This window comes from Belnapia sp. AC561, assembly GCF_979252845.1.
The window spans coordinates 56,630-112,282 of sequence record NZ_CEEDBP010000011.1 but is presented as its reverse complement, the minus strand read 5'-3'; the positions used below and the strand labels follow the sequence as shown (position 1 = coordinate 112,282).

At 73.4% G+C, this 55,653-nt stretch carries 49 protein-coding genes (2 of these 49 only partly in view); 20 read left to right on the top strand and 29 right to left on the bottom strand.

The window, feature by feature from the left end; translation table 11 throughout:
* The 5 genes from AC0IW9_RS11730 to AC0IW9_RS11710 form a co-directional block, all read left to right on the top strand.
* Window positions 1–262, top strand: the end of a protein-coding gene (locus AC0IW9_RS11730; protein WP_471648428.1) for an ABC transporter substrate-binding protein. 956 nt of this gene lie to the left of the window's left edge; only the last 262 of its 1,218 coding nucleotides appear in the window; its start codon lies beyond the left edge, outside the window; its stop codon occupies window positions 260–262.
* Between the two features lies 1 nt (window position 263).
* Window positions 264–2,111 carry an ABC transporter permease gene (locus tag AC0IW9_RS11725; protein WP_471648427.1) on the top strand — a complete coding sequence of 616 codons (1,848 nt, stop codon included), beginning with the start codon at window positions 264–266 and terminating at the stop codon, window positions 2,109–2,111.
* Window positions 2,098–2,856: an ABC transporter ATP-binding protein gene (locus AC0IW9_RS11720; RefSeq protein WP_471648426.1), complete on the top strand. Its 759-nt coding sequence runs from the start codon at window positions 2,098–2,100 to the stop codon at window positions 2,854–2,856. The genes AC0IW9_RS11725 and AC0IW9_RS11720 overlap by 14 nt, the downstream gene beginning before the upstream one ends.
* Window positions 2,857–3,558 (top strand): ABC transporter ATP-binding protein, encoded by a 702-nt coding sequence (locus AC0IW9_RS11715; protein WP_471648425.1) that lies wholly within the window; start codon window positions 2,857–2,859, stop codon window positions 3,556–3,558.
* Between the two features lie 135 nt (window positions 3,559–3,693).
* Window positions 3,694–6,231, top strand: coding sequence for a hybrid sensor histidine kinase/response regulator (locus AC0IW9_RS11710; protein WP_471648424.1), 2,538 nt, complete (start codon window positions 3,694–3,696; stop codon window positions 6,229–6,231).
* A 21-nt stretch (window positions 6,232–6,252) separates the two neighbouring features.
* Here AC0IW9_RS11710 and AC0IW9_RS11705 read toward each other — a convergent pair whose 3' ends face one another.
* The 15 genes from AC0IW9_RS11705 to AC0IW9_RS11635 all read right to left on the bottom strand — a co-directional run bounded on the left by AC0IW9_RS11705 (window position 6,253) and on the right by AC0IW9_RS11635 (window position 23,201).
* Window positions 6,253–6,888, bottom strand: coding sequence for a sugar transferase (locus tag AC0IW9_RS11705; RefSeq protein ID WP_471648423.1), 636 nt, complete (start codon window positions 6,886–6,888; stop codon window positions 6,253–6,255).
* 33 nt (window positions 6,889–6,921) lie between these two features.
* Window positions 6,922–8,076 (bottom strand): glycosyltransferase, encoded by a 1,155-nt coding sequence (locus AC0IW9_RS11700; RefSeq protein ID WP_471648422.1) that lies wholly within the window; start codon window positions 8,074–8,076, stop codon window positions 6,922–6,924.
* Window positions 8,073–9,191, bottom strand: coding sequence for a glycosyltransferase (locus AC0IW9_RS11695; RefSeq protein ID WP_471648421.1), 1,119 nt, complete (start codon window positions 9,189–9,191; stop codon window positions 8,073–8,075). Before AC0IW9_RS11695 ends, AC0IW9_RS11700 begins: the two co-directional genes overlap by 4 nt.
* 109 nt (window positions 9,192–9,300) lie before the next feature.
* On the bottom strand, window positions 9,301–10,749 hold the full coding sequence (locus tag AC0IW9_RS11690; protein ID WP_471648420.1) for a GumC family protein: 1,449 nt from the start codon (window positions 10,747–10,749) through the stop codon (window positions 9,301–9,303).
* Entirely contained in the window at window positions 10,746–11,279 is a 534-nt protein-coding gene (locus AC0IW9_RS11685; RefSeq protein ID WP_471648419.1) for a hypothetical protein, read from the bottom strand. The genes AC0IW9_RS11690 and AC0IW9_RS11685 overlap by 4 nt, the downstream gene beginning before the upstream one ends.
* Before the next feature lie 89 nt (window positions 11,280–11,368).
* Window positions 11,369–13,750: a hypothetical protein gene (locus tag AC0IW9_RS11680; protein WP_471648418.1), complete on the bottom strand. Its 2,382-nt coding sequence runs from the start codon at window positions 13,748–13,750 to the stop codon at window positions 11,369–11,371.
* Window positions 13,747–14,868: a glycosyltransferase gene (locus tag AC0IW9_RS11675; protein ID WP_471648417.1), complete on the bottom strand. Its 1,122-nt coding sequence runs from the start codon at window positions 14,866–14,868 to the stop codon at window positions 13,747–13,749. Before AC0IW9_RS11675 ends, AC0IW9_RS11680 begins: the two co-directional genes overlap by 4 nt.
* Entirely contained in the window at window positions 14,865–15,611 is a 747-nt protein-coding gene (locus AC0IW9_RS11670; protein ID WP_471648416.1) for an acyltransferase, read from the bottom strand. Before AC0IW9_RS11670 ends, AC0IW9_RS11675 begins: the two co-directional genes overlap by 4 nt.
* 8 nt (window positions 15,612–15,619) lie before the next feature.
* Window positions 15,620–17,404, bottom strand: coding sequence for a glutamine--fructose-6-phosphate transaminase (isomerizing) (gene glmS / locus AC0IW9_RS11665; protein ID WP_471648415.1), 1,785 nt, complete (start codon window positions 17,402–17,404; stop codon window positions 15,620–15,622).
* 97 nt (window positions 17,405–17,501) lie between these two features.
* Window positions 17,502–19,163, bottom strand: coding sequence for a sigma 54-interacting transcriptional regulator (locus tag AC0IW9_RS11660; RefSeq protein WP_471648414.1), 1,662 nt, complete (start codon window positions 19,161–19,163; stop codon window positions 17,502–17,504).
* Window positions 19,160–19,504, bottom strand: coding sequence for an Hpt domain-containing protein (locus AC0IW9_RS11655; RefSeq protein WP_471648413.1), 345 nt, complete (start codon window positions 19,502–19,504; stop codon window positions 19,160–19,162). Before AC0IW9_RS11655 ends, AC0IW9_RS11660 begins: the two co-directional genes overlap by 4 nt.
* Window positions 19,504–20,301 (bottom strand): P-loop NTPase family protein, encoded by a 798-nt coding sequence (locus AC0IW9_RS11650; protein WP_471648412.1) that lies wholly within the window; start codon window positions 20,299–20,301, stop codon window positions 19,504–19,506. Before AC0IW9_RS11650 ends, AC0IW9_RS11655 begins: the two co-directional genes overlap by 1 nt.
* A gap of 4 nt (window positions 20,302–20,305) precedes the next feature.
* Window positions 20,306–22,432 carry a polysaccharide biosynthesis/export family protein gene (locus AC0IW9_RS11645; protein ID WP_471648411.1) on the bottom strand — a complete coding sequence of 709 codons (2,127 nt, stop codon included), beginning with the start codon at window positions 22,430–22,432 and terminating at the stop codon, window positions 20,306–20,308.
* The gene (locus AC0IW9_RS11640; protein ID WP_471648410.1) at window positions 22,432–22,842 is read right to left on the bottom strand and encodes a hypothetical protein; all 411 of its coding nucleotides are present in this window, start codon (window positions 22,840–22,842) and stop codon (window positions 22,432–22,434) included. The genes AC0IW9_RS11645 and AC0IW9_RS11640 overlap by 1 nt, the downstream gene beginning before the upstream one ends.
* A 2-nt stretch (window positions 22,843–22,844) precedes the next feature.
* Window positions 22,845–23,201, bottom strand: a complete 357-nt coding sequence (locus AC0IW9_RS11635) for an STAS domain-containing protein (RefSeq protein WP_471648409.1) — start codon at window positions 23,199–23,201, stop codon at window positions 22,845–22,847.
* Between the two features lie 173 nt (window positions 23,202–23,374).
* Between AC0IW9_RS11635 and AC0IW9_RS11630 the strand changes: the two genes are divergently transcribed.
* The gene (locus AC0IW9_RS11630; RefSeq protein ID WP_471648408.1) at window positions 23,375–24,397 is read left to right on the top strand and encodes a glycosyltransferase; all 1,023 of its coding nucleotides are present in this window, start codon (window positions 23,375–23,377) and stop codon (window positions 24,395–24,397) included.
* Window positions 24,398–24,434: 37 nt separating this feature from the next.
* Here the strand turns inward: AC0IW9_RS11630 and AC0IW9_RS11625 are convergent, their stop codons facing one another.
* A complete protein-coding gene (locus tag AC0IW9_RS11625; RefSeq protein WP_471648407.1) occupies window positions 24,435–25,367 on the bottom strand; it encodes a glycosyltransferase family 2 protein in 933 nt (310 codons plus the stop codon).
* A gap of 138 nt (window positions 25,368–25,505) precedes the next feature.
* On the opposite strand from AC0IW9_RS11625, the gene AC0IW9_RS11620 reads away from it, so the two are divergent.
* The 4 genes from AC0IW9_RS11620 to AC0IW9_RS11605 are packed head-to-tail and all read left to right on the top strand — an operon-like array spanning window position 25,506 to window position 30,539.
* Entirely contained in the window at window positions 25,506–26,735 is a 1,230-nt protein-coding gene (locus AC0IW9_RS11620; RefSeq protein ID WP_471648406.1) for a glycosyltransferase, read from the top strand.
* Window positions 26,732–28,156, top strand: a complete 1,425-nt coding sequence (locus tag AC0IW9_RS11615; RefSeq protein ID WP_471648405.1) for a lipopolysaccharide biosynthesis protein — start codon at window positions 26,732–26,734, stop codon at window positions 28,154–28,156. Before AC0IW9_RS11620 ends, AC0IW9_RS11615 begins: the two co-directional genes overlap by 4 nt.
* Window positions 28,149–29,561: an O-antigen ligase family protein gene (locus AC0IW9_RS11610; RefSeq protein ID WP_471648404.1), complete on the top strand. Its 1,413-nt coding sequence runs from the start codon at window positions 28,149–28,151 to the stop codon at window positions 29,559–29,561. Before AC0IW9_RS11615 ends, AC0IW9_RS11610 begins: the two co-directional genes overlap by 8 nt.
* A 33-nt stretch (window positions 29,562–29,594) precedes the next feature.
* Entirely contained in the window at window positions 29,595–30,539 is a 945-nt protein-coding gene (locus AC0IW9_RS11605; protein ID WP_471648403.1) for an NAD-dependent epimerase/dehydratase family protein, read from the top strand.
* Window positions 30,540–30,548: 9 nt separating this feature from the next.
* Here the strand turns inward: AC0IW9_RS11605 and AC0IW9_RS11600 are convergent, their stop codons facing one another.
* The 5 genes from AC0IW9_RS11600 to AC0IW9_RS11580 form a co-directional block, all read right to left on the bottom strand.
* Window positions 30,549–31,340, bottom strand: coding sequence for a substrate-binding periplasmic protein (locus AC0IW9_RS11600; protein WP_471648402.1), 792 nt, complete (start codon window positions 31,338–31,340; stop codon window positions 30,549–30,551).
* A 66-nt stretch (window positions 31,341–31,406) separates the two neighbouring features.
* Window positions 31,407–33,263, bottom strand: a complete 1,857-nt coding sequence (locus AC0IW9_RS11595) for a dipeptide ABC transporter ATP-binding protein (RefSeq protein ID WP_471648401.1) — start codon at window positions 33,261–33,263, stop codon at window positions 31,407–31,409.
* On the bottom strand, window positions 33,260–34,072 hold the full coding sequence (locus tag AC0IW9_RS11590) for an ABC transporter permease (protein WP_471648400.1): 813 nt from the start codon (window positions 34,070–34,072) through the stop codon (window positions 33,260–33,262). The genes AC0IW9_RS11595 and AC0IW9_RS11590 overlap by 4 nt, the downstream gene beginning before the upstream one ends.
* A gap of 5 nt (window positions 34,073–34,077) precedes the next feature.
* The gene (locus AC0IW9_RS11585) at window positions 34,078–35,025 is read right to left on the bottom strand and encodes an ABC transporter permease (RefSeq protein WP_471648399.1); all 948 of its coding nucleotides are present in this window, start codon (window positions 35,023–35,025) and stop codon (window positions 34,078–34,080) included.
* Between the two features lie 4 nt (window positions 35,026–35,029).
* Window positions 35,030–36,556, bottom strand: coding sequence for an ABC transporter substrate-binding protein (locus AC0IW9_RS11580; RefSeq protein ID WP_471648398.1), 1,527 nt, complete (start codon window positions 36,554–36,556; stop codon window positions 35,030–35,032).
* 267 nt (window positions 36,557–36,823) lie between these two features.
* On the opposite strand from AC0IW9_RS11580, the gene AC0IW9_RS11575 reads away from it, so the two are divergent.
* The 8 genes from AC0IW9_RS11575 (at window position 36,824) to AC0IW9_RS11540 (ending at window position 43,797) form a co-directional block, all read left to right on the top strand.
* Window positions 36,824–38,431: a methyl-accepting chemotaxis protein gene (locus AC0IW9_RS11575; RefSeq protein WP_471648397.1), complete on the top strand. Its 1,608-nt coding sequence runs from the start codon at window positions 36,824–36,826 to the stop codon at window positions 38,429–38,431.
* Window positions 38,432–38,562: 131 nt separating this feature from the next.
* Entirely contained in the window at window positions 38,563–40,359 is a 1,797-nt protein-coding gene (locus tag AC0IW9_RS11570; RefSeq protein ID WP_471648396.1) for a GAF domain-containing protein, read from the top strand.
* A 39-nt stretch (window positions 40,360–40,398) separates the two neighbouring features.
* Window positions 40,399–40,710, top strand: coding sequence for an STAS domain-containing protein (locus tag AC0IW9_RS11565; protein ID WP_471648395.1), 312 nt, complete (start codon window positions 40,399–40,401; stop codon window positions 40,708–40,710).
* A gap of 23 nt (window positions 40,711–40,733) precedes the next feature.
* Entirely contained in the window at window positions 40,734–41,420 is a 687-nt protein-coding gene (locus AC0IW9_RS11560; protein ID WP_471648394.1) for a biliverdin-producing heme oxygenase, read from the top strand.
* A gap of 43 nt (window positions 41,421–41,463) precedes the next feature.
* Window positions 41,464–42,006: a hypothetical protein gene (locus tag AC0IW9_RS11555; protein ID WP_471648393.1), complete on the top strand. Its 543-nt coding sequence runs from the start codon at window positions 41,464–41,466 to the stop codon at window positions 42,004–42,006.
* The gene (locus AC0IW9_RS11550) at window positions 41,993–42,220 is read left to right on the top strand and encodes a hypothetical protein (RefSeq protein ID WP_471648392.1); all 228 of its coding nucleotides are present in this window, start codon (window positions 41,993–41,995) and stop codon (window positions 42,218–42,220) included. The genes AC0IW9_RS11555 and AC0IW9_RS11550 overlap by 14 nt, the downstream gene beginning before the upstream one ends.
* A 67-nt stretch (window positions 42,221–42,287) precedes the next feature.
* On the top strand, window positions 42,288–42,941 hold the full coding sequence (locus tag AC0IW9_RS11545; protein WP_471648391.1) for a hypothetical protein: 654 nt from the start codon (window positions 42,288–42,290) through the stop codon (window positions 42,939–42,941).
* Window positions 42,942–43,191: 250 nt separating this feature from the next.
* Window positions 43,192–43,797, top strand: a complete 606-nt coding sequence (locus AC0IW9_RS11540; RefSeq protein ID WP_471648390.1) for a hypothetical protein — start codon at window positions 43,192–43,194, stop codon at window positions 43,795–43,797.
* Window positions 43,798–43,841: 44 nt separating this feature from the next.
* Here AC0IW9_RS11540 and AC0IW9_RS11535 read toward each other — a convergent pair whose 3' ends face one another.
* From AC0IW9_RS11535 to AC0IW9_RS11505, 7 genes are all read right to left on the bottom strand, one after another.
* On the bottom strand, window positions 43,842–44,912 hold the full coding sequence (locus AC0IW9_RS11535; protein WP_471648389.1) for an ABC transporter ATP-binding protein: 1,071 nt from the start codon (window positions 44,910–44,912) through the stop codon (window positions 43,842–43,844).
* Window positions 44,909–45,892 (bottom strand): ABC transporter ATP-binding protein, encoded by a 984-nt coding sequence (locus tag AC0IW9_RS11530; RefSeq protein WP_471648473.1) that lies wholly within the window; start codon window positions 45,890–45,892, stop codon window positions 44,909–44,911. The genes AC0IW9_RS11535 and AC0IW9_RS11530 overlap by 4 nt, the downstream gene beginning before the upstream one ends.
* Window positions 45,883–47,316: an amidohydrolase family protein gene (locus tag AC0IW9_RS11525; RefSeq protein WP_471648388.1), complete on the bottom strand. Its 1,434-nt coding sequence runs from the start codon at window positions 47,314–47,316 to the stop codon at window positions 45,883–45,885. The genes AC0IW9_RS11530 and AC0IW9_RS11525 overlap by 10 nt, the downstream gene beginning before the upstream one ends.
* A gap of 11 nt (window positions 47,317–47,327) precedes the next feature.
* Window positions 47,328–48,908: an ABC transporter substrate-binding protein gene (locus AC0IW9_RS11520; RefSeq protein ID WP_471648387.1), complete on the bottom strand. Its 1,581-nt coding sequence runs from the start codon at window positions 48,906–48,908 to the stop codon at window positions 47,328–47,330.
* Between the two features lie 155 nt (window positions 48,909–49,063).
* Complete coding sequence (locus tag AC0IW9_RS11515; protein ID WP_471648386.1) at window positions 49,064–49,918, bottom strand: ABC transporter permease; 855 nt, start codon at window positions 49,916–49,918, stop codon at window positions 49,064–49,066.
* Window positions 49,915–50,856: an ABC transporter permease gene (locus tag AC0IW9_RS11510; protein WP_471648385.1), complete on the bottom strand. Its 942-nt coding sequence runs from the start codon at window positions 50,854–50,856 to the stop codon at window positions 49,915–49,917. Before AC0IW9_RS11510 ends, AC0IW9_RS11515 begins: the two co-directional genes overlap by 4 nt.
* Complete coding sequence (locus tag AC0IW9_RS11505) at window positions 50,856–52,472, bottom strand: amidohydrolase (protein WP_471648384.1); 1,617 nt, start codon at window positions 52,470–52,472, stop codon at window positions 50,856–50,858. Before AC0IW9_RS11505 ends, AC0IW9_RS11510 begins: the two co-directional genes overlap by 1 nt.
* 161 nt (window positions 52,473–52,633) lie before the next feature.
* Here AC0IW9_RS11505 and AC0IW9_RS11500 point away from each other — a divergent pair, with 161 nt between their 5' ends.
* Both AC0IW9_RS11500 and AC0IW9_RS11495 read left to right on the top strand, forming a co-directional pair.
* On the top strand, window positions 52,634–54,211 hold the full coding sequence (locus AC0IW9_RS11500; RefSeq protein ID WP_471648383.1) for an ABC transporter substrate-binding protein: 1,578 nt from the start codon (window positions 52,634–52,636) through the stop codon (window positions 54,209–54,211).
* Between the two features lie 223 nt (window positions 54,212–54,434).
* Window positions 54,435–54,974: a hypothetical protein gene (locus AC0IW9_RS11495; RefSeq protein WP_471648382.1), complete on the top strand. Its 540-nt coding sequence runs from the start codon at window positions 54,435–54,437 to the stop codon at window positions 54,972–54,974.
* A 19-nt stretch (window positions 54,975–54,993) separates the two neighbouring features.
* Here the strand turns inward: AC0IW9_RS11495 and AC0IW9_RS11490 are convergent, their stop codons facing one another.
* A protein-coding gene (locus AC0IW9_RS11490; RefSeq protein ID WP_471648381.1) for an ABC transporter permease crosses the window boundary here: on the bottom strand, window positions 54,994–55,653 show its 3' portion. Its footprint extends 129 nt past the window's final position; 660 of the gene's 789 nt are visible here — the last part of the coding sequence; the start codon falls outside the window, past its right edge; it ends in the stop codon at window positions 54,994–54,996.

Sequence of the window (55,653 nt, the reverse complement as noted above, 5' to 3'; positions counted from 1 at the left end):
GATGGCGATCGCGGCGCTGCTGAAGAAATCACCCTCGCTGGAGACGGAGCCGCTGGTCGATGCCATGGCCGGGTTGCAATTCCAGTCCGTGCTCGGGCCGGTGGAGTTCCGCGCGCTGGACCACCAGTCCACCATGGGCGCCTTCGTCGGCCGCACCGTGCTGAAGAACGGCAAGGGCGCCATGGCGGAGTGGCGTTATGCCGACGGCAAGGATTACCTGCCGGCGGATGAGGTGGTGCGGACGCTGCGGCCCCAGGCCTGACTTGGAGAACCTGGTCCTCCAGGCCCTCAGCGGCCTGGCGAGCGCCTCCTCGCTCTTCCTCGTGGCCTCCGGGCTGACCGTGATCTTCGGGGTCAGCCGCGTCGTCAACTTCGCCCATGGCTCGCTCTACATGCTGGGCGCCTATCTCGCCTGGACCCTGGTGACCACCCTGCCGCGCGGGCATCTCGGCTTCTGGGGCGGGGTGCTCGGCGCCGCCGTGCTGGTCGGGCTGATCGGGCTGGTGGTCGAGGTGCTGCTGCTGCGGCGCATCTACCGCGCGCCGGAGCTGTTCCAGCTGCTGGCGACCTTCGGCGTGGTGCTGATCGTGCAGGACCTCGCGCTGCTGACCTGGGGGGCGCAGGACCTGCTGGGGCCGCGGGCGCCGGGGCTGCGCGGCAGCACCGAGATCCTCGGGCTGCGCTTCCCGCTCTACGAGTTGTTCCTGATCGGCGTCGGGCCGGTGGTGCTCGGCCTGCTCTGGCTGCTGTTCCACCGGACCCGCTGGGGGACGCTGGTGCGGGCGGCGACGCAGGATCGGGAGATGGTCGGCGCGCTCGGCGTCAACCAGCGGATGCTCTTCACCAGCGTCTTCTTCCTCGGCAGCCTGCTGGCGGGGCTCGGCGGCGCGCTGCAGCTGCCGCGGGAGAGCGTGAACCTGCACATGGACCTCTCGATCATCACCGAGGCCTTCGTGGTGGTGGTGGTCGGCGGGCTCGGCAGCCTCTCGGGCGCGGCGCTGGCGGCGCTGCTGATCGGGGAGTTGCATGCCTTCGGCATCCTGATCGTGCCGAAGATCACCCTGGTGCTGGTCTTCCTGGTGATGGCGGTGGTGCTGGTGGTGCGGCCGCATGGGCTGCTCGGCAAGCCGGAGGCGGCGGCGCGCGGCGGCCAGGGCAGTGCCGAGCCATTGGTCGGGCCGGCGCCGCCCGCGCTGAAATGGGCGGCGCTGGCGGCGGCGCTGCTGGCGGTGGCGGTGCCGCCCTTCCTCGGCGACTACGGGATCAGCGTGCTGACGGAGATGGCGGTCTTCGTGCTGTTCGCCGCCAGCCTGCACCTCATCATGGGGCCGGGCGGCATGGCGAGCTTCGGGCATGCGGCCTATTTCGGGCTGGGGGCCTATGGGGCGGCGCTGGCGGCGCAATGGCTCGGGGCGCCGATGCTGGCGGGGCTGGCGATGGCGCCGCTGCTTGCCGGCATCTTCGGGCTGGTCTTCGGCTTCTTCTGCGTCCGGCTCTCGGGCGTCTATTCGGCGATGCTGACGCTCGCCTTCGCGCAGATCGCCTGGTCGGTGGCCTTCCAGTGGGTGGAGGTGACGGGGGGCGACAACGGCATCCTGGGCGTCTGGCCGGATGCCTGGGCGGCGTCCAAGCTGGTGTATTACTACCTCGCGCTGGGGCTCTGCGTCGGCGCCACCCTGCTGCTGCGGCGGGTGGTGCATGCGCCCTTCGGCTATGCCTTGCGGGCGCAGCGGGACAGCAGCCTGCGGGCCGAGGCGATCGGCATCGATGCCTTCCGCATCCGCTGGCTGGGCTTCGGCCTGGCGGCCGCGGCGGCCGGTGTGGCGGGCGGGCTGTTCGCCTACGGCAAGGGCAGCGTCTTCCCGACCTACATGGGCATCCCGCGCAGCGTCGATGCGCTGCTGATGGTGCTGCTGGGCGGGGTGCAGACGCTCAGCGGGCCGATCGTCGGGGCGCTGGCCTTCACCGGGCTGCAGGAGCAGCTGGTGCGGCTGACCGATCTCTGGCGGCTGGTACTGGGCTGCGTCATCGTCGCCCTGGTGCTGTTCTTCCCGCAGGGGCTGGCCGGTGCCGCCCGGGCCCGCTGGGAGGCATCGCGTGGCGACGCTTGAGGTCGAGGGGCTGGCGAAAAGCTTCGGTGGCGTGCGGGCCGTGCAGGGCGTCTCCTTCGCGGTGCAGCCGGGCGAGATGCTGGCGCTGATCGGCCCGAACGGCGCCGGGAAGTCCACCTGCTTCAACATGCTGAACGGCCAGTTGCGGCCGGATGCCGGGGTGGTGCGGCTGCTCGGCAGGCCGATCACCGGGCTGGCGCCGCGGGCGGTCTGGCGGCTCGGCGTCGGGCGGACCTTCCAGATCACCGCCACCTTCGGCTCCATGACCGTGCTGGAGAATGTGCAGATGGCGCTGCTGTCGCACCGACGGCGGCTCGGCGGGCTGTGGCGGCCGGTGGCGGGGATGGATGCGGCGCCGGCGCGGGCGCTGCTGGAGCGCCTCGGGATGGCCGAGCAGGCGGCGCGGCCCTGCGGCATCCTCGCCTATGGCGACCTGAAGCGGGTCGAACTCGCCATCGCCCTCGCCAACGACCCGAAGCTGCTGCTGATGGACGAGCCGACCGCCGGGATGGCGCCGCAGGAACGCGTCGCGCTGATGGCGCTGACCGCCGCCATCGCGCGGGAGAGCGGCATCGCGGTACTCTTCACCGAGCATGACATGGACGTGGTCTTCGCCCATGCCGACCGCATCCTGGTGCTGGACCGCGGCGCGCTGATCGCCGAGGGGGCGCCGGCCGCGGTGCGGGCGGACCCGCGGGTGCGGGAGGTCTATCTCGGCTCCGGCGCGGTGACGGGGGCGCATTAGATGCTGAGCGTCTCGGGCCTCTCGGCGCATTACGGCCGGGCGCATATCCTCGACGGCGTGGCGCTGGAGGTGGCGGCGGGCGAGGTCGTGGTGCTGCTCGGGCGCAACGGCGCGGGCAAGTCGACCACCATGAAGGCGATCATGGGCATCGTCCCGTCGAGCGGCGGGCAGGTCCGCTTCGCCGGCGCCGAGATCGCCGGGCGGGAGCCCTTCGAGATCGCCCGCCTCGGCCTCGGCTACGTGCCGGAGGAACGGCGGATCTTCACCGAGTTGACGGTGATGGAGAACCTCGAGGTCGGGCGGCGGCCGGCCGGGCCGGGGCAGCAGGCCTGGACGCCGGAGCGGCTCTTCGCGCTCTTCCCCAGCCTCGGCGCCATGCGGGACCGGCCGGGCGGGCGGATGAGCGGCGGCGAGCAGCAGATGCTGACCATCGCCCGGACCCTGATGGGCAATCCGAAACTCGTCCTGCTCGATGAGCCGAGCGAAGGCCTGGCGCCGGTCATCATCGAGCGCATGGCCGAGGCGATCGGCCGGCTGAAGGCGGAGGGGCTGGCGATCCTGCTCTCGGAGCAGAACCTGCACTTCGCCCAGTTGGTCAGCGACCGGGCGACCATCATCGAGAAGGGGCGGATCCGCTGGAGCGGGACCATTCCCGCGCTGATGGCGGCGGCGGCGGTGCGGGAGCAGTACCTGTCCGTCTAGCGGAGTTGTTGCGGGCCCCGAACCAGCGCGGTAGAGGGGCATGGCCCGGGTTGCCTGCGGCAGACGCGTGCCTTGGGGCCGCGGAGGACGCAAGCTCGGGCCAGAGCCAAGCCCAAAGCTTTGCAAGGACCCGGCTTGCCCCGCCAATCCCGCAGCTTCCGTGTCCTCGCCCCCTACCTGTCGCTGACGGTGCTGGTGATCGGCGCCCTGGTCGCCAGCTTCGCCGTCATCAGCCAGCGCGCCGCGCGGCAGGCGGAAGCGGAAGCGGTGCGGATGACCCAGGCGGTGGCGACCGGGCTCAGCGACCAGCTCACCCGCGCGCTGCAGGGCGTCGACCTGCTGATGCTGGATATCGCCAGCCGCCGCCGCGCCGGCATGGATCGGCCGCTGACGCCGGAGCTGCTGGCCCTGGCGGCGGATATGCCGCAGCTGCGGGCCCTGATGCTGGTCGATCCCGCGGGCAAGGTCGTCGCCGCCAGCGTGACCGAACTGGTAGGGCGCCAGGTGGAGCGGCAGCTCGACCTAGCGGCGCTGCTGGGGCGGCCCAGCCTGCCCTGGCTCGGCCGCCCGGTCGCCGGGCGCTGGCTGGACCAGGGGGATGTGCCCTTCGCCGAGGCGGGGATCTGGTCCATTCCCCTCGCCCGCGCCATCCGTGGCGGCGGCGGGCAGCCCATGGGCGCGGTGGTGGCGCTGCTGAACCCGGACTACCTCGCCAATATCGGCCAGCGCCCGGCCGCGGCCTTCGGCGTCGAGGTGCGCTTCCACACCTTCGACGGCACGCTGGTGGCGCGTTCCGACAATGGGGCGGGCGGCGGCCTCGGCGGGATCGGGGTGCGGCGGGAGGCGAGCTGGATGTTCCAGGGCCGGCTGCCGCAGCGCGAGACCGCCTCCTTCAGCGGGATCGACGAGGATGGCGCGGCGGTGACCGCCAGCCTCGCCGTCACCCAGGCGGTGCCGCTGGTGGTCGAGGTGGTGCAGCCGCAGGCGGTGGTGCAGGCGGCGGCGCAGGAGCAGGACCTGGTGCTGGTGAGCAGCAGCGGCATCGTCGCCGTCATCACCATCGCCTCCGTGGTGCTGCTGCTGCGCGAACGCCAGCGGCTGGCGGCGAAGGAGCGCGAGGCGCGGGTGGCGACCCAGGCCAAGGACAGCTTCATGGCGGCGATGAGCCATGAGATCCGCACCCCGATGAACGGGGTGATCGGCACCGCCGACCTGCTGCTCGATACCCGGCTGAGCCCGCTGCAGCGGCGCTATGCCGAGACGATGCAGAGCTCCGCCGCGCATCTGATGACGGTGCTGAACGACATCCTGGATTTCTCCAAGCTGGAGGCGGGGGAGGTCGAACGCGAGGAGGCGGCCTTCCTGGTGGAGGACGAGGTCGCCACCATCGTCGGGTTGTTCGCCGCCCGGGCGCTGGAGAAGGGGATCGAGATCATCTGCGTGCTGACGCCGGGGCTGCCGCCGCGGGTGCGCGGCGATGCCCGGCGGTTCCGCCAGATCCTGTTCAACCTGGTCGGCAATGCGGTAAAATTCACCGATGCCGGCTGGGTCCGCATCGCCCTGGCCGCGGTCCGGCACGAGGGGGATGCGGTGACCCTGGTGGCGACGGTGAGCGATACCGGGATCGGCTTCGACCCGGACAAGCTGCCCTACCTCTTCGAGCCCTTCACCCAGGAGGATGCCTCGATCGGCCGGCGATACGGCGGGACCGGGCTGGGGCTCGCCATCTCCCGCCGCCTCGCCACCGCGCTGGGCGGGGAGATCGAGGCGGAGCCGCGGCCGGGCGGCGGCAGCGTCTTCCGGGTGAAGATCGCGGTGACGGCGCTGCCGCCGCCGCCGCCGGCCGCCGAGGCGGTGGCGCTGGCCGGGCGGCGGGTGCTGGTCGTCGCGCGGCCGGGGCCGGTGCGGGATGCGCTGGAGGGGCAGCTGGCCCGGCTGGCGCTGCGGCCGGCGATGGCCGCGGACCGCGCCACGGCCCTGGCAGCGCTGGCCGAGGGCGGCTTCGACCTCGCCATCGTCGACGAGCAGCCGGCCGGCGAGGAGCCGGGAATCGCGGTGGCGGAGGCCCTGCAGGCGAGCCCGCTGAGCGGCGGGGGCCATGGGGGAGCCAATAGGGAAGCCCGTCTGCGGCTGGTGCTGGCGACGGCGGGGAACCAGCAGCTCGAGGCACGGCGGGGATTGTTCGATGCCATCCTGCTGAAGCCGTCGCTGCCGGCGCGGCTGGTCGAGGCGGCGGCGCATGCTCTGCGGCTGCGGGAGGGACCGGCGGCGGCGCCGGCGGAGCCGGAGGCGGCGGCCGCGCCGCTGCCGCCGCTGCAGGTCCTCATCGTCGAGGACAATCCGGTGAACCAGTTCGTGCTGCGCAAGATGCTGGAGCGCGCCGGGGTGGTGGTGGAGGTGGCGAGCGACGGCGAGGAGGCGCTGTCCTGCGCCGCCGCCCGGGGCTTCGACACCATCCTGATGGATGTGCAGATGCCGAGGCTGGACGGGCTGGAGGCGACGCGGCGGCTGCGGGCGGCACCGGGGCCGAACCGGGCGACCCGCATCATCGGCCTGACCGCCGCGGTGGGCGCCGAGTTCGAGCGGCGCTGCCTGCAGGCCGGGATGGACGACTACCTGCCCAAGCCGATCCAGCGGGCGACCCTGATGAAGGCCCTCAACCTGGCGAGCTAGACCCTGGCCGGCTAGGCCGGGTCAGCGGCCCTGCCCGCCGGCCATCACCGCCAGGGTGCGCCAGGCGACGCCGAGGTCGGTGGCGATCCAGCCGGCGAGGCTGGCGCAGCGCAGCGCATAGGCATGGTCCCAGGCCACCTTGCGGCGGACATCCTCGATGGTCGCGTCATAGCCCTGGTGGACCTGGGCCAGGCCGGTGATGCCGGGGCGGAGCCCGGCGGTGCGGTCGGCGAAGAAGGGCACCGCGGCATCCAGCCGGCCGTAGAAGCCGGGGCGTTCCGGCCGCGGGCCGACGATCGACATGTCGCCGCGCAGCACGTTGATGAGTTGCGGGATCTCGTCCAGCCGGGTCTTGCGCAGGAAGCGGCCGACGCGGGTGACGCGGGGGTCGCCGGCCGTCGCCCAGACGGCGCCGGTGCCGGCCTCGGCATCCTGCCGCATGGAGCGGAACTTCAGCATCTCGAAGAGCACCACCCGGTCGGCCAGGGCGCGGCCGACCCGGCGCTGGCGGAAGATGACCGGGCCGGGGCTGTCCAGCCGGATCGCCAGGGCGATGAGCGGCCAGGCCGGCAGGGTGAGCAGCAGGGCGAGGCCGGCGACGAGGATATCGGCGGCGCGTTTCGGCAGGCTGACCTGCGGCGGCAGGGTGGCGGGCATCGGGGGATTCTCCTGCAACGGCGTCGATGGCGGTCAGGCGGCGCGGCGCCAGGGCTGCCGGGCGGGGAAGAGCAAGTGGCGGACCACGCCGGCGCCGCTCGCGGCATGGCCGGCGAGCGCATAGCCGCAGGCAGCGAGCAGCCGGGGCGCCCGGACGCCGAGGCCGAGGCCGAGCAGCGCCAGGCCGATGCCGCCTGCCTCGCCGAGAGCGAGGAGCGCGAAGACGCCCGAGCCGGGCGCCAGCGCCAGCGCGCCGCCGAAGGCCAGCAGCAGCAGCGCCGGCATGAGGACGCGCAGCGCCTTGCCGGAAGCGAAGGCCAGCGCCACGCCGCCATGCCGCGGATGCAGCAGCGGCAGCAGCCGCGCCAGTTGCTGCGCGTTGCCGGCGGCGATGCGGCGGCGGCGGCGGGTATCGGTGGCGCGGTCGCTGCCCTCGGCCTCCCGCACCGCGATCGTGGTGTCGTAGGCGAGGCGCCAGCCGCGCAGCAGCATGCCCATCGGCAGGATGAAGTCGTCGTTGATGGTATCGGCCGGCAGCGGGGCGAAGGCGGCGCGGCGGCAGGCCCAGAAGGCGCCGTGCATCCCGAGCGGGGCGCCCAGCGCCGCCTCCCCCCGCTTCACCGCGCGCTGATAGGCCCAGTAGCCGGCCTCCCCGGCGGCGCCCGCGGCATCCAGCAGATAGGTGCCGCCGACCGCGCCGAGGCACGGGTCGGCGAAATGCGCCGCCGCCCGGCGCAGCGCATCGGCCGGCAGCAGGGCGGAGACATCGGTGAGGGCGACGATGGGGGCGCCGAGCCCGGCGATGGTGGCGTTCAGCACCGCCACCTTGCCGCGGTTGACGGGATGGTCGCGGACCTCGGCGCGCAGCGCGGCGCAGCCGGGCTCGGCCAGCGTCGCGCGGGCGATGGCGGCGGTCGCGTCGGTGCAGCCGTCGCAGGCGAGGATGACGGTCAGGCGGTCCGCCGGATAGTCGAGCGCGGCGAGGTTGCGCAGCTTGGCGACGACCTGGGCGGCCTCGTTATGGGCCGGCATGACCAGGGCGATGGCGGGCAGCGCAGCGTCCGGCAGCGGCGGCGGCACCACGGCCGGGGCGCGGCGGGCGGCGGCGCGCAGCAGCAGCGGCCAGCCGAGGTGGTGCCAGCCGACGAGGGCGGTGGCGGCGAGGGTGAGGCCGGGCAGCAGGCTCATGCGGCGGCTCCGAAGGCGAGGTCGAGATAGGCGCGGGCGGCGGCAGCGAGGCTGCCCTGGCGCAGGACGAAGGGGCGCGGGTCGGCGCCGGGGCCGGCCAGGGCGACGGCGAGCGCGGCGGCCAAGGCGGCGGGATCCTCGGGCGGGACCAGCCGGCCGCTGTCCGGGCAGAGCGCGGAGGCGACGCCGCCGACCCGGGCGGCGACCACCGGCACGCCGCAGGCCTGGGCCTCCAGCGGGGCCAGCGGCAGCCCCTCGGCGCGGGAGGGAAGGCAGAGCAGGTCGAGCGCCGGGTAGAAGCCGGCCATGTCGTCCAGCAGGCCGAGGAAGCGGACCCGCCCGGCGATGCCCAGCGCCGCCGCCTGGGCCTGCAGCGCGGCGGCCTCGCCGCCGGTGCCGGCGATGGCCAGCAGCGCCGTGCCGGGCAGCCGCGCCGTGTTCGTCAGCAGAGCCAGGGCCTCGAGGGCGATATCGATGCCCTTCACCCGTTCCAGCCGAGCGGCGATGCCGATGACGGGACCCGCGGCCGGCAGGCCGAGGCGCTGCCGGGCCGCGGTCCGGTCCGCCGGGGCGAAGTGCGCGGTATCGACGCCGTTCAGCACCACCCGCGGCCGGGCGCCGCCCAGCGCCCGCTGCGCCGCGATTGCGACATCCGGCGCATCGGCGGCCAGCCACGGCCGGGCCAGGGCCAGGGCGGCACGGGCCAGCCGGGCGCGGCGCGGCACGGCGAGGTGCCAAGCGTCGTGCTCGGTATGCAGCCGGGCGGGGACGCCGGCCAGCCGGGCGGCCGGGCCGGCATAGAGCAGCGGGCCGATGTGGTGGGTATGGACGCAGGCCGGGCGCATCCGCCGGAACAGCCGGGCGAGGCGCAGCGGCAGCGCCGCATCCGGCCCGGGGCGCTTGCCGAGGAAGATCAGCCGGCCGGCCTCCGCCGCCAGCCGCGGCCAATGGGCGATGGCCGAGGCCGCATCGCCTTCCAGGCTGAGCACCAGGGCGCCGCCGGGATGGGCCGATTGGGCGCGGGCCAGTTCCAGGGCCATCACCTCCAGCCCGCCGGGCGCGAGGTGCTGCACGACATGGATGATCGGGCCACGGATGATCGAACCTGGGGGCATGCGGGGCAGCTCCTTGCGCTGCCCCTGCCCTTCACGCCGCGTGCCGCCCCGGCTCGCTCCCTGCGAGGCCGCCTGCGAGGGTCAGCCGGCGAGGGTCATCTGGCGAGGCTCAGGCGGCGCGCGGGAAGCGGGCGAGGACGGGGGCGCCGCTCAGCGTCTCGGTCTCGCGGATGCGGCGCAGGGTGCCGTCCAGCAGGTCCAGCAGGATGGCGAGGCCGAGGCCGAGCACCAGCCCGGCGGCGATGCCGGCCAGGGCGAAGAGCATGGTCATCGGCTTGGTCGGCGCCGTCGGCTCGTAGGGGCGGTCGATGATCTTGATCCGCTCCGGCGCCTGCTGCCGCGCGAGGTCGGCGGTGACCCGGGCGCGCTCGAAGCGGGTGCGGAGCTGCTGGGTCAGCTCGGCCTTCACCGCCGCCTCCCGCTCGAGGCCCTTCAGCTCCCGCTCGACCTCGCCGGAGCCGGCGATATGCGCCTCCAGCTCCTGCGTCGCGGCGCGGATATTGGCGGTCTCGCCGCGCAGCTGGGCGAGCCGGGCGCGGCCGGCCTCGAGCGCCGCGACCTGGGAGACCAGCAGCGGCTGCGACCCCTCCCCCCGCTGGGCGGCGACGGCGGCGAAATTCCACAGGCTGGCGGTGTCGAAGACGCTGGCCTGGCCGGCGCGGGCGAGCAGCGCGGCGCGCTCGGCCTCCAGCCGTTCCAGCCGGTTCTGCGCGCCCTGCACCCGGCTATGCGCATCGGTGTAGCGGGCGCGGAGGGCGGAAAGCTCCGCCAGGGCGGCGACCACGTCCTGCTCCACCCGGCCGACCACCGGGTCCGTGGTCAGCAGCCGCTCGGCGACCGCCGCCACCTCGCGCTCCGCCCCGGCCAGCCTCACCTCGCGCTCGGCAAGCTGTTCCCGGAGCTGGGCGAGGCGGAGCAGGTTGGCCGAGCGCAGTTCGGGAAGCTGCGCCGCATGGCGGGCGCGGAAGCCGGCCAGCGCCGTCTCGGCCGCATCGAGCGCGGCCTGGGACTGGCCAAGCTGCTGTTCGAGGAAGGCGACGCTGTCGCGCAGCGAGCTGTCCTCCGGCCCGCGCACCCGCTCGATGAAGCGTTCGCCGATGCGGCCGAGGATGCGGTCCATCCCCTCCGGCCGGCGGGCGCGGTAGCGCAGCTCCACCATCTCCTGGCCGATCAGCAGGACGGAGACATCGGCGGCGAGCGCGCCGACCGCGCGGGACTGGTCGCCCTCGCTGGCGCCGGGGCCGACCATGCCGAGGTCCTCGGCGACCGGCAGCAGGACGTGGCGGCTGGTGAGGAGGGCGCGCAGCCCGTCCATCCGGTCCTTCAGGTTGCTGCGGACCGAGAGGTCCTCGAGGAAGGGATTGAAGCGCCCCGGCTCCTGCACGAGGATGCTCATCCGGGTGTCGTAGGACAGCGGCACGAGCGAGCCGATGGCGCCACCGAGCACCGGCAGCAGCAGCAGCGGCAGGGCGATGACGTAGCGGCGGCGCCAGGCGGCGGCCAGCAGCGCATGCGCCAGCTCGGCGAAGGGCGGCGGGGTGGCGGCGGCGGCGCTCATCGGCCGAGGCTCCCCTCAGGCAGCAGCACGATCTCGCCGGCGGCGGCGCCGGGTTCGAAGCGCAATTCCACGTCCGGCAGGCGCGGCTCCAGCAGCCTTGCCACGGCGACGGCGCGGCGCTGGCCGAGCAGGGCATCGCCGCTGGACGCGGCCTCGGCCCGGTGTGCCACTACCAGCACGCGCGGGCCGCCGGCGGCGCGGCCGGCGAAGGCCTCGATCGCCGCGCGCTGGGCGGCATCGGGCTGCACCGCGTCGGGGGTGAAGCGCAGGACCAGCGGCTCGGCCGCCCTGGGGGAGGCGGGCGCCGGGGCGGGGGCGGCCGGCGTGGCGGCGACGCCGCGGGCGCGGGACAGCATCTCCGCCACCGAGACGCGGCCGGAGGGGCCGCCCGGAGCACCACCCGGCTCGGCCAGCAGCGCCGCCCGTTCCGCCGGGGGCAGGGCCGCCATCGGGTCGCGCGTGGCGCAGCCGGCGGCGAGCAGCGCCGGCAGCAGGGACGCGACCAGGATGGCATGGGGCTGGCGGGGCATGGCGGTCTCCGTGCGGCGGCCCGGGCAAGGTGGCGGCCGCGCCCTGCCCCAGTCAAACGTCATGCCAGGAGCCTCTCGCAGGCTGCGGGTCAGCGCGCGAGGGCGGTGATGGCGTCGCGCCAGCGCCCCGGCTGGCCGGGCGGCAGGGCGGCGGCGGCGACCCAGCGCTCCGGCACCTCCCGCCGCAGCCGGGCCAGCAGGGCGGCGGCCTTAGGCCGCTCCGCGGCGGCAGCGGCCTCCAGCCAGGCAAGCCAACGCAGGTCCTCGGCCGCCTCCGCCAGCTCCAGCAGCTCGGCGTCGAGGTCGGGCGGGGCGCAGACCTCGGCCATGGGCCAGAGGAATTGCACATCCCCTTCCCGCCCGTCGGTCGGGTCGAAGGCATCGGCGGTGGGCATCCGGGCATGCCATTGCAGCAGCCCGTCGGCGCCGCTGCGCCAAAGGTGGAAGCCGCCGCCGAGCCGGAGCCGGGGCATGTTGTAGAGCCAGGGCGCGCTGCCGGCCCGCCGCAGCCGGGCGATATCCGCCGCATCGGCGCCGAAGCGCGGGTTGACGGTGACCAGGGCGAGCAATGGCAGCAGCGCCGCATCCTCCGGGTCGTTCAGATGGCCGGCGAGCGCCACCTTGCTGCCGGCCTCGCGTAAAGCGAGGGCCAGGGCGCGGGCGGTGCCGGTGGTGCCGCTGCCGCTCGGCTCATCCGCCAGGGTCCAGACCGGGGCGGGCAGGCCGCGCGCCGCGGCGGCCGCCTCCGCCCGGACCACCGCCTGGGCCGCCCCGGCCGGGCCGAGCGCATCGCGCAGCCGGCGCAGCGGCGCATAGGCGAGGATGGGCGCCGGGAAGCGGGCCGTGGCGGCGCCGAGGTCGGCGAGGAAATCCGCCAGCCCGGCGGCATCCGCGGGCGTCGCCAGCGGCGGGGCGATGGCGGTCAGGCCGAGGCCCGCCAGGGATTCCAGGTCGCAGCCGGCCTGGCGCCGGGCCTGGGGCGCGGTCTCCGGCAGGGTGGCGAGATGCGGCGTCCAGTCCAGCCAGACGCCGACCCGGGCGCGCGGCGCCGGGCGCCGGACCGGCAGCACCTCGACGGTGGCCAGGGCCTCCACGGCGTCGCGGCCGGGGCTGGCGAGGCGCAGGCGCAGGCGATGGCGGCCGGGTGGGGCCTCCGGCGGAATGGTGACCAGCGCCAGCAGGGGCCGGGGCAGGCCATCGGCCAGGGTGAGCGCGGCCGCATCGGCCCGCAGATGCGCGGCCGAGAGGACCAGCCCCGGCGTCTCCGGTGCCGGCCGCCGCCAGCGCCACTGGCCCCAGAGCAGGCGCGTGGGCAACGGCCCGCCATCCCAGGGGCCGTCCCAGGCCAGGTCTGGCTCCAGGGGCATCGGACCGGGGCCGCTCGCCTCGAAACGCAGCAGGGCGAGGCCGCCGGGCGCGGCGGCGACGGGGGCATCCGGCCCGGTGAGGGTCAGGGCCGGCGGCCGGGCGGCGGCGGGCCGCGCCAGCACCGGCCAGTCCTCGGCGAAGCGGGCGGCGCGCAGGGCCTCCACCAGGGCGGCGCCGCGCGGCGGGACCTCGGCGGGTTCGGCGAGGATGGCGGCCAGATGCGTCGCCGCCTGCGGATGGCCGGCGAGCTGGACCACCAGCCCCTCGGCGCCGATGGTGACGATGCCGCCGACCCGGCCGCCGCGGCGGGCGCCGAGGCTCTCGAAGGGCGGCTCGGCGCCGGTCGGCTCGGCGGCCTGGCCGGCCAGGTAGCGCTGCCGGACCCAGTCCTCGGCCGAGCGGCGGAATTGCAGCAGGTCCTGGCCATTCACCCGGATGCGGTGCTCGACCAGCGGCGGCAGGGTCTCCCACTCGCCGGGATCCTCGGTCCAGAGGGTGATGCGCCAGGCGCCGGGCGGCAGCGGCGTGGCGAAGCGGGTGATGCCGGCCATGCCGCGGGCCAGCAGCGCATCGCCGCCGGGCCGCCGCACCGGGCGGGGCCGCTGGGTCCCGGGGCCGGACAGGCGCGGATCGGCGGCGGCGATGGCCTCGAAGCCGGCCAGCGGGGCGGCGCCCTCGGGTGCGAAGGACCAGCCGCGCAGGCCGGGGGGCAGCGCGGGCGGCGCCTCGATCACCAGCGAGTCGAGGGCGATGCCGGCGGCATCGGGGACGAAGGCGATGGCCTGGCGCAGGCGGACAAGGTCCGGCGCGCGGCCACGCGGCGTGGCCAGCAGGGCGAGGCGCAGCCGCAGGGTGAAGGGGCCGGGCGGCACCAGGCGCTCGGCATTGACGCGGTCAGCATAGGCCGGGGCCGGCGCATCGTCGATCCGCAGCACCAGCAGCGCGGGCGCATCGGTGCGGTTGACGCCGCGCAGCACCAGCTCCGCCAGCGGCGGCAGCGGCCGGGACAGCAGGTCGAGCCGCAGCTCGGCGGCTTGCGCCAAGCTCAGGGCCAAGCCGGGGGTGACGAGGGCGAGCAGCAGGCGGAGGAGGCGGGCGGTCATGCGGCCAATCCGGCGATGAGGCGGGCGGCGGTGGCGGCGCGGGCGGCCCAGCTTTCACCGACGACGGCGGCGCGGCGGGCGGCGACGGCGGCCGCATCCTCCCGCCGGCCGGCTTCCAGCGCGGCGGCGAAGCCGGCCGGGGTTCCGGCGACCGCGACATGGGCGCGATAGGGCGTCAGGGCGGGGAAGTCGGTCGTCACGATGGGCCGGCCGGCGGCGAGGTATTCCCGCAGCTTCAGCGGGTTGCAGGCGCGGATCTGCGGCGTGTCGCGGAAGGGGATGATCCCGGCGGCCCAGTGCTGGGCATAGCCCGGCAGCGCCGCATGCGGCCGGGCGCCGGTGCGGATGATATTGGGGATGCCGGTCAGCGCGCCGAGGTCGGTCTGCGTCGGGCCCACCAGCAGGAAGCGCCAATGCGGCAGCAGCCGGGCGGTGGCGGCGATCAGCTCCAGGTCCAGCCAGGGCGCCAGCCCGCCGTAGAAGCCGGCGACGGGTCCATCCATCGGCAGATCCGGGGCGCGGGGCGCGGGGCTGGAGAAGAGCGCGGCATCCACCCCATGCGGCAGCAGGTGGGTCTTCGCCGGGTCGAATTTCGCCGCCAGCGCCGGGCTGGCGGCGAGGATCAGCCCGGCGCGATCGGCCAGCTCGGCCTCCATCGCCAGGGCCGCGGCATGGTCCACCCCGGCCAGGGCGCCGAAGTCGTCGCCGCAGTAATAGACCACGGCGGCCTCCCCCAGCGCGCCCAGGGCCTGGACGGCGGAGGGGAGCGAGGCCCAGACCACCGGCCGGCGCAACCCGGCCGCGGCCGGGCGCAGCGCGCGGCCGATCAGCGCCCGGTTCGCCGCCCGGCCGAGCCGGCCCTGCGCCATCGGCAGCGCCAGCGGCTGCAGCACCGGGAAGGGCGCCTGCGGGCCGGGGCGCGGCCGCGGCCCCGCCAGCGCGGCGCGGGCCTTGCGCCAGGCACGGCCGAGGTCCGCCGCATCCAGCCGGGGCCGCCGCAGGCCGATGGAATTCACCCAGAGCACCTGCCGGTCCGCCGCCAGGTGCCGCACCAGGTGCTGGGTCGAGGAAGGATGGCCGCCCCAGTCCTCGCCGAAGACGATCAGGTCGGCGGTCATGGCGCTAGGCCCCGCACCGCCAGATGTCGGACCACCCGGGCCGGGGCGCCGGCGGCGACCACGCCCGGCGGCAGGTCCCGCGTCACCACGCTGCCGGCGCCGACCACGGTGCCGCGGCCGATCCGCACGCCGGCCAGCACGATGACCCCGGTGCCGAGCCAGACGTCGTCCTCCAGCACGATGTCGCCCGCCTGGTCCGTGGTGCAGGGCCGGCCCTCGGCGCGGGCCGCGGCCTCCATCGGGTGGCCGGGATAGCCGGCGAGGAAGACCCGCCCGGCCAGCCGGACGTTGTTGCCGAGGCTGACCCTGGTGCCGACGGCGATGGTGTTCTGCCAGCCGATGTCGCAGTTGTCGCCGACCTCCAGCACGGGGTCGGCGCTGGCGGGGCGGCCGCTGAGGGTGGCGACGCCGGAAAGCCGGACGTCGCGGCCGAGGCGGATGCGGAGGCGCCCCAGCACCAGCGGCATCCCGCCCTCGAGCCGCAGCCCGGGCGCCGGGGTTTCCACCTGGGTGAGGAAGAGCGGGGTCCACCAACAGGCCCGGGCCAGCCAGGCGAAGCCGGCGCGGCCGGCGGCCAGCCCCTGGCGGAGCGGGCCATGGATCGCCCGGATGCTCGGCAGGCGGGCGGCGCGCAGGCCGAGGACGGTGCGGCGGGCGATGCGGGCGACAGGGCCCTCGCCCCGCTTCACCCAGGCCCGGAGGTCGGGGCCGATGGTCATGGCGCTGCTCGTGTCGCTCGTCATGTCCCCGGTCATTCCACCGTCACCGACTTGGCGAGGTTGCGCGGCCGGTCCACGTCCCGGCCGAGCAGCAGGGCGGCATGGACGGCGATGAGCTGGAGGGCGACGGCGGCGGCGAAGGGGGCCTCGGCCTCGCCGGCGCCGGGCAGCACCACCACCTCGTCGGCGGCCTCGGCCACGGCGGCGGCGCCGGCGGCATCGGTCAGCGCCACCACCCAGGCGCCGCGGGCCCGCACCGCGCTCATGTTCGCCAGCAGCCTGCCCAGGCCGGGACCGCCGGGGGCGATGGCGACCACCGGCGTGCCTTCGCGGATCAGCGCGATGGGGCCGTGCTTCAGCTCGCCGGCGGCGAGACCCTCGGCCCGGAGATAGGACAGCTCCTTCAGCTTCAGCGCCGCCTCGGCGGCGAGGAAGGCGCCGGGGCCGCGGCCGATGAAAAGCGCCTCGCTCTCCCGCACCAGGCGCTGGGCGATGCGGATGCAGGCGGGTTCCGCGGCGGCGGCCGCGGCGGTGACGCCGGGGGCGGCGGCGATGGCGGCGCGCAGCGCGGCGCCCTGCGCCGGGGCCAGGGTGCCGCGCGCCTCGCCGAGGCGGAGGCCGAGGATGGTCAGCGCCATGAGCTGGGCGGTGAAGCTCTTCGTGGCGGCGACGCCGATTTCCTGCCCGGCGGCGGTCGGCCAGAGCATGTCGGCGGCCCGGCCAATGGCGCTTTCGGGCACGTTGACCACGCCGATGACGGGGCAGCCGGCGGCGCGCAGCCGGTCGAGCGTGGCGAAGGTATCGGCGGTCTCGCCGGACTGGGAGACCAGCAGCGCGGCGGTGCCGGGAGCCGGGGCCACCGGGCGGTCGCGGTATTCGGAGGCGACCTCGAGGTCGACCGGCAGGCCGGTCGCCTGCTCGATGGCCGCCCGGGCGGTGCCGGCGGCGAGCAGGGAGGAGCCGCAGGCGACGACGACCAGCCGGCTGGCCCGCAGCAGGCCCGCCGGCAGGGCGCGGCCGGCGAGCGCGGCGATGGTGGCGCGCAGGGCCTCGGGCTGCTCGGCGATCTCGCAGCGGGTATCGGTGCGGAAGGCGCGGTCGCCGCCGGCGGCGCGGCCGGCCATGACGGCCTGCCAGTGGCGGTCGCCCTGCGCTTCGGTCCGCATCGCCTCGGCGTCGAGCGCCAGCACCTCGCCCTCCGCCACCGCGGCATAGCGCAGCGGCAGGCCGGCGAGGGCGGCGGGGTCGGAGGCGACGGCGCGCATCCCGGCGCCCTCGGCGAGCACCAGCGGGCTGCCGCGGCGGGCGACGAAGAGCTGGCCGGGCGCTTCGCGCACCAGGGCGGCGATGGCGAAGCTGCCGTCCAGCCGGCCGCAGACCCGGGCCAGCGCCTCGCGCGGGGCGGCGCCCTCGGCCAGGGCCTCGGCGAGGAGATGCGGGATCACCTCGCTGTCGGTTTCGGAGGCGAAGGCATGGCCGCGGGCGGCGAGGCCGGCGCGGAGCGCGGCGTGGTTCTCGATGATGCCGTTGTGGACCACGGCGACATTGGCGAAGGCGTGCGGATGCGCGTTGCGCAGCTCCGCCCGGCCATGCGTGGCCCAGCGGGTATGGCCGATGCCGGCGCGGCCGGCGGGCGCCGCAGCATCGATGGCGGGGGACAGGTCGCGGGCGCGGCCGATGGCCTTGTGCAGGAAGATCTCCTGCCCGGTCAGCGCGACGCCGGCGCTGTCGTAGCCGCGGTATTCGAGGCGGCCGAGGGCGGCGACGAGATCGGCCGCCACGGGTTTCCTGCCGACCAGACCGACGATGCCGCACATGGATGGATGCTCCTGAGCAAGGGTTCAGGGCTTCCAGGGCATCGGCCGTGCCAGCGGATTGCGGTGGCTTCTCGCTGGCTGCGAGGCGGCCGGCGACTCAGCGCGAGAAGGCGGGCGGCAGGCTGCCTTCGGCGCGCCAGGTATTGAGGCGGCGGTAGATGGTGGCGGGGTTGATGCCGAGCAGCGTCGCCGCGCGCGGCACGTCCTGGCCGGCGCGGAGCAGGGCGGCGAGGATGGCGCGCTTCTCGATGGTCTTCATGTCCGCCAGGTCGAAGGCCCAGACATCGGCGGGGACGCCGGGCGGGGATGGCTCCGGCAGGGATAGCTTTGGGGGGACCAGCTCTGGCGGGGCCGGCTCCGGCGGGGCCAGCTCTGGCGGGGACGGCGTGGCGGCGGGGGACGCGGGCAGGTCGAGCCCGGGGCCGGGCTCCGATTCCGGCTCGGCGGGTGGCGGCATCCAGGCAGCCGGTGCGACGATCGGGGCCGCGACAGGCGGCGGCGCGACGATCGGCCAGGCGGCGATCGGTAAGGCGGCGGGCGGCAAGGCGGCGGGGGTCGCGGCGCGCGCCGGGGCGGGCATGCTGGCGCCGCGCAGCAGCATGGGCGGCAGCATCGCCGGCTCCACCCGATCGCCGTCATGCAGCACGACCACGTTGCGGACCACGTTCTGCAGCTGGCGGATATTGCCGGGCCAGGGATAGCCGAGCAGCGCCGCCTCGGTCGCCGGGGCGAAGCCGCGGAAGCCGCGGTTCTCCTCCTTCGCCATCAGCCGCAGGAAATGCCGGGCGATCAGCAGCACGTCCTCGCCGCGCTCGCGCAGCGGCGGCAGCTCGATCGGCACGACATAGAGGCGGTAGTACAGGTCCTCGCGGAAGCGGCCGGCCTCGACCTCGGCCAGCGGGTCGCGGTTGGTGGCGCAGACGAAGCGGACATCCACCTTCTCCGGCCGGCTCGCGCCCACCGGCTGGAAGCTGCCGGTCTGGACGAAGCGCAGCAGCTTGGCCTGCATCTCGAGCGGCATCTCGCCGATCTCGTCGAAGAAGAGCGTGCCGCCATCGGCCGCCTTGGCGGCGCCGATGCGGTTGTCGGTGGCGCCGGTGAAGGCACCCTTCACATGGCCGAAGATCTCGGATTCCAGCAGGTCGCGCGGGATGGCGGCGCAGTTCAGCGCGATTAAGGGCTTGCCGGCCCGTGGGCTCGCCTTGTGGACGGCTTCCGCGGCGAGTTCCTTGCCGGTGCCGCTCTCGCCGGTGATGAAGACATTGGCCCGGCGCAGCGCGACGCTCTCGATGGTGCGATAGACCGCCTGCATGGCCGGGGAGCCGCCGATGAAGCCGTGGAAGCGGTCCCGCCCGAGCTGCGCCTTCACCTGCTGCAATTCGCGCGTCAGGGCGCGGCGGTCCAGCACGTTGCCCAGCGTCGTGGTCAGCCGCGCCTTGGCATAGGGCTTGACGACGAAATCCGCCGCCCCTTCCCGCATCGCCTGCACCGCGGTGCCGATCGAGGCATTGGCGGTGACGACGATGACGGCGCTGTCGATGCCTTCCTCCCGCAGCTGCTGCATCAGGCCGAAGCCGCTGCCGTCGGGCAATTCGAGGTCGAGCAGGATGGCATCCGGGCGGTCCCGCCGGGCGGCGTCCAGGCCGGCGGCGGCGGTTGCCGCCAGCACCATGCGGGTGCCGAGGTCGCGCAGCATGGCCTCGGCCAGGGCGGCATGGACCGGGCTGTCCTCGACCACCAGCACCAGGGCGCTGCTCATCGGCCGACCGTCGCCTCCAATGCCTGATGGGACTCGGCGATGGCGGCGGCGAGCGCGGCCAGCACCGGCGCCGGGTCGGGCGGCGGCGGGGTATCCATGAGCCGGCGCGCCAGGGCCTCGACAGCGGCGGCGCCGATGCCGCCGGCGCCGCCGGCCAGGCGATGCGCGGCGCGCTGCCAGGCGGTGGCGTCGCCGGCGGCGGCCTGCATCGCCCGCAGCATGGCGGCGCTGTCCTCGACATAGCGCCGGGCCACCTCGGCCAAGTCCTCCGGCGCCAGATCCTCGGCCAGTTGCCGTAGGGTGGCGGCATCCAGCACGGGCGGTACCAGCATGGGCGGCATCAGATCCGCATCCCCAGCAGGGCGGAGCCGCGGATGCGCCGGGCGAGGCCGGCGGCCATGGCCGGGGCGAGCCGGGCCAGCCGCAGCGCCTGGCGTTCGAGCTCGGCCCGCAGCGAGGGATTGTCGCGGTCGTTCATCACCGTGCCGAGCAGCCGGGCGCCGGCCTTGCGCAGCGCCTGGCTGGCTTCCCGCACGGCGGAGGTCGGGGTGCGGCCGGCGAGGATGACGAGGAGGGAGGCCTCGGCCGCGGCGGCGGCGGCGAGGCCCGGCACGCCCTGGGCGGTGCCGGCCACCAGCGGCGCGGTATCGATGACGACGGTATCCCAGTCGCGCAGCCAGCCGGCCACCGCCTCCCGCAGCCGGGCCGGGTCGCGCCAGGCCTCGATCGCCGCGGCGCCGGGTTCGGCCAGCAGGCCGAGGCCGCCATGGCCGAGCCGCTGGGCCTCGCCCGCCACGGCGCGGCGCTCGCCGATCTCCGTCCCGCGGCGATCGGCGACCAGCCGCAGGCCGCCCGGGTCCCGCCGGCGTTCCAGCGTCACCACGCCCTGGTCGGTGACGAGCTGGCGCTCCCCGCCGCGGGGGCGGCCGAGCCGGGCGCCGAGGCCGGGATGCTCGGTGTTCAGGTCGACCAGCAGAGCGGAGCGGCCGGCGCAGGCGGCGCGGCGCCACAGCGCCTCCGCCACCGAGGAGCAGCCCTCCCCCGGCCGCGCCGCGACCACGGCGATGCTGCGGACCCCGGCGCCGGTGACGGCGCGCCAGAGGGCTTCGGTTTCGGGATGGCGGGGATCGAGGCGCATGGTGTCAGAGGGCCTTCAGCAGCGCGAGGATCGAAACCACCGAGACGACGTCGCGCAGGTTGTCGAAGAAGATGCGCCAGTCGCTCTGCGAGGAGCTTGGCACATAGACGGTGTCCCCCGCGCGGACCACGGGCACCTGGCGGAAGTCGCCGCTGCGGGCGAAGGCCGGCAGGTCGAAGCCGCGCGCCTGCTGGGTGCAGCAGGACAGGTTCACCACCAGGATGCGGTCCTGCAAGGCCTGTGCCGTCGGCCCGCCCGCCTCGGCCAGCAGGTCGAGCAGGCTCATCCCGTCGTGCCACTGGTAGCGCCCCGGCTTGCCGACCGAGCCCAGCACCCGCACCACCTGATTGGCCGGGATCTCCAGCCAGCTGCGGGAGCGGTCGGGGACGTAGATGACATCGCCCGGGCGGATGCGCGGCAGCAGGCTCTCGTCCCCCGTCTCGAAATACTGCGCGAGGTTCAGCCGCGTCACCCGGTCCCGCGCCTCGCCGCGATGGGTGACGCGGATGTTGAGGATATCCGCCGAGGTGGTCGGGCCATCGGCGGCGGCCAGCACGTCGAGGAAGCTCAGCCGGTCCTCGAAGGCATAGCGGCCGGGCTTGCCGACGCTGCCCATGAGGTAGATCGAGCGCTCGGTCGATTGCCGCAGCCAGGTGGCGCGGCTGTCGTTCGGCGTCACCGGCTGTTCCGGGACATTCACGGTATAGCCGGCGCGGATGCGCGGCAGGGCGGCGATGCGGCCGCCCTCGGTCAGGAAGCGCTGCAGGTTGAAGCTGGTGGCGCGGCCGCCGGCATCGCCGGGCAGGACCTGGACATTGGTCAGGTCGCCGCGTTCGTTGGGGCCGCCGGCCTGGGCGATCAGGTCGATCAGGCTCATCTCGTCGGACCACTCGAAGCGCCCGGCGGCGCGCACCGCCCCGAGCACCCGCACCGCGCGGCCGGGCGGGGTACGGAGCCAGGAGGCCTGCTCGCTGCCCTGGGTCTTCTCCGGCACGAAGACGGCATCGCCGGGGGCGATCTGCGGCGGCCGGCCGCCGGCGCCCTCGACGAAGCCGCCGAGGTCGAAGGCGACCACGGTGCGGCCATCGGCGCGGATGATGCGGAGCTGGCGGGTCTCGGCGAAGCGGGTCGGGCCCCCGGCATTGGCCAGCAGGTCGAAGAAGCCGGTATCGGCGCGGATCTCGAAGGCGCCGGGCCGGGCCACCTCCCCCATCACATAGGCGACGCGGGGGCCCTGGCGGACCTCCTCGGTCTGCACCGGGACGAAGATGGTGGTGCCCTGGGCGAGCGGCGCGTTCAGCGCGGCATCGCCGGTATCGAGGAAGCGCTTGAGGTTGAAGACCCGCGGCTCGGCGCCGGCGATCAGGCGGATCTGCTCGGTCCCGGCATAGCGGGTGACGCCGCCGGCCCGCATGATGGCATCCATCACCGTCATGCCGTCCCGCCAGGCGAAGGTGCCGGCCTGGTTCACCTCACCGAAGACGCGGACCGAGGCGCGGTCCTCCGCCGCGTCGCCGGCGGCGAGGCTGCGGGCATCGAAGGGCACCTCGACATTGCCGGTCATCGGGCTGGCGGGGACGAAGATCTCGTCCAGCGGGCGCAGCGCCGGCAGGCCGCGGGCATCGCCGCTGTCGAGCCATCTCTTGTAGTCGAAGACGCTGGTCTGGCCGCCGCGGCGGAGCTGGATGCGGTCGAGCTGGGCGCCGGGCGAAAGGCCGCCGGCGGCATTGATCGCCATCTGCACATTGGCCCCGGCCGGCAGCTCCACCGGGCCGGGGGCGCGGACGAAGCCGAAGACGGTCAGCAGCAGCCGGCGTTCCTTCAGCACCAGGCCGAAGCGGGTGAGGTCGCGAAAGCTGCCGGCGAGGGCCTGGCGGACCCTTTCGCGCGCCTGGGCCAGGGTGAGGCCGGCGACCTCCACGGCACCGACCTCGGGCAGGGTCAGCCGGCCCTCGCGGTCGATGGCGAAGGGGGTGGCGAAGCCCTCCTCGCCCGGCAGCAGCACCTGCATGACGTCGCCGACGTTCAGCCGCACCGCGCCGTTGCCCGATGTGCCGCCCGGCTGCGCCCGGGCCGGCTGGACGAAGGCAAGGCCGCAGGCCAGGACCAGGAGCAGCAGGCGCCAGCGCATCAGCGGCATTCCGTCGTGGGTTGGACCGTTATGGGCCGGGGAGTATCCGGCAGGGTGCCGAGCGCCAGGCGGATGGCGCTGGCTTCGGTCCCGAGCTGGTCGAGCGTGGCCATGGCATCGCCGGGCAGCCCGCCGAGGTATTCCCGCTTGGCCCGGGCGGCGGTGCGGCGGGCGAGCTCGATGCGGCCGGAGAGGCGGCCCTGGGCCTCGGCGAGGCCGGCGAGGCGGTCGAAGCGCGCCAGGTCGCAGTCCAGCCGCCGGCGCAGCGCCGGGGCTTCCTGCGCGGCCGGCGGCGGCAGCGGCATGGCCTCGGCAAGGCCGCCCTGGCCGGTCGGCGGCCAGCTGGTGCAGCCGGCGAGCAGCGGCACGGCCAGCAGCACCAGGGCGAGGCCCGCGAGGCCGCCACGCATGCTCAATGCGCCGGCGTGCCCCAGGCGAGGGCCGCCAGGGGCTGGTGACGGCGCGCGGCGCGGGCGGCCGGCAGGCCGAAGACCCGGGCGAGGCCGAGGTGGCGCAGCAGCTCCAGCGGCTGGCCCTGCGCGCCGGCGAGGGTGAGGCGGCGGCCGAGGCGCTTGGCGAGGAAGGCCAGGGCGCCGAGGCCGGCGCCGTCCAGGAAGCCGACGCCGCGGAGATCCAGCACCACCGCCTGCGGGGCGTCGGCGACCACCCGCTCCACCGCCGGCCGCAGCGCATCGGCCGCCACGGCGTCCAGTCGCCCGCTGAGCGAAAGCGTCAGAGCATCCTCCCCAATGCGTATCGCGAGGTTCATCGTCCCAATCTCTCCATCCTGTCCAGCGTAATCGCCGCCGGGGTCGTTGCGATAAGGGCAAGGGGCGTGCCAGGGCCGGGCGGGGGGTGGTTTCGCTGGCGGCCTCGCGCGCTGCGAGGCCGCGCTGGCACGGCCGCTGCAGCCCGCGACGGCGACGGAGCGGAGAATCGGCGATGGACGAGATATGGCTGCTGCTCGACAGCCGCGGCATGGGCGGGATCGAGAGCCATGTCGCCGAGCTGGCGGCGGGGTTGCGGGAAGCGGGGCTGCGGCCGCGGGTGGTCTTCCTCGCCGACCATGGCGCGCATCCGCTGCGGCAGCGGCTGGCGGCGGCGGGGCTGCCCTGGGTTGCCCTGGCCGGCGGGCTCGGCGCGCTGCGGCGGGCGATCGCCGCCGGGCGGCCGCGGCTGCTGCATACCCATGGCTACAAAGCGAACCTGCTGGGCCGGGTCGCGGCTCGGCTGGCCGGGGTGCCGGTGGTCGCCACCTATCATGCCGGGGAAAGGCCGCCGGGACGGCTGGCGCTGTACGATGCGCTGGACCGCTGGACCTCCGGCCTCGGCGGCCGGCTGGCGGTGAGCCGGCCGATCCTGGCGCGGCTGCCCTGGGGCGGCGTGCTGGCACCGAATTTCGTGGCCCTGCCCGAGGATGCCGTGGCGGCCGCGGCGGCGCCGGGGACCATCGCCTTCGTCGGCCGGCTGGCACCGGAGAAGGGGCCGGACCTGTTCTGCCGGCTGGCGGCCGGCTTCGCCGCCGAGCCCGGGGCGCGCTTCGCGGTCTTCGGCGATGGCCCGCTGCGGGCGGCCTGCGCGGCGATGGCACCCGATGGCCTGCGCTTCCATGGCGCGGTCGCGGGGATGGAGGCGGCCTGGGCCGGGATCGGCCTGCTTGCCGTCACCTCCCGCGCGGAGGGGCTGCCGCTGGCGGCGCTGGAGGCGATGGCGCATGGCGTGCCGGTGGCGGCCTTCGCCATCGGCGGCCTGCCGGAGCTGCTGACCGAGGGGGTGGACGGCTTCCTGGTGGCGCCGGGCGACCTCGAGGGCTTCGCCGCGGCGCTGCGCCGCTGGCGGGCGTTGCCGGATGCGGCGCGGGCGGCGATGGCCCGGGCGGCGCGGGCGACGGTGGAGCGGCGCTTCGGCCGCGTCGCCGGGGTGGCGCGGGTGCGGGAAGCCTATGCGGCGGCGCTGGCGGGGTGATGGGAGGAGCAGCGAGGGCCCCTCCCCTTGGGCCAGTTCAGGCCCGCACCGCGGCGAGCAGCCCCGCCGCGGCTTCGCGCGCATGGCGGCGGCTGGGCTGGCGCAGCAGCGCGCCCAGCCGCAGCAGGGCGCCGCGCCGGGCGCGGCCGCCGGCCTCCGCCGCCTCGGCTTCCGCCACCAGCAGCCGGGCGGCGCAGGCGGCCAGGGCGGAGGGGTCCTGCCGCTTCGCCGCCGGGCCGTGCTGGCGTGCCAGGGTCCGCAGCGCGGCGAGGCGGGCGGTGCCGTTGCGGGAGGTGGCGCCGGGCCGGCCGATGGAATAATCCGCCAGGACCCGCGGCAGGCAGCCGACCGGCGCGCGGGCGGCCAGCGTCAGCCACAGGTCCCAGTCCTCGGCCGAGGGCAGCATCTGGCCGAAGCCGCCGACCTGGCGCAGCAGCCCGGTGCGGGCGACCACGGTGGAGGTGCCCACCACATTCTCCGCATAGAGCTGCGCCAGGGCATCCTCGCCCAGGGTGAAGCCTTCGCTGCGGCCGGCATGGCGCGCCGCGAAGCGGGGCCAGAAGGCGAAGCAGGTGCCGCGGTCCTCGCCTTCCATCGTCACGTGCCGGTAGTCGGTGAAGGAGAAGCCCAGCTCCGGCCGGGCCGCATGCAGCGCGAGCTGCTGGTCGAGCTTTCCCGGCCGCCAGCGGTCGTCGGCATCGAGGAAGGCGACCAGCGGCGCCCGGGCGGCGGCCAGCGCCAGGTTGCGGGCAACCGAGGGGCCGCGCGCCGGCCCGGCCAGCAGCCGCAGCCGCGGGTCGTGCCGCGCCGCATGCGCCAGCAGCAGGCCGGTGCCGTCGGTCGAGCCATCGTCCACCACCAGGATCTCGAGATCCGGCCGGGGGCAGATGGAGGCCAGGGCACGCGGCAGCCAGCGGGCGACGTCGCGGGCGGGGATGATGATGCTGACGCTGGGCGGGGTCTCGGGCATGGGCCACTCCGGGAAGTATCTCCGCCGGGTGAGCAATGGCCGGGCCGGCCGCGGCGACGGCCTCTCGCAGGCTGCGAGGCATTGGGCGGCGGCGGGCGGCACGGCGGCTGCTGCTGGCCGCGGCACCTGGAGGCCGCCATGCCGTTCGATTCCGCCCATTCGCCCATCCGCTCCCCCGCCCCCGCCCCTCGGGCCGTGCTCTACGTCCTCGCCGATTTCCCGGTGCTGTCGGAGACCTTCGTCAGCAACGAGATCCGCGCCATGCGGGCGCTCGGCCACCGGGCGGTGCCGCTGGCGCTGCGGGCGGCGGAGGCGCGGCACCAGCCGGAGGATGCGGCGCTGCGGGCGGAGACGCTGCAGCTGGCGGCGGAGCCGGCCGGGGCGGCGCTGCGGGCCGCCCTCGCCCGGCCGCTGGCGCTGGCGCGGGCCTGGCGCTTCATCGGGGCGCAGCGCGGCCTGCCGGCGCGATCCCTGCTGCTGGCCGGGGCGCGGGTCGCGGCCATCGCCCGGCGGCTGGGCTGCAACCATGTCCATGCGCATTTCGCCCATGCCGCCGCGGCGACCGCCATCGCCGGCGCCCGGCTGGCGGGGATCACCGCCTCCTTCACCGGGCATGGCTTCGACATCTATGGCCAACCCCGCGGCCAGCCCTGCGACCTGGCGCTGAAGCTGCGGGCGGCGGATCTCGCGATCGCCGTCTGCGACGACATGCTGGCCGACCTCCGCCGGCTGGCGCCCGGGGCGCGGCTGGCGATGGTGCCCTGCGGCGTCGATCCGGCGCGGTTCCGCCCGGCCCTGGGGCAGGCCTGCAACGGCCGCCTGCTGGCGATCGGCCGGCTTGCGCCGCAGAAGGGCTACGAGGTGCTGCTGGAGGCCCTGGCCCGGCTGCCGCCGGCGGCGCGGCCGGGGCTCGACGTGGTCGGCGAGGGTGCGCTGCGGCCGGCGCTCGCGGCGCGGATCGCGGCACTCGGCCTCGGCCGCTGGGTGCGGCTGCTGGGGGCGCGGGACAGCGCCTGGATCGCCACCGAGGCGCCCGCCTATCTCGGCCTGGTCGCGCCCTTCGTCATCACCCCGGAGGGCGACCGGGATACCGGGCCGATCGTGCTGAAGGAGGCCATGGCGATGGGGCTGCCGGTGGTGGCCTCGGCGCTGATGGGGATGAAGGATACGCTCGATGCCGGCTGCGGCCGGCTGGTGCCGCCGGGGGATGCCGCGGCGCTGGCGGCGGCGCTGGACTGGCTGGCGGGGCTGCCGCCGGCCGAGCGGCTGGCGATGGGCCTGCGGGGCCGCGCCCGGATCGAGGCCGGCTTCACCCTGGCGGGCCAGGCGCGCAGCCTCTCGGCCGCCTTCGCGGGACTGCGGGCATGAGGGCGCGGCTCGCCCGGCTGCCGGCGCCGCTGCGGGCGGCGGCCTGCTATGCCCTGGCGCTGCTGGCGGCGCGCGGGCTGGGGCTGGCGCTGCTGCCGCTGACCACGGCGGTGCTGCCGCCGGCCGAATTCGCCCGGCTGGAGCTGCTGCTGAGCCTCGGCGAGATCGGCGGGCTGCTGCTGGGCGCCGGGCTGGTGGATACGCTCTATCGCTTCGCCGCCAGCGACGGCCGGCCGGCGGTGGCGCGGCTCGGCGGGCTGGGGCTGGCGCTGGGCGGGGTGGGGCTCTGCCTTGCATTGCTGCTGGCGCCGCTCGGCGGGCTGCTGCCGCTGCCGGCGGCACCGGTCGAGGTACTGCTGCTGGGCATCGCGGTGGCGCTGGACGTGGCGCTGGGCGTGCCGCTGGCGACGCTGCGGCTGGATGGCCGGGCCAGCGCCTATGCCGCCAGCCTGGTGCTGCGCGGGGTGCTGCAGGCCGGGCTGGCGGCGGTGCTGCTGCTGGCCGGCTACGGGCTGGCCGGGGTGCTGGCGGCGGCGGTGGCGGCGGCGGCGGTCAGCCTCGCGCTGCTGCTGGCCGGCCGGGCGCGGCAGGGCGAGCTGAGCCTGCGGCCGCAGGGCTGGGGCCGGCTGCTGGCCTATGGCGCGCCGCTGACGGCCAGCGGGCTGGCCGCCTTCGCCCTGGGCTCGGCGGACCGCTGGTTCCTCGCCGGGGCGGTGGCGCCGGCGGCGCTGGCGCATTACGCCCTGGCGGTGAAGCTGGCCCTGGCGGCGGCCTGCCTGACCCAGCCCTTCGAGCTCTGGTGGTATCCGCGCCGGCTGGCGCTGCTGGGCCAGGCGGATGGCGCGGCGCGCAGCGCGGCCATGGTCGGGCTGGGCGGGGCGCTGGTGCTGCTGGCGGCGGGGGCGACGGCGGTGGCCGGGCCGGTGCTGATCGCCTGGGCGACGCCCGCCGCCTATCACCCCGCCGGCGCCATGGTGCCCTGGCTGGCCCTGGCGCTGGCGCTGCAGTCCCTCGGCAGCCTGGTGAATGTCGGCTGCTATGCCGGGCGGACCGGGGCGCAGCCGCTGGCGGTGAACGGGCTGGCCGCGGTGGTGGCGCTCGCGGGCTATGCGGCGCTGGTCCCGCCGCTCGGCGTGGCCGGGGCGGTGGCGGCGACGCTGCTGGCCCAGGCGGTGCGGCTGGTCGCCTTCCACCGGCTTTCCGCCCGGCGCGCGCCGATCCGCTATCCGCTCGGCCGGCTGGCGCTGCTGGCCGGGGCGGTGGGGCTGGCGGCGGCGGTGCCGCAGGCGATGGGGCTCGGTCCGCTGGGCCTGGCGACGGCGGTGTCGGGACTGGCGGCGGCGGCCGGGCTGGCGCTCGGGCTGGGGCTGCTGCCCTGGCCCCGGCGGGCGGCGGCGCCGGGAGGACTGGCGCATGCATGAGGCGATCGGCCGCCGCACCCAGATCCTGGTGGCGCTGGGGGCCTGCACGCTGGCGGCGGGTGCCGCCGTGCTGCTGCCGCATCCGCTGGTGCTGGTCGTCATCGCCGCCCTGCCGGTGGTGGCGGTCTTCGCCTTCCGCAATCCCTTCCTGCTCTGCCTGCTGTTCATCCTGTTCACCTTCTTCCGGCTGCACGAGGCCTTCCCCGCGCTGAACCCGCTGCGGCTGCCGAACCTGCTGGCGCTCGGCTCGCTGGCGGTGCTGGGGGCCTGGGTGGCGACCAGGCGGCTGCGCCTCGCCTGGGGGCCGGAGCTGAAGATCTTCAGCATCCTCTTCGGCCTGATCACGCTCGGCGTGCCATTGGCGAGCGGGCGCGACATCGCCATCGCCTATTGGAAGGATACCTACGTCAAGATCGCCATCATGACCTTCGCCATCGCCTCCCTGGCGCGGCGGCCGCGGGACTTCGCGCTGGCGATCCGCGCCTTCGTCGTCGCCGGGATGCTGGTCTCGGGGGTCGCGCTGTACAACAGCCTCAACGGCATCGGCCTGGTGGAGGGCACGCGGGTGACGGTCGCGCGCGACATGCGCTCGGTGCTGGGCGACCCGAACGACCTCTCGCTGGTGCTGCTGTTCCCGCTCTCCTTCGCGGTCGCGCTGCTGCTGACGGCGCGGACCGGCATCATGGCGCGGCTGCTCGGCCTGGCCGGGACCGGGATGATGATCGCGGCGATCCTGGCGACGCAGAGCCGCGGCGGGCTGCTCGGCATCGTCGCGGTCTGCGGCGTCTTCGGCGCCCGGCGCATCAGGTCGAAGGCGGTGCTGCTGGGCGGCGGCGGGATCGGGCTGCTCGGGCTTTCCGTCGTGGCCGGCGTCGGCGGGCGGCAATCCGGCGGCGCGGCGGAAAGCGGCGCCATCGACGAAAGCGCGATGGGACGGCTGGAGGCCTGGAAGGCAGCCTGGCGCATGGCGATCGGCCGGCCGCTGACCGGCGTCGGGCTCGACTGCTACGTGGCGAATTTCTACTACTACTCCGACTGGTGGGAGGGCTTCGCCAAGGCGGTGCACAGCACCTGGTTCGCGGTGCTGGCCGAAGGCGGGCTGCCCGGACTGGTCGCCTTCGTCATGATGTGCGTCCGCATCATCCGCACCGCCATCGCCGCCTGCAACGCCCTGGCGCCGGCCGCACGCGGCGAAGGCTACGAGCCGGCGGGCTTCGCCATGGCGCAGGCGGTGCTTTCCGGCATGGCGGGCTTCATCGTCTCCGGCACCTTCCTGACCCAGGCCTTCACCTGGCCGGTCTATATCCTGCTGGCGCTCGCCGCCGCGCTCGGCCCCTATGCCCAGGCCGCGCGGGAAGCCGCAGGGAGCCTCGCCGGGAGCGAGAAAACCCGGCACGCGACGTGAAGATGCTGGTGCAGCACAGGGGAGTTGCTGCACATGGCCACCTTTCTCGTCACCGGCGGCGCCGGCTTCATCGGCTCGCACCTGACCGACGCGCTGCTGCAGGCGGGGCATCGCGTGCGGGTGCTGGACGATCTCTCGACCGGCAGGCGGGCCAACCTCGATCCGCGCTGCGAATTCATCCTCGGCGACGTCGCCGATGCCATGGCGGTGCGGCGCGCGGCGCAGGGCACGGCGGGGGTCTTTCACCTCGCGGCCATCGCCTCCGTCGCGCGGTCCAACGAGGAGTGGTGCGGCACCCACCGGGTGAATGCCGCCGGCACCGTCGCGGTGCTGGACGCGGCGCGGGCGGTGGGCCGGGTGCCGGTGGTCTATGCCTCCTCCGCCGCCATCTATGGCGACCAGGGCGCGGGCGCGATCAACGAGACGGCGCGGCCGGCGCCGATGACCGCCTATGGCGCCGACAAGCTGGCGAGCGAGCTGCATGCCGCGATCGGCTTCGGCATCCATGCGGTGCCGAGCATCGGCTTCCGCTTCTTCAACGTCTATGGGCCGCGGCAGGACCCGGCCTCGCCCTATTCGGGCGTCATCTCCATCTTCGCCGCGCGCATTGCCGCGGGGCTGCCGGTGGCGCTGCATGGCGATGGCCGGCAGACCCGCGACTTCGTCTATGTGCTGGACGTGGTGCGGCACCTGGTCGCGGCGATGGCGCTGCTGCGGGCGGCGCCGCAGGCCGCCGTGCTGAACCTCTGCACCGGCCATGGCACCGCGATCCGCGAGTTGGCGCAGGTGATCGGCGAGACGACGGGAGGCGCGCCGGCGCTGCAGCCGGGGCCGGCGCGGCCGGGCGATATCCGGGCTTCCGTCGGCGACCCGGCCAGGGCGCGGGCGCTGCTGGGGCTCAGCGCCGAAACCAGCCTGCGGGAGGGTATCCGGGCGACGCTGGCGGCGCTGGCGCCGCCGCGGCGCGACGCGGCCTGAGGCCGGCCGTCAGCGGAGCAGGATGGGCGTCAGCCCGTGCTTCTCCGCGGCGCGGGCCAGGGTGCCGTCGGCCCGGGCGGCGGCAATGAAGGCATTGATCTCGGTGAGCCAGGCGGCCTCGCCGCGGGCGACCGCATAGGCATAGGGGGTCTGGCCGAAGCCTTCCGGCGGGGCGATGATGCGGGCCCAGTCATGCATCAGCACCATGCGCCGGGTATAGGGATAGTCGCTGACGAAGACATCGGCGCGGCCCGCCTGGACCTCGGCCTCCCGCGTCGCGGGCGGGCGCACCACCACCATCCTCGCCTGGGTCAGCGTGCCGCGCATCAGCGGCTCCATCAAGGTACCGGCGGCGACGGCGACCGAGACGCCGGGCCTGTCGATATCCTGCCAGCCGCGGATGCGGGTATTGACCTTGGTGGTCACGCCATAGACGGCGCTGGTGATATAGGGCGCGCTGAAGTCGATGCGCTGCTGCCGCGCCGGGGTGATGCCGACGGCGAACATCGCCACGTCGCAATCGCCGGCCTCCAGCCGGTCCATGAATTCGGTGAAATTGGTCTCGAAGAAGTCCAGCCGCACCTGCAGCCGCCGGGCGAAGGCCTGCGCCATGTCGATGTCGATGCCCTCGAGCTGGCCGGTGCGCGGGCTGCGGTAGGAGACGGCGAAGTAGTCCGGCCAGATGCAGACCCGGAGCAGGCCCTGGGCGCGGATCGCCTCCAGCCGGCCGGCATCCTGCGCCAATGCCGCGCCGGCCGCGAGCAGGCAGAGCGCCAGGAACAGGGGGCGGAGGCGGGGCATGGCTGGCGCTTTCCGGTGGCGGCCCGAAATCTGGCGCCGAAGCCGGGCGGATGGCAAGCGGCGCGGTCAGGCCACGAGGATGCCGGCGAGGCTCGGCACCGCGGCCAGCAATGCGCGGGTATAGTCGTGCTGCGGTGCGGCGAAGACCTGCGCCGTCGGCCCCTGCTCGACGATGCGGCCGCGCTGCATGATGGCGACCCGGTGCGCGATGTGCCGCACCACCCCGAGGTCATGCGAGATGAAGAGGTAGGAGGTGCCGAGGCGGCCCTGCAGGGCCAGCAGTTCCTCCAGGATCGCGGCCTGGACCGAGATGTCGAGCGCCGAGGTGGGCTCGTCGCAGACCACCAGCCGCGGCGCGCCGGCGAAGGCGCGGGCGATGGCGACGCGCTGCTTCTCCCCGCCCGAGAGCTCGCGCGGGAAGCGCGACAGGTAGCGCTCGCCGAGCTTGGTGGCCTCGAGCAGGGCGATGACGCGGGACCGCAGGCTCTCGCCCGGCGGGAGGGCGCCATGGAGCTCGAGCGGGCGGGCGATGATGCGCTCGACGGTCCAATGCGGGTTCAGCGCCGCGTCGGGGTTCTGGAAGATGAAGCCGATGCCGCGCTGCTGCGCGCGCGGGCGGTGCTGGACCAGGGGCGCGATGACGGCATCGGCCAGGCGGATGGCGCCGGCCTCGGGCCGGATCAGCCCGGCGACGCAGCGGGCGAGGGTCGACTTGCCGGAGCCGCTTTCCCCGACGACGGCGAGGGTGCGGCCGGGCGGGACGTCCAGCGTCACCTGGTCCACGGCGCGGACCCGCGGGGAGCGGCGCAGGAAGGGCAAGGTCAGGGCGCCGCCGAAGGATTTCTCCAGCCCGACCATCTGCAGCAGCGGCCGGCCGCTGGCGGCGGCCTCGGCGGCGGTCTCGGGCAGCGGCGCGGGCGGCGGCAGGGCGAGCGTGTCGCGGAAGTGGCAGCGGCTGGCATGCGGGGTGCCGAGGAGTGCCGGCATCTCGGCGCTGCAGACGGCCTCGGCCGCCGGGCAGCGCGGAGCGAAGATGCAGCCGGGCGGGACGTCGCGGAGGTCCGGCAGCCGGCCGGGGATGGCCGCCAGGTGCCGGCGCGGGCCGTCGACGCTGGGCAGGGCGCGCATGAGGCCGATGGTATAGGGGTGGCGCGGGCGCCCGAGGACCTCCGCCATGCTCCCCTGCTCCACCATCTGCCCGGCATAGAGCACGCCGACCCGGTCGCAGACCTTGGCGACCACGCCGATGTTGTGGCTGATGAACAGCACGGCGACGCCGGCGGCGCGGCGCAGGTCGTTGACGAGGTCGAGGATCACTGCCTCGGTAGTGACGTCGAGGCCGGTGGTGGGCTCGTCCATGATGAGCAGCTTGGGGTCGCAGGCCAGCGCCATGGCGATGACGACGCGCTGCTGCTGGCCGCCCGAAAGCTGGTGCGGGTAGCGCGCCGCCATGCCGGTGGGATCCGGGAGCTGGACCTGGGCGAGCAGGGCGACGGCGCGGGCGGCGGCCTCGGCACGGGAGGCGCCGCGGTGCAGGCGGACCACCTCGGCGATCTGCTCGCCGATCCGCAGCGCCGGGTTCAGCGCGCTCATCGGGTCCTGGTAGACCATGGCGGCGAGGCGGCCGCGGATGGCGGCCAGCGCCGCCTCCGGCAGGGCCATGATGTCCTGGCCCTCCAGCACCACGCGGCCGGCGGCCGTCGCGCCGCGCAGGTAGCGCATGATGGAATAGGCGATGGTGCTCTTGCCGGAGCCGCTTTCGCCGATCAGGCCGAAGGCCTCGCCCGGGGCGATGGCGAAGGAGACGTCGCGGACCGCGGCCAGCGCGCCGCCGGCGACGGGATAGGTGACGGAGAGCCCCTCGACTGAGAGGGTCGCGGCTTGCGTCGCGACGCGCGGCGGCAGGTCCAGGGTCGCGCTCACCGGCCGCGCTCCCCGCCCGGCAGGGCGACGGCGCGGCGCAGCCGCTCCCCGACCAGCACGGTGCCGACCGAGACCAGGGCGATGGCGGCGCAGGGGAAGATGACCAGCCAGGGGGCGATCTCGATGAGCTGCTGGCCGTCCCGGACCATCAGCCCCCAGGCCGGGGTCGGCGGCGTCACCCCGATGCCGAGGTAGGCGAGCGAGGCCGCGAGCAGGATGCCGGAGGTGACCCGCAGGCTGAAGTCGACGATGACCAGCATCAGCACGTTGGGCAGCAGCTCCCGCAGCAGGATGAAGCCGGCGCCCTCGCCGCGGGACCGCGCCGCCTCGATGAACTCGCGCCGGGCCAGGTCCTGCACCACGGCGCGGACGAGGCGGGCGGAGCGGGGCCAGAAGACCAGGGCGATGGCGGCGACGACGTTGACCGGCGCCGGGCCGAGCATGACGACGATGAGCATGGCGAGGATCAGCCCAGGGAAGGACATCAGCGTGTCCATCACCCGCATGATCGCCTCGTCCACCGCGCCATGGCGGTAGCCGGCGAGCAGGCCCGTCGCGGTGCCGAGCAGCACGCCGAGCGCTGCGGCGGCGAGCGCCAGCAGCAGGGTCGGGCGGGCGCCGACGAGGACGCGGCTGAAGACGTCGCGGCCGAATTCATCGGTGCCGAAGGGGAAATCGAAGCTCGGCGGCTCGAGCGAATGCAGCGGGTCGAAGGCCGTCGCGGAATGGGGCGCGATGAAGGGGCCGAGGCCGATGGCGATGACCATCAGCGCGACGAAGACCAGCGGGCCGGGGCCGAAACGCAGCATCCCGGTCAGCCACGCAGCCGCGGGTTCAGTAGTAAGGAGGCAACGTCGGCGGCGAGGTTGCCGAAGCCATAGGCCGCCGCCACCACCAGCACCCCGGCCTGGATCGTCGGGATGTCACGGTAGCCGACTGCCGTCGTCATCATCTGGCCGAGCCCGGCGTAGGAGAACAAGGTCTCCACCACCACCAGCCCGCCGATGGCATAGCCGACATACATGCCGATCTCGGCGATGGTGGGCGGCAGGATATTCGGCAGGGCATGCTTCACCACCACCGTCCGGAAGGGCAGGCCCTTGAGGATGGCGGTGCGGACATAGGGCGCCTCCAGCGTCTGGATCATGGTCGCGCGCGTCACCTGGCTGATGAAGGCGAGCATGCCGGTGACCAGCACGGCGACGGGCAGCACCAGCGCCTCCGGCCGGTGCAGCGGATTCTCGTTCGGATCCATGAGGGAGGAGCCGGGCAGCAGATCCAGCCAGATGCTGAAGACCAGGATGAGGACGAGGCCGGTGACGTATTCCGGCAGGGCATAGGTGCCGACGGCGACGCCGCTGATGCAGCGGTCCAGCCAGCGGCCGGGGCGCAGCGCGGCGAGGACGCCGAGGGCGATCGACAGCGGCGCGGCGATGCCGAGGGCGAGGCCGCCGAGGATGGCCGAATTGCCGAGCCGGCCGAGCAGCATCGGCGTGATGGGCTGGCCATGCTGGAGCGAGCGGCCGAAGTCGCCGGCCAGCATGCCGCCCATCCAGTGCAGGTAGCGCTGGGCGACCGGGGCATCGAGGCCCAGCTTCTCCCGCAGCGCGACCACCTGGGCCGGCGTCGCCATGTCGCCGAGGATGGCCGTCGCCACATCGCCGGGCAGCACGTTGACGATGCCGAAGGTCAGCACCGAGACCGCGAGCAGCACCAGCGCCAGCAGGCCGAGCCGGCGCAGGATGAAGCCGAGGACCACCATGCCGTCAGGCGCTCAGCCAGAGGCCGCGGGTCTCCATCACGCCGAAGCGCGGCGGGGCGAAGCCCTGCAGCTTGTCCGAGGTGACGCCGACGTAGTTGCGGAAATAGGGGATGATGCGGTCGGAGCTGGCATGGATCATGGTCAGCGCCTCGGCGGCCAGCGCCTTGCGCTTCGCCAGGTCGACCTCGGCGATCATCGCATCGAGCTTGGCGTCCAGGCCGGGGGCGGCTTCGATCCCGCTGTAATTGTAGATGGCCTTGCTGTGGTAGTACTTGTGCACGCCGTCGAACAGCGTGGCGCTGCCGCCCCAGTTCGAGGTGTAGAGCGGCATCTTGCGGGCGACGTTGGCGGCGTATTCGGTATAGGGAATGTCCCGCACCCGCAGCGTCACGCCGATGCGGGCGGCGGCCTCGGAGAAGGCCAGCACCATCTTCGGTGCCGGCGGCCGGTCGCTGGTGGTCCAGAAGTCGAGGCTGATGGGGCCGCCGAGGCCGGCTTCCTCCAGCAGGCGCTTCGCCCGCGGCAGGTCCTGCTCATACTGCGGCAGCGGCGGCAGGTAGGGATTGCCGGGTGGCAGCGAGGTATCGTTGCCGATGGCGCCCTGGCCGAACAGGGCGGAGGCGAGGACCGTCTTGCGGTCCAGCATGTACCTGAAGGCCTCGCGCACCTTGGGATTATCGAAGGGCGCCATCGTGCCCATCATCTGCACCGCCTGGTGGTCGCCGGTCACGCTGGAATAGGCGCGGAAGCCGCGGGCGCTGCGCATGGCCAGGAAGGTCTCGGCCGGGATGGCGGTGATGAGGTCCACCTGGCCGCCGCGCAGCGCCGCCTGCATCGCCACCGCCTCGCGGATGAAGACCATGCGGACGCCGTCGAGGTGGACGGTGCCGGCATTCCAATAGTGCGGGTTGCGCTCGACCGTCAGGCTGCTGCCCGGCTGGAAATCTTTGAAGACGAAGGGGCCGGTGCCGTTCGGGCTTTCGCGCAGCCCGTCGATGTTCTTCGCCGGCAGCATGCAGCAGCCGCGATAGGCGAGGTTGACGGCGAATTCGCCGAAGGGTGCGCGCAGGACGACGCGGACCTTGTGCGGCCCCTCGGCGCGGACCTCCTTGACCGGGCCGAAGCAGCCGAAGGCGAAGCCGGCGCGGGCCCGGTCCATGCTGCGCTCGATGGTGGCGACGACATCGGTGGCGGTGAAGGCATCGCCGCTGTGGAACGTCACGCCCTCACGCAGGGTGATGACCCATTCGGTGCCGCCCTGCTCCGCGGTGCAGGCGGTAGCGAGGGCAGGCACCGGCTGGTTCTCGGCATCGAGGCCGAAGAGGTTGTCGTAGACCATCTGGCCATAGTCGGCGCCGGAGAAGGAATTGGTCTGCTGCGGGTCCAGCGTGTCCGGGCCATCGGGGCGGCAGAAGCGGAGGATGCCGCCCTTGCGGGGCTGGGCGGCCGATTGGCCGAAGGCACTGGCCGGGAGGAGGAGGCCGCCGGCGGCGAGCAGGCCACGCCGGGAGATGGAGGTGGAGTGGGACATGGCGCAGCCCTCCGCTGGTGGCCGCACCCCCGCAGGATGGCGGCCGATGCCGGGAGGATAGCCGCTTCGCCCGGCCGCGCACCCTCCGCAAGCCATGCCCAGGGGGGGCAAAACGCGCCATCGCGGCTGGAATTGCCCGGCGATCGGTCAGCCCGGGGATGCCGCGCCCAGCGAATGGGCGGCCTGGGCAAGGGAGACCGTCCTCACCATCCCTTCAGGCTTTGCTGAGATGGTGGTGGCCGTTCACGGATAATGAAGGCCTGTACCATGCCTGCTCCGACCGCCTCCCCGTCCCGGATCGCCGATGCGGGACCGGCCCCGCTGCCGCGGCGCCTGACCTGGCGCCTGGGCGGGCTGGGCCTGCTGCTGCTGGGCTGCGGGCTGGCGCAGGGGCTGCTGGGGCTCTGGCCCGCCCTGTCCGGCGGGCCGCCGGCCGGGGAGGCGGGCATCCTGCTGCCGGCGCTGCTGCTCGCGGTGATGCTGCTGGGCTGGCTGGCCGTCAGCTGGATCCTGCGGGATGCGCTGCGCCGGCTGGAGGCGATCCGCCGCTCCGTGCTGGCGGGGGCCGAGGGGCCGGCCGGGCCGGTGCCGCATAGCGGCGATGCGGATGAGATCGGCGCCTTCGCCCGCGGCCAGGCGACCCTGGCCCAGGCGGCGAGCCAGGCACGGCTGCTGACCGAGGAGCTGCGCGCCTCCCGCACCATGGCGGAGCGGCAATATGCGGCGATCGACCAGCATACCCAGGGCTTCGGCGCCTCGGTCTCCGGGGTGATCTCCTCCCTCGCCTTCTCGGTCGATACCATGCAGAGCTTCGCCGGCGAGCTCTCCGGCGCCGCCGCCAATACCGAATCGCAGGCGCGGCATACCTCGGAGACGGCGGTCGAATCCTCCGCCCGGCTGGAGGAGGTGGCGGCGGCGGTGGAGCAGATCTCCGCCTCGGTGAACGAGATCGCCGGGCGGGTGGCCGCGGCGGCGCAGGAGACAAGGCGGGCGGTGGATTGCACCACCGCCTCGGATGTCGCGGTGCAGAGCCTGGCGGAAGGGGCGGGCCGGATCGGCGCCATCGCCGACCTGATCCGCGACGTCGCCGCCCGGACCAACCTGCTGGCGCTGAACGCGACGATCGAGGCGGCCCGGGCCGGGGAGGCCGGCAAGGGCTTCGCCGTGGTGGCGCAGGAGGTGAAGGCGCTGGCGACCCAGACGGCGCGGGCGACCGAGGAGATCAATCAGCAGATCGCCGCCATCCGGTCCTCGACGCAAGGGGTGGTGGAGGCCATGCGCGACGTCGGCGATACCACCCGGCGGATCGATGAAGCAGCCTCGGCCATCGCCGCCGCGGTGGAGCAGCAGGGCGCCACCGCGCGGGAGATCGCCGGCAAGGTCCAGGCCGTCTCGGCCGCGACCCGGCAGGCGGCGGAGGCGATGAGCGAGGTGACCGGCGCGACCAACCAGGCGCAGATGACCAGCGCGGTGGTGCTGGATGCCGCCAGCGACGTCGGCCGGCAGGCGCATGCGCTGCGCGAGGAGGTGGATGATTTCCTTGCCGCCATCCGCTCGGACGGCGGTAACCGGCGCAACTACGAGCGGCTGCCGCTGCAGGGCGTGCAGGTCGGCGTGGAACTGCCGGAGGGGCTGCGGCCGGCCGAGGCCATCGACATCTCCCGCAGCGGCGTGGCGGTGCGGCTGCAGGCGGACGTGGATGCCGGGACCCTGCTGGCGGTGATGCTGCCCGATGAGGCCGCGCCGGTGGCGGCGCGGGTGGTGCGGGCCGGCGACGGGAAGCTGGCCGTCAGCTTCCGCCAGGATGCCGAGACGCTGGCGCGGATCGAGCGGGTGATCGACCGGCTGCGCGGGGCCGGACGGATCGCCGCCTGAAGCGGGTGGCGCGTTAGCGCTTCCTTCAACCAAAGGGGCGTTGAATGCGCCCCGGGGCCGGCGACAGTCGCCCCCAGGATTGGCCCGCCGGGCCGGCCCGGACCGCAGCACAGGGTGGAGGCCCAGTTCCCGTGAGAGATCTCGCTTCGGCAATCCGCAACCAGCCACCGGCCGAACACGACTACGACTGGGACGCGCTGCACATGCCGGGCGCCGTGCAATCCTATGGCGTGCTGGTGGTGGCGGATCCGCAGAGCCGGCGCATCGAGGCGGTGAGCGAGAACCTCGCCAGCCTCTTCGGCATCGCGCCGGAGCAGGTGCTGGACCGCCCCTTCGCCAGCCTCTTCGCGCATGAGCACGAGCGGCGCGAGGCCGAGGCGGCGATCCGCCCGGAGACCATCCTCTTCCCCAACCCGATGCGGGTGACCCTGGGCGGGACGCCCTGCCATGCCGTCTACCACACCCATGCCGGCAAGCTGCTGATCGAGATCGAGCCGATCGGCGCCGAGGCCGGCGACTACGACGCGATGTCCAGCAGCGCGACCCAGGCGCTGTTCGAGCCGACCTCGGTCGAGGAGCTCTGCCGCCGCGCCGTGGACGTGGTGCGCCAGACCACCGGCTTCGACCGCGTGCTGCTCTATCGCTTCGACCCGCGGTTCAACGGCCAAGTCATCGCCGAGAGCAAGCGGGAGGGGGTGGACAGCTTCCTCGGGCTTTTCTTCCCCTCGGGCGATATCCCGGCGCGGCAGCGCGAGATGTACCTGACGAATTTTACCCGCTACCTGCCGGAGCTGGGCGCCGCCTCGCACCGGATGGTCGGCGCCGGCGGGCGGGCGCCGCAGATCGACATGAGCTATGCGAACCTGCGCTCCATCATGCCCTGCCACATCGGCTATCTGCAGGCCATGGGCGTGCAGGCCTCGATGTCCTTCAGCATCAACGTGGACGGCAAGCTCTGGGGTCTCTTCGCCTGCCACCATCATGCGCCGCGGCCGGTCTCCTACGACCGCCGGGTGGTCTGCGAGCAATCGGCCATGATGTTCATCTTCAAGCTGGTGAGCATGAGCTCCGCCGCCGCGCGGCTGGCGAAGCGGCGGGAGGGGCTGGCCCGGCTGCGCGGCGGGCTTTCGGTGGGGGCCAGCCTGGCGCGGCGGATCGCCGCGGCGCGGGCGGATTTCGCGGCCGGGCCCGAGGCCGAGAGTGCCGGCGCCATGGTGCAGCGGGCATTGGCCGCGGTGCAGGAGGAAGTCTGCTGGCTGGTGCCGCCCGAGGAAGGGGCGCGCGCGGCGAGCGGTGCGGCCGCCACGCCCAGCGCGGCACAGAGGATCCTGCTCGACCTGGTGGAGGCCGATAGCGCCGCGGTGGTGCGGGGCGGCCAGGTGCATCGCATCGGCGAGGCGCCGGGCGAGATGACCATCTATGCCATCGCCTCGCTCTTCGGACGGGAGCTGCCGGATATCCGGCTGGAACAGCCGCGCGCCTTCGCCACCGACAGCCTCGCGGCGGTGGTGCCGGCGGCGGCGGAGGTGAAGGACCGGGCCGCCGGCGTGCTGGCGGTCTCGCTCTCGGCGGAGCGGCCGGACTACCTGCTGTGGTTCCGGCGCGAGCTGGTGGTGCAGGCGACCTGGGCCGGCAATCCCTCGGATCTGGCGACGGAGCCGACGGTGGATGGCCGCAATCCGCGTTCCTCCTTCGCCCGTTGGCAGCGGGACATCCACAACCTCTCCCGCGCCTGGGAGATCGAGGATGTGCAGGTGGCCGATGAGCTGGCCGGGGCGATCCGGGCGCTGGAGGGCGGCAGCACCGGCAGCGTGACGGTGGCACGGCCGCTGCCGATGCGGCCGCGGCCGCAGCCCATGCTGGCCCGCGCGCCGGAGCCGCCGATGGGCGGGCCGACGCGGCGCGTGGTCCGCATTTCCAACTACTGATCCTTCGTCAGGCCAAGTCGAGAGCCAGGGAAAACACCCATGTCCGAATTCGAGATCACGCTGAGCGCCAATGACCTGGCCGCCATCCTGGCGACCAAGGGCACGCTCGACAGCAAGGTGAGCCAGGTCTTCAAGTCGAAGAGCGACGAGGCGCTGAAGCTGGAGCGGAAGGAGATCAACATCGACTTCCGCAGCCTGGCCTCGCTCGATGCCTCGGCGGCCGGAATGCTGATGTTCTTCAACTACGCGGCCAAGTCGAAAGGCAAGTCGATCGCCATCAGCAATGCCAGCCCCGGGGTGCTGCAGGTGCTGAACCGGGCGAACCTCGGGAAGATGCTGACCATTCGCTGACCCTGAATGGAGGAATGGTGGCGATGTCTTCCCTTCTGGCTTCCCTGCGGGAGGCGACCCGCGAGGCGCATGCGGCGATCGAGCAGGTGCCGGCGCTGGCCCGGATGCTCGACCCCGGGCTGACCCGCGCGGAATATGCGGCGACGCTGGCACGGCTGCATCGCTTCCACGCGGCGCTGGAGCCGCGGCTGGTGGCGGCCTTGGCCGGCAGGCCGGCGGCGGCGGCCCTGGCCGCGGCGGGGCGGCCCGGGGCGCTGGCGGCCGACCTCGCGGCTTTGGGCAAGGTGGAACCCGGGCCGGCGCCGGAGGCGGCCTTGCCCGGACTGCCGGACGCCATGGCGGCGCTCGGCTGCCTCTATGTCATGGAGGGATCGAGCCTGGGTGGCCGGGTGATCGCCCGGCGGCTGGTGGAATCGATCGGCGTGACGCCGGGCCAGGGCGGACGCTTCTTCGGTGGCCAGGGGGCGGATGCGGCGCGGGCCCGTTGGCGGGTGCTTTCCGACCTGCTGGAGGAGGCCGGGGCGGCGGCGGGCCCGGCGGAACGCGCGAGCCTGCTGCGGGGCGCGACCGAGAGCTTCACCCGGCTGGGCGATTGGATGGCGGGGATGCCGGCCGTCCCCGGCCCGGCCAGGGCGGCATGGCCTCCAGCGGCGGCCTACGCCCTGGCCATGGCGGCGCCGGCCCTGGCTTCGGCCGGCCCGTCGCGCTGAGCCCCCTTCCCTGCCGCATGCATTCCGAGAAAGGACAGGCGCCATGTCGCTGACCGAGACCCAGGCCCGGGCGCTGCCGAATCCCGGCAGCTATGCCATCGAGGAGAATCAGGCGGGCGCGCTCCGCTTCACCCTGAACCGCACCGGCCGGCGGCCGCTGCGCTTCGAGGGCTGGCAACTGGTGGAGGCGAGCGGCCAGGCGCCGGGGGCCAGCGTCTGGTACGACATCAATGTCTACGAGACCCGGGCCGGCACGGTGGTGGTGGAGCTGCTGGTGCACCGGGAGGCGGCCGGGGAGCCGGACCTGGCGCATGTCGAGGTCTTCCGCAGCCTGGCCGAGGCGGGAAGCTGGCTGGAGGCCTATTCCCCGGCCTCCGACCTGACGGTCGCCGCCGGGGTGATGCAGGCGCAGACGCCGCTGGCCTGGGCGGTGATGCAGGCGTTGCAGCTGCGGCAGCGGCTGTTCCGGATCGAGGAGGATTTCCGCACCCTGGTCTCCCAGGTGCTGTGCAGCCTGGACCTTTCCGAGGATCCGGAGGCGGCGATCTCCCCGCGCGAGGAGGCGAACCTGCATGCCGCCGAATGAGGAGGCGCAGGGCGCCTGGCTGCTCGGCCGGGCCCTGGAGTGGCAGGTGACGGCGCTGGAGGTGGCGCTGGCGGCACCGCTCCTCGCCTGGCGGACCGGGCTGGCGCTGGCCGGCGGCTGGGTGGCGCCGGTGCCTGCGCCCCCCGCCGCGATGCCGCCTGCTGCTGCGGCGCCCGAGGCAGCGGCGGCGGAGGAGGTCGATCATCTCGCCTGAATCGGGCGGCGGGCCCTTCCCCGCCATCCGTGCGGCGGCGGCGGCCTTCCGCACCAAGCTGCTGCATGTGCCGGGGCTGCGGCGGGAGGAGGATCCGGCGGCCGGCATCCAGGGCATCGCCGGGCCGGTGCTGTGGCGCAACCTGATCGGCCGGGCGCCGGGTTTCCGCCGGGCGCATCTGGAGGTGCTGGAGGTGCCGGGCCGGCTGCTGGTGCTGCATTGCTGCATCTTCCCGCATCTGGATGATGCGAGCCCGGTCTTCGGCTTCGATGTGGTGGCGGGGCCGGCGCGGGTGACCGGGCTCTTCCTCGACCTGTCGCCGGTACTGCCGGGCGATCCGGTGCCGCGGCTGGGACCGCTGGCGGGCTTTGCCGAGCGGCGGGCCAGACCGGATTGGGGCGATATCTTCTCGGATGATTTCCTGGCGATCCGCCCGGCGGATGCGGCGGAGCTGACCCGGGCGACGATGGTGGCGGGAGCGGCCTGCGAGGCGATGCTGGCCCGGCTGGTGGCCGGACATGGGCGCGGTGCCCCGGCCGAACGGGTGCGGGCGGGGCAGGCGCGTTATGTCGCCGGCCAGCGGCGCAACCCGCATACCCAGCGGATGCTGGCCGGGCTGGTCGGCGCGGAGCCCGCAGCGCGCTTCATCGCGGACGCCCTGTTCCCGGAGCCTCCGGGTGTGGATGCGGCGGTGGATCAGCGGGCCTTGGCGCTGGCCTGAAGTCGGCTCTCTGGTCACCCCTGCCCAAAGCCCAGGCATTCGTCATCAAGCCAAGCCACCCTTGATGTAGCTAAAATTGCTACTTCATATTGTTTATTGTGTTTTAATAACATATTCGTTATTTCGGCGATTACAGTCACGGCATTGTCCAGCCGTTGCCCTGCCGCAGTACCGACGTGATTCCGTATGCGGCTGCGACCACATATTGCAAAGAAATCTCACGCAGATGCGGCGTGGGATGGGAGAAATCATGTCCTTGCGAATTGCCCGACTTCTGGGATTGCTGCTGCTTGTCAGCATGATGCCGGCCTGTGCAACGATCACCTCGGGGTCGACCCAAGGTATCTCAGTCATTTCCGAACCAGCCAGCGCATCCTGCTCCTTGCAGCGGGAGGGTGCGATCGTCGGCGTGGTCAATCCCACGCCGGGGACCGTACAGGTCAGCAAATCGGTCCGCGACCTGAGCGTACGTTGCACGAAGCCCGGTTATTCCGCGGGGATGGCCGCGGTGCCGGCGCAGTTCCAGGCGGCGACCTTGGGGAACATCCTCTTGGGTGGCGTCATCGGCATCGTCGTCGATGCAGCCTCCGGTGCGATGGGCCGCTACCCGGAGACGGTGACGGTGACCCTGCCAGCAGAAGCCTTTGGATCCGAGCAGGGCCGCGACGCGGCATTCTTGGAACAGGCGACAAGCGTCCGGCGGAATTTCCAGGAACGCCTCGCCATCGTCCGGGGACAATGCGGCGCCGACAACAAGCTGCAATGCGATGCCCGGGTGCGCGACCTCGAAACCGAGCGTGACGCCGAATTGGCTCGCCTCGAACAGCTCCGCACAGCGGCCCGCATCAGCGGCTGACACCGGGCAGGCTCAGGAGCCGGGCTTTGGCCCCGGTCGGGGTTTCAGGGGCGACGCCCCTGACCCTTCTCGGCGAACAAGGCCAGCCGCCGCGCCGCCACCGCCGTCAGCCCGCCGCTGAAGTCGTGGTCGGCCGGCGGCAGTTCCTGCGCGAAGTGGCAGGCGCTGTGATGCCCCGGCCCGATCTGGACATCCGGCGGCTCGACCTCCCGGCAGACCTGCTGGGCCAGTGGGCAGCGGGTGTGGAAGCGGCAGCCGGGCGGCGGGTTCAGCGGGCTGGGCACGTCGCCGCCGAGCGGCTTCACCTTGCCGCGGCGGCGCGGATCCGGGTGCGGGATGGCCGAGAGCAGCGCGCGCGTATAGGGGTGGCGCGGATTGGCAAACAGGCTGCGACGATCCGCCACCTCCATGATGCGGCCGAGGTACATCACCGCCACCCGGTCGGCCATGTGCTTCACCACCGCCAGGTCATGGGCGATGAAAAGGTAGGCGAGGCCGAAGCGCGACTGCAGGTCCTTCAGCAGGTTCACCACCTGCGCCTGGATCGAGACGTCGAGGGCCGAGACCGGCTCGTCGCAGACGATGAGGTCGGGCTGCACCGCCAGCGCGCGGGCGATGCCGATGCGCTGGCGCTGGCCGCCGCTGAACTCGTGCGGGAAGCGCTCGGCCTGCCAGGGGGCGAGGCCGACCAGCCCCAGCAATTCATGGACGCGGGCGGTGCGGCTGGCGGCATCGCCGATACCGTGGACGACCAGCGGTTCGGCGATGGCCTCCCCCACGGAAAGCCGCGGGTTCAGGCTGGCGAAGGGGTCCTGGAAGATGATCTGGGCCTGCCGGCGCATCCGGCGCAGCTCCGGCGCGGAGAGGCCGGTGATGTCGGCGCCGTTGATGCGGACGGTGCCAGCGGAGGGCTCGATCAGCCGCAGGACGAGCCGGGCGGTGGTGGACTTGCCGCAGCCGGATTCGCCGACCAGGGCCAGGGTCTCGCCGCGGTTGAGGCTGAAGGAGACGCCGTCGACGGCGCGGACGGTGCCGACCTGCTTTGCCAGGATCATGCCCTGCTTGACCGGCCAGTGCTTGGCGAGGCCGACGACTTCGAGCAATGGTGCGGTCATGCCGCGAGCTCCACGGGCGCACGGAAGCAGGCGACATGGTGGCCGGGGGAGATCTCCCGCAGCGGCGGCGGCGCCGTCTCGCAGGCGGCGACGGCGAAGGGGCAGCGCGGGGCGAAGCGGCAGCCGGGCGGCAGGGCGAAGGGCGGCGGGACGGTGCCCTCGATGGCGAGCAGCCGGGGGCGGTCCTCATCCAGCCGGGGAACGGAGCCGAGCAGGCCGAGCGTATAGGGGTGCTGCGGGTCCTCGAAGAGGTCGCGGGCGGCGGCGCGTTCCACCACCCGGCCGGCGTACATGACCGCAACCTCGTCGGCCATCTCGGCGACCACGCCGAGGTCGTGGGTGATGAGGATGATGGACATGCCCGTCTCGGCCTGCAGCTCGCGCAGCAGGTCGAGGATCTGTGCCTGAACGGTGACGTCGAGCGCGGTGGTGGGCTCGTCAGCGATCAGCAGCTTCGGCGCACAGGCCAGCGCCATGGCGATCATCACCCGCTGGCGCATGCCGCCCGAGAGCTGGTGCGGGTATTCGTCGAAGCGGCGTTCCGGCGCCGGGATGCGGACCCGGGCCAGGGCGGCGATGGCCCGGGCGCGGAGGTCGGTCGCGCCGGGGTCGTGGGCGCGCATGGCCTCGGTGATCTGGGCACCGATCGGGTGGACCGGGTTCAGCGACGTCATCGGTTCCTGGAAGATCATCGCCACCTCGCCGCCGCGGATGTGGCGCATGGCGGCCGGCGGCAGGGTCAGCAGGTCCTGGCCCTCCAGCAGCACCTGCCCGGCGGCGATGCGCCCGGGGCGCGGCACCAGGCCCATGACCGAGAGCGAGAGCACGGACTTGCCGCAGCCGCTCTCGCCGACGATGCCGAGGGTGCGGCCGCGCGGGACCGCGAGGTCCACGCCGTCGACCGCGGCGAAATCGCCATTGGGCGTACGGAAGCTGGTCCGCAGCCCGGTGACGGCGAGCAGCGGTGCCGTCACTTCCAGAGGAAGCTCGGCGACGAGATCTGGTCGGCGGAGCGATGCGCCCAGTCGCGGTTCGGCACCTGATCGGCGATGCGCTGCTGCGACTCATGCAGATGCTCGGCGGCGGCGCGGTAGTCCATGGTCAGCACCTCGCCGTCCTGCACCACCTTGCGGCCGTCGACATAGACCGCCTTCAGCGCGCGGTCGCCGGCGGCGTAGATGAGGGAGCGGATCGGGTCGCGGGCCGGGCGCATCATGGGGTGGGTGATGTTGACCAGGACGAAATCGGCGCGGCAGCCGGTGGCCAGGCGCCCGATGTCCTCGCGGCCCAGCGCCCGGGCGCCGCCGACCGTCGCCGCCTCGAACAGCTCCGTCGTGGTCAGGCTGCGCGGGTCGGTCGCCTGGGTGCGGGCGAGGTAGGCCGCTAGGCGCATCTCATCCAGCATGTTGTGCGGATAGGTATCGGTGCCGATGCCCATGTTGACGCCGGAGCGCTTGTAGCGGCCGAGGTGCTTCAGGGTGATGCCGCGCCGGGCGAAGACGGTCGGGCAATGGGCGACGGTGGTGCCGGTCTCGGACAGGATCTCGAGGTCGCGGCGGGTGTGCCAGGGCGTGCTCGGGTGGTCGTCGAGGAAGATGCCATGGCCGATGATGGCGCGGTCGTCGAGCAGCCCCTGCTCGTGCAGCCAGCCGATGGGCGTGAAGCCGTGGCGGCGGGTGATCTCGTGGAACTCGGTGACGGATTGCGCCGCGTGGATCTGCCAGGAGATGCCGCGCTTGCGGGCCTCGTCGCGGCTGTCCTTCAGGAGTTCCGGCGTGCAGGTGTCGATCTGGCTGGGGACGGCCATGCCGAAGAGCCGGCCGCTCTCGTGCTGCTCGGCGCGCTCGACCAGGGTGAAGGCCTCGGTCATCGCCTTCTCGCCGGCGGCGGCATCCCATTCGTACTCGACCACATGGCCGTTCTTGGTGAACCAGCGGGCGGAGCGGAACATCGGCGCGATGCAGACGCGCATGCCGCTCTCGGCCAACAGGTCCAGCCAGCCGGGATGCGCCATGGAGAGGTCGGCGACGGTGGTGACGCCCGACAGAAGCAGCTCGGACAGCGCGACCTTGACGCAGCTATGCACCGCGCCGGGGTCGGGGCGGAAGATCGGCAGGTATTCGTAGAGCGAGGAGTTGTAGAGGCCGGGCGTCCCGACCTCGTCGGTGAAGCCCTTGTTCATGGGCTCGGACGACGGGTGCGAGTGGATGTTCACTAGGCCGGGCATGACCATCATGCCGGTGCCGCTGATCGTCTCATCCGCCGGGCCGGCGTAGTCGCGGCCGACGAAGAGGATGCGGCCGTCCTCGAAGGCGAGGTCGCCGTTCGGCATGTAGACGTGCTGATGGGTGGCGTCGTCCCAGGCGAGGACGACATCGGCGTTGCGGATGACGGTGATGGGCATGTTCGGGGTCCTTATCGCGTCAGCCGGATGTCGAGGCCCTTGTAGAGCGCGACACCGTAGATGCCATGGGCGCGGATGCCCTCGGCCCGCATGGAGGAGGCGACCCAGATCTGTTCCCGGGCGATGGGGAACCAGACATTGGCCGCCGAGACGATGCGCTGCGCCTCGGCGATGGCGGCGAGGCGCACGGCGGGGTCGAGCGCGACCTTGGCCTGGTCGAGGGCGCGGTCGGTCTCGGGGCTCGACCAGTTCATGCGGTTCGGCGTCGGCTTGTTGCGGCTGTCGAAATAGAGCGCCATGCCGTCGGTCGCGGTGACATATGGGTAGGACATGATGAAGGCGTCGAATTCCTGGGTTGCGAGGCGCCCCCAGCCGACGGTCGCGTCCCAGAGCTGGATCTTCATCTCGATGCCGACACGGCGGAGGTCGGCCTGCATGGCCTCCAGCACCTGGCGGCCCTGCTGGGTATTGATGGCATAGACCAGGAAGCTGGCGCGGAGCCCGTCCTTGGCGCGGACGTTGTCGCTGCCCATGGTCCAGCCGGCTTCATCCAGCGTGCGGCGCGCGGCCTCGGGGTCGAAGCTCGGGACCAGCTTGGCGGCCTCGGCGTCGTAGCCGGCGGTATTGGGGTTCATGTAGCCATCGGCCGGCGTGGCATTGCCGAACCACACCGCCTGAACGATGGCATTGCGGTTGACCGCCTGGTTGATGGCGCGGCGGACTGCGGGGTCGGAGACCACGGGCTTGTCGACTTTGAAGCCGACGAAGTAGTCCCAGAAGTAATTCTCCTGTGTCGACATGCGCACGTTGGGCATGCGGCGGAGCTGGCTGATGGCGATGGGCGGAATGTATTGCGTGGCATCCGCCTGTCCCGTCTGCAGCGCGGCGAGGCGCGTCTGGCTTTCCGGCACCACCCGCCAGATGACGCGGTCCACCTGCGGGGCCGGGTTCTGGTACAGCGGCGGGCCCCAGGTGTAGCGGGGATGCCTGGTCAGGATCAGCTCCTGGCGGGGCGTCCAGCTCGACCAGCAATAGGGGCCGGTGCCGTTGAAGCCCTGCACGCCGAAGTTCGCGCCGAGCTTCTCGACCGTCGCCTGGTCGACGATGGAGGCGAAGAAGAGGCTGAGCTGGTAGAGCAGCTCGCCGTAGGGCTCGGTGAGCTCGTATTCCACCGTGTAGTCGTCGATGGCGCGGATTTCCTTGACCGGGCCGGCGCGCCAGCGGACCGGGCTGCGCGTTGCCGGGTCGAGCCAGCGGTTGATGGTATAGACCACGTCGCGGGCGGTGAAGGGCTTGCCGTCGCAGAAGGTGACGTCGCGCTTGAGGTGGAAAGTATAGGTCTTGCCGTCGGGCGAGACCTCCCAGCGCTCTGCCAGGCCGGCGCGGACGGTCTTCATGTCCCAGTCGAGCGAGACCAGCGTGTCGCTCATCATGTACAGGCTCTCGCCGGCGGAGCGGGCGGTGGAGCGGGGCGGGTCGTAATTGTCGGCGTCGATCTCGCGCAGGATGACGAGAGTATTGCGCGGGGCGGGCTGGGCGAGCGCGGTGCCGGCGGACAGGGCGAGCAATGCGGCGGCGATTGTGTGCTTCATCGTCGTCTCCTGTTGGTGAAGGCTAGGGGGACGTTGTCCCCCTAGGACCCCCTACCAAAGGCCGAAGGGCCTTTGGAAACCATGAGTTAAACTCTTGTCTTATTTATAGAAATAGATGAGGGGCTTGGGGAGAATACCTTCTCCCCAACCTTGCCTTAAAACCGCAGCCTTGGATCCAGTGCATCCCGCAAGGCATCGCCGAGCAGGTTGAATGCCAGCACGATGGCGAAGATGCCGATGCAGGGCAGCACCGCGATATGCGGCGCGAAGAACAGGAAGTTGCGCCCCTCGCTGGCCATGGCGCCGAGTTCCGCGGTGGGCGGCTGGGCGCCGAGGCCGAGGAAGGACAGCGCCGATCCCAGCAGGATGACCTGACCGAAGCGCAAGGTGGTGAAGACGAAGATGGCGGAGAGGCAGTTCGGCGCGAGGTGGCGCCAGATCAGCCGCGCATCGGTCATGCCGATGGCCCGCGCCGCCTCGATATAGTCGAGCCGCATGGTGACCAGGGCGCTGCCACGGGTGATGCGGGCCATCAGCGGGATGGTGGCGATGGACAGCGCCAGGACCACGCTGAAGATGCCGGGGCCGAAGATGGCGGCGATGGCGAGGCCGACCAGGATGGCGGGGAAGGACAGCATCATGTCCATCAGCCGCATGATCGGCCCGTCCAGCCAGCGCTGGTAGAAGGCGGCAAGGAAGCCGAGCAGGGCGCCGACGAGGCCGCCGGCGGCCGTCGCGAAGAAGCCCATCAGCAGCGATGCCCGCAGGCCAAACAGCATGCGGGTGATGAGGTCCCTCCCCTGCGCGTCGGCGCCGAGCGGCAGGCCGGGCGAGCCGGGCGGCTGCATCGAGAGCGAAAGGTTGTTGTCGAGCGGGTCGGTCGGCGCGATCCAGGGCGCGAGCAGCGCGGCGCCGATCAGCAGCAGCACGAAGACCAGCGCGCCGGCGGCGGTCGGGTCGCGCAGCAGGCGGCGGAGCAGGCCGGGGCGTTTCGGGGCGATGGCGTTCATGCGGCGCGCATCCGCGGGTCGAGCGCGGCGTAGAGCACATCGACGGCGAGGTTGATAAGGATGAAGCCGGAGGAGAGCACGATGATGGTGCCCTGGGCCATCGGCAGGTCGGAGGAGAGGATGGCGCCGACGGCCAGCCGCCCGACGCCGGGCCAGGAGAAGACGGTCTCCGTCACCACGGCGCCGCCGAGCAGGAAGCCGATCTGCAGGCCGATGAGGGTGACGATGGGGATCATCGCGTTGCGGAGTGCGTGGGCGGTGACGACGCGGCGCTCGGTGAGGCCCTTGGCGCGGGCGGTGCGGACGTGGTCGGCCGAGAGTACGTCGAGCACCGCGGTGCGGGTCATGCGCGCGACCGGGCCGATGAAGACGCCACCGAGGGTGAGCGCGGGCAGGATGATCGCCTGGATGCCGTCCCAGGTGTAGAGCGGCCCGCCGCGGCCGGTGAAGGGCAGCAGCTGCCACTGGAAGCCGACGAACCAGATCAGCAGCAGGCCGAGGAAGAAGACCGGGACGGAGCCGCCGGCGACGCTGATGCCGAGGATGATGCGGTCGATGATCGTGGCCCGCCAATAGGCGGCGATGGTGCCGAGCAGGATGCCGAGCGGGATGGCCCAGATCAGGCTGGCGGCCATCAGTTCCAGCGTCGGGCCGACCGTCGCGCCGAGCTCCTGGCTGACCGGCACGTTGTTGATGATGGAGACGCCGAGGTCGCCCTGGGCCAGGCGGCCGAGGTAGCGGCCGAACTGGACGTAGAGCGGCTTGTCGAGTCCGAGGTCGCGGCGGATACCCTCGACGATATCGGGCGTGGCATTGGGCCCGGCGCGGACGGTCGCGGCATCGGTCGGCACCACCTGCATCAGCAGGAAGCCGATCAGCAGCACGCCGAGCAGCACCGGGATCGCCAGCAGCAGGCGTTGCAGGGTATGGCGCAGCATCAGGCGAACTCGCCGTGGCGGTCGTGGATCGGGCGACCGTCGCGGAGCGTCAGGTCGGCCTGGGTCGCCGGCACGGCATCGGGGTCGATGGCGAAGACATCCTGGGAGAGGACGGCGATATCGGCCTGCATGCCGGGCTCGAGCGTGCCGCGGCGGGTCTCGGCAAATTGGGTGAAGGCGCCGCACCAGGTCTGGCAATGGATCGCCTGCTCGGCGGTCAGCGCTTCTTCGGGGCCGAGGATGCTGCCGCGGTTGGTCTTCCGCGTCAGCATGGCCCGCAGGTTGATGAAGGGATCGACCGTTGAGACCGGGCTGTCGGAGGAGGCGGCGGGGTGGTGGCCCTCCTCCAGCCAGGTCCGCATGGGATAGGCGTATTGCGACCGCTCGAGGCCGAGGTTGGCGACGTAGGTATCGCCGAACTCGTACATGAAGACCGGCTGCGGCACCGGCAGGATCCCCCGCGCCAGCATGCGGCGGCGCTGGTGCCGGGTCACGAAGCCGCAGTGCTCGATGCGGTGGCGGCGGCCGGTGAAGGGATGGTCGGGCGTATCGGCGTATTCCATGCCGGCCAGCACCTGCTCGATCGCCGCATCGCCGATGGCGTGGATGTCGAGCTGCCAGCCCTGCTCGTGGTACAGGCGCAGCAGGTTGTGGATGGTCTCGTCGGGGAAGGTGAAGACGCCGCAGGTATCGGCCGGCAGGTAGCGGTCGAAGAAGGCGGCGGTCAGCCCGCCGGCGCTGCCATCGGCGAAGACCTTGACCGCGCCCCAGCGCAGGCTGTCGTCGCCATCCATCGGGCGCAGGCCGGCGGCCCAGGCCTCGGCGGCGATGCCCTCGGGGTTGCCGGCCAGGACCTGCCACATGCGCAGCGGCAGGCGGCCGCCGGCCTTGGCGGCGTCGAAGGCGGCTATCTCGGCCATGCCGGCGGTCATGCCGACATTCATGTCGGTCGCCGAGGCGAAGCCCATGCCGGCGAGGCGGGTGCAGGCGGCGGCGATGGCGTCGACCATGCGGGATTCGGTCGGCTCCGGCATCGCCTGCTTCACCAGGTGCATAGCGCGCTCCTGGATGAGGCCGGTGAGCGCGCCGCCGCGCCGCTCGATGACGCCGCCTTCCGGGTCGGGGGTGTTGTGGCCGATGCCGGCGGCGCGGAGCGCGGCGGTATTCGCCACGCCCATGTGGCCGCAGGTGCGGGTGATGAAGACCGGGTTGTCCGGGGCGGCGGCGTCGAGCTCGGCCGCGGTCGGGTGGCGGCCGATGTCGAGCGCGGTGTGGTCGTAGCCGCGGCCGAGGATCCAGGCGCCCTTCGGCGCCGATTGCGCCGCGGCGCGGAGGCGCGACAGGGTTTCGTCGAGGGAGCGGACCTCCTCGGCGCGCAGGTTCACCTGGGTCAGGCCGAGGCCATAGGCCAGCAGGTGCATATGCGCCTCGTTGAAGGCGGGGATGGCGACGCGGCTGCCGAGGGCGATGCGCCTCGTGCCGGCGCCGACCAGGTTGGCGACATCCTCGCGGCTGCCGACGGCGAGGACATGGCCGTCCTTCACCGCGACGGCCTCGGCGAAACCGCCGGCGAGGCCGCGGAAGATGCGGCCTTCCAGCAGCAGGTCAGCGTTCAAGCCCGATGCTCCGGGCGGCCTGGCGGCGAGGATGCGACGTTCATCGGGCGGCTCCTTGGGCGCTGGATGGTCGCTGCGGGGGCGGGTGGCGTCAACCGCCGTTGCAGCGATGCAATCCGCCAGCGACACTGGCCCTGCATAGCCCGAGGGCAGAGGATACCATGGCCGCACCATCCCGCATCAGCCGCCTGCTTGCCACCGTTGCCCTGGGCGTCGCATTGGCCGCGCCGGCCAGCGCGCAGACGCTCAAGGTCGTGCTGGTGAACGACCTCGCCAGCCTCGACCCGGTGCAATCCACCGCGGCCTTCGTCCGCAATCACGGCTTCATGGTCTATGACCAGCTCTTCGCGCTCGACAGCAAGGGCGAGGCGCAGCCGCAGATGGTGGAGCGCTTCGAGCGCTCGGCCGATGGGATGTCCTGGCGCTTCACCCTGCGGGAGGGGCTGGCCTTCCACGACGGCGCGCCGGTGCGGGCGGCGGATGCGGTCGCCTCCATCCGGCGCTGGGCGCAGCGGGACGTGGTCGGCCGGGCGCTGGCGGCGGCGACCGGGTCGCTGGAGGTGGTGGACGACAGGACCTTCACCCTGGTCCTGGCGCGGCCCTTCGCCCTGGTGACCGAGGCCCTGGCGCGGCCGACCGCGAGCGCGCTGTTCATCCTGCCCGAGCGGCTGGCGCAGACGCCGGCGACGACGGCCATCACCGAGGCGACCGGCTCCGGCCCCTTCATCTTCCAGGCCGATGAATGGCGGGTCGGCGACCGCGCGGTCTATCGCCGCAACCCGGCCTATCGGCCACGCCCCGAGCCGGCGGATGGGCTGGCCGGCGGCAAGGTGGTGAGGGTCGAGCGGCTGGAATGGCTGTCGATGCCGGATGCCGCGACGGCGGCGGCGGCGCTGCAATCGGGCGAGCTGGATTTCCTGGAGGTCCCCTCCCCCGACCTGATCCCGACGCTGGAGCGGAACCGCAACATCCGCCTGTTCGCGCTGAACCCGGCGGGCTCCGTCATCTGGCTGCGGATCAACCATGCGCAGCCGCCCTTCAATGACCCGCGGGCGCGGCGGGCGCTGCTCCACCTGATCAACCAGCAGGAGAACCTGGATGCCGCCGGCATCCGCGCCAGCGAGCAGGTGCCCTATTGCCCCGCCTATTTCCTCTGCGGCACTCCGCTCGAGAGCAGCGCCGGGGCCGAGGGGCTGCGGGCGGTGGACCTCGACAAGGCGCGGGCGCTGCTGCGGGAGGCCGGCTACGACGGGCGGAAGGTGGTCTTCCTCAACGCGACGGATAGCCCGACCAACAATGCCGTGACCCTGACCATGGGCGCGGCGATGCAGCGCGGCGGGCTGAACATGGACCTGCCTTCCATGGATTGGGCGACCCTGACCCAGCGGCGCAACCGGCGGGAGCCGCAGGACCAGGGCGGCTGGAACCTTTTCGTGACGATCGCCAATGTGCTGGACGCGCAGAACCCCTTGACCAACCTGTATCTCGCCTCCCCCTGCGAGGGCGGGCTCGCCGGCTGGCCCTGCGATGCCGAGCTGGAGCGGCTGCGGCGCGCCTGGTGGGAGGAGAGCGACGTGGCCAAGCGGCGGGAGGTGCTGGAGCAGGTGCATGCCCGGGCCTATGCGGTGCTGCCCTATATCAATGCGGGACAATACCGGACCTTGAGCGCGCATCGGGCGAATATCGAAGGGTTACGGCCGACGACCGTTCCGGTCTTCTGGGGCGTGGCGAAGAAGTAGCCCGAACCGGCGGCGACATGCGGCGTTTCCTCGGCGCAACGCAAGGAGATGCCGCATGAGCGATCGGATCGAGGGTAGCGGCGCCGCCGCGGTGGGTGCCCATAGCAAGGATGCCATGGGCGCGACCCCGGGCCATCCTGCGACCAGCCAGTCTGGTATGGGTCAATCCGGGTCTGGCCAGTTCGGTTCTGGTCAATCTGCCGCTGGGCAAGCGGGCAAGGCCATGGACAAGGCCTCCGACAAGGCCGGCGAGACCTGGGACAAGGCCAAGGACGAAGCCGGCAAGGCTGCGGACAAGGCGGGCGATGCCGCCAACCGGACCGCGGCCAAGGCCGGCGAGGCCTGGGACAAGACCAAGGACGAGGCCGGCAAGGTCGCGGACAAGGCGGGCGACGCGGCCAACCGGACCGCAGCCAAGGCCGGCGAGGCCTGGGAGCGGACCAAGGACAAGGCGAGCGACGTCGCGGAAGAGACCGCCGACAAGGCCGACGAGGTCTGGGACCAGACCAAGGAGAAGGCCGGCGAGGTCTGGGAACAGGCCAGCGACAAGGCCGACGAGGTCGGTGCCACGGCAAGCCGCATGGTCCGGCAGGCCAGCGACAGCGTGAGCCGTGCCGGCAACCAGGCCTATAAGCAGGGTTCCGAGGTTGCGGCGCAGACCGGCGAATACGTCAGCGGCGTGGTGCGGAGCGAGCCGCTGCTGGCGCTGCTCGGCGCCGGCGCGGTGGGCTTCATGCTCGGGCTGCTGATCACCCGGCGCTAGGATGGAAGCGGCGGGGCCCTCAGGGGTCCCGCCGCGACCGGAGCATGCCGTCCACCGCCAGCAGGGCGATGGTGAAGAGGATCAGGAGCACCGCCACGGCGGCCATGCTGGGGTCCAGGTTCTCGTTGATGCCGTCCCAGATCTTGCGTGGCAGGGTGAAGACCTGCCGGCTGGCGATGAAGAGCACCATCACCAGCTCATCCCAACTGTGGATGAAGGCGAAGATCGCGCCCGAGGCGATGCCGGGGAAGATGCGCGGCAGGATCACCCAGCGCAGCGTCTGCCCGAGGCTGGCGCCCATGCCCCGCGCCGCCTGTTCCAGCCGCGGGTCGAAGGCGGCCAATGCCGTCGAGACGGTGATGATGACATAGGGGATGCCGGTGACCCCGTGCGCCAGGGTGACGCCGAGGAAGCGGTCCAGCAGGTCCAGCTTGCCGAAGTAGCGGTAGAGGCCGATCGCATAGACGATCGAGGGGATGATCAGCGGCAGCAGCATGACGGCGCGGAGCAGCTCCGTGCTGCGGCGGCCGATGCGCCAGCAGCCGATGGCGCAGAGCGTGCCGGCGACGACCGCGATCACCGTCGAGGCGACGGCGATGAGCGCGCTTTGGCCGATCGAGTTCAGCCAGGATTCCGAGGTCAACAGATTGGCGTAGTGGCGGAAGCTGATGCCGTGCTC

Excerpts from the sequence above, each read along its gene's own strand:
- AC0IW9_RS11525 (WP_471648388.1), bottom strand. The coding sequence starts at position 47,316 with ATGCCCATCACCGTCATCCGCAACGCCGATGTCGTCCTCGCCTGGGAC.
- AC0IW9_RS11585 (WP_471648399.1), bottom strand. The coding sequence starts at position 35,025 with ATGGTGGTCCTCGGCTTCATCCTGCGCCGGCTCGGCCTGCTGGCGCTG.
- AC0IW9_RS11685 (WP_471648419.1), bottom strand. The coding sequence starts at position 11,279 with ATGCCCCGCCAGCCCCATGCCATCCTGGTCGCGTCCCTGCTGCCGGCG.
- AC0IW9_RS11695 (WP_471648421.1), bottom strand. The coding sequence starts at position 9,191 with ATGCCCCCAGGTTCGATCATCCGTGGCCCGATCATCCATGTCGTGCAG.
- AC0IW9_RS11705 (WP_471648423.1), bottom strand. The coding sequence starts at position 6,888 with ATGCCCGCCACCCTGCCGCCGCAGGTCAGCCTGCCGAAACGCGCCGCC.
- AC0IW9_RS11495 (WP_471648382.1), top strand. The coding sequence starts at position 54,435 with ATGGACAAGGCCTCCGACAAGGCCGGCGAGACCTGGGACAAGGCCAAG.
- AC0IW9_RS11590 (WP_471648400.1), bottom strand. The coding sequence starts at position 34,072 with ATGCTGCGTTTCGGCCCCGGCCCGCTGGTCTTCGTCGCGCTGATGGTC.
- AC0IW9_RS11615 (WP_471648405.1), top strand. The coding sequence starts at position 26,732 with ATGAGGGCGCGGCTCGCCCGGCTGCCGGCGCCGCTGCGGGCGGCGGCC.
- AC0IW9_RS11520 (WP_471648387.1), bottom strand. The coding sequence starts at position 48,908 with ATGAAGCACACAATCGCCGCCGCATTGCTCGCCCTGTCCGCCGGCACC.
- AC0IW9_RS11555 (WP_471648393.1), top strand. The coding sequence starts at position 41,464 with ATGTCGCTGACCGAGACCCAGGCCCGGGCGCTGCCGAATCCCGGCAGC.
- AC0IW9_RS11635 (WP_471648409.1), bottom strand. The coding sequence starts at position 23,201 with ATGAACCTCGCGATACGCATTGGGGAGGATGCTCTGACGCTTTCGCTC.
- AC0IW9_RS11675 (WP_471648417.1), bottom strand. The coding sequence starts at position 14,868 with ATGACCGCCGACCTGATCGTCTTCGGCGAGGACTGGGGCGGCCATCCT.
- AC0IW9_RS11575 (WP_471648397.1), top strand. The coding sequence starts at position 36,824 with ATGCCTGCTCCGACCGCCTCCCCGTCCCGGATCGCCGATGCGGGACCG.
- AC0IW9_RS11715 (WP_471648425.1), top strand. The coding sequence starts at position 2,857 with ATGCTGAGCGTCTCGGGCCTCTCGGCGCATTACGGCCGGGCGCATATC.
- AC0IW9_RS11580 (WP_471648398.1), bottom strand. The coding sequence starts at position 36,556 with ATGTCCCACTCCACCTCCATCTCCCGGCGTGGCCTGCTCGCCGCCGGC.
- glmS (WP_471648415.1), bottom strand. The coding sequence starts at position 17,404 with ATGTGCGGCATCGTCGGTCTGGTCGGCAGGAAACCCGTGGCGGCCGAT.
- AC0IW9_RS11605 (WP_471648403.1), top strand. The coding sequence starts at position 29,595 with ATGGCCACCTTTCTCGTCACCGGCGGCGCCGGCTTCATCGGCTCGCAC.
- AC0IW9_RS11655 (WP_471648413.1), bottom strand. The coding sequence starts at position 19,504 with ATGCCGCCCATGCTGGTACCGCCCGTGCTGGATGCCGCCACCCTACGG.
- AC0IW9_RS11640 (WP_471648410.1), bottom strand. The coding sequence starts at position 22,842 with ATGCGTGGCGGCCTCGCGGGCCTCGCCCTGGTGCTGCTGGCCGTGCCG.
- AC0IW9_RS11690 (WP_471648420.1), bottom strand. The coding sequence starts at position 10,749 with ATGAGCGCCGCCGCCGCCACCCCGCCGCCCTTCGCCGAGCTGGCGCAT.
- AC0IW9_RS11630 (WP_471648408.1), top strand. The coding sequence starts at position 23,375 with ATGGACGAGATATGGCTGCTGCTCGACAGCCGCGGCATGGGCGGGATC.
- AC0IW9_RS11540 (WP_471648390.1), top strand. The coding sequence starts at position 43,192 with ATGTCCTTGCGAATTGCCCGACTTCTGGGATTGCTGCTGCTTGTCAGC.
- AC0IW9_RS11625 (WP_471648407.1), bottom strand. The coding sequence starts at position 25,367 with ATGCCCGAGACCCCGCCCAGCGTCAGCATCATCATCCCCGCCCGCGAC.
- AC0IW9_RS11680 (WP_471648418.1), bottom strand. The coding sequence starts at position 13,750 with ATGACCGCCCGCCTCCTCCGCCTGCTGCTCGCCCTCGTCACCCCCGGC.
- AC0IW9_RS11620 (WP_471648406.1), top strand. The coding sequence starts at position 25,506 with ATGCCGTTCGATTCCGCCCATTCGCCCATCCGCTCCCCCGCCCCCGCC.
- AC0IW9_RS11500 (WP_471648383.1), top strand. The coding sequence starts at position 52,634 with ATGGCCGCACCATCCCGCATCAGCCGCCTGCTTGCCACCGTTGCCCTG.
- AC0IW9_RS11660 (WP_471648414.1), bottom strand. The coding sequence starts at position 19,163 with ATGAGCAGCGCCCTGGTGCTGGTGGTCGAGGACAGCCCGGTCCATGCC.
- AC0IW9_RS11645 (WP_471648411.1), bottom strand. The coding sequence starts at position 22,432 with ATGCGCTGGCGCCTGCTGCTCCTGGTCCTGGCCTGCGGCCTTGCCTTC.
- AC0IW9_RS11650 (WP_471648412.1), bottom strand. The coding sequence starts at position 20,301 with ATGCGCCTCGATCCCCGCCATCCCGAAACCGAAGCCCTCTGGCGCGCC.
- AC0IW9_RS11700 (WP_471648422.1), bottom strand. The coding sequence starts at position 8,076 with ATGAGCCTGCTGCCCGGCCTCACCCTCGCCGCCACCGCCCTCGTCGGC.
- AC0IW9_RS11515 (WP_471648386.1), bottom strand. The coding sequence starts at position 49,918 with ATGAACGCCATCGCCCCGAAACGCCCCGGCCTGCTCCGCCGCCTGCTG.
- AC0IW9_RS11550 (WP_471648392.1), top strand. The coding sequence starts at position 41,993 with ATGCCGCCGAATGAGGAGGCGCAGGGCGCCTGGCTGCTCGGCCGGGCC.
- AC0IW9_RS11565 (WP_471648395.1), top strand. The coding sequence starts at position 40,399 with ATGTCCGAATTCGAGATCACGCTGAGCGCCAATGACCTGGCCGCCATC.
- AC0IW9_RS11600 (WP_471648402.1), bottom strand. The coding sequence starts at position 31,340 with ATGCCCCGCCTCCGCCCCCTGTTCCTGGCGCTCTGCCTGCTCGCGGCC.
- AC0IW9_RS11610 (WP_471648404.1), top strand. The coding sequence starts at position 28,149 with ATGCATGAGGCGATCGGCCGCCGCACCCAGATCCTGGTGGCGCTGGGG.
- AC0IW9_RS11560 (WP_471648394.1), top strand. The coding sequence starts at position 40,734 with ATGTCTTCCCTTCTGGCTTCCCTGCGGGAGGCGACCCGCGAGGCGCAT.
- AC0IW9_RS11670 (WP_471648416.1), bottom strand. The coding sequence starts at position 15,611 with ATGACGAGCGACACGAGCAGCGCCATGACCATCGGCCCCGACCTCCGG.
- AC0IW9_RS11535 (WP_471648389.1), bottom strand. The coding sequence starts at position 44,912 with ATGACCGCACCATTGCTCGAAGTCGTCGGCCTCGCCAAGCACTGGCCG.
- AC0IW9_RS11510 (WP_471648385.1), bottom strand. The coding sequence starts at position 50,856 with ATGCTGCGCCATACCCTGCAACGCCTGCTGCTGGCGATCCCGGTGCTG.